Raw genomic sequence first — 57,671 nt, 5'->3', positions numbered from 1 at the left:
TCAATTAAACCTAAATGATATTTTAATTGATACTGATCATTTGTTTTAATTAATGATTTTAAAATTTCAGCGGTTTCATTTCTAAAAGGAAAACTAGTTCCTGGTTTGATTTTGCTTACGTCAACTGGTTTGTTTTCTAAAAAGGCTTTCCAATAGATAATTTCAGCACTTGGTTCAGCGATAGAAAAGACTTTTAAAGCTTCTTCTTTTCGGCTTATGTTGTTATACCAAATTCCTAATTCAAGAAAAGTCTGTTCTGGCATTTCGTTTTGAATGGCAGCAGTAAAAGCATTTTTTGAATCGTTTGAATTGTTCGAAAGGTATTTTTCAAAATCAGCAAAATGATTCAGCGGATCCAATTTTGTAATCGTTTTTAAAACTGAATTTGCTTTATCTGAATTATTTTGAAGACGATATAAAACCGCTAAAACCTGTAAACCTTCTATATTGTATTGATTGTATACTAAGCTTTTTTCAGCATATTCAATAGCTTTTGGCAGATCATTTTCGGCTAAATAAATTTTGCTTAAAGCAGTATAAGCTGGACTTCTAAATTCAACACTTGCCGCAGCAATATCAAAACCATCTTTTGCATCAATAGTATTTCCTAAATGAAAGTTTGCCAAAGCATAAAAATAATTTCCAGCAGGATCGTAAGTATCTATTGCTAAAGCTTTGCTTGCCGAATTTACAGCTGCTTTGTAATCTAATTTTCTGATTTGCAGAGAAGCCAATGCAGAAAGAGCAGGAGCAAAGTTTGGATCTAATTTTAAACAAGCATTCAATTTATCTTCAGCTAGAACATAATCTTTAAAACTGATATAGTTTTTTCCTTGCTGATACAATCCGTAAACCGAATTATGATCAAAATCTTTTGGTATTTCTAGAGGGCGATTGATGTTTCCATCTTCTGGAGCAGAATTCCAAACCAGTTTATTGCCGCCTAAAACAAATTTCAATTTATTAGAATCGACTTTTACCTGAATAGAATCTTTAAAAGTTTGCATCGTATTCAGAGCAATATCTTTAGAATATACTTTTTTATCGTCTTCAAAAACTTCAATTTTTTCGTTTAATTTTTGAAGTGGAGAAAAATAGATTTTCAGCCAGCCGTTTTCGTTTTTAATATTAACTGAACCATAATTGTTTGCTTTTACAAAACCTTTTGTTTGTTTAACAGGAAACCAATATTCAGTCCAAGTATCCGTTTGATATGGTGCGAATGAACGCTGTTTGAAAGGTGTAAGATTACTGCCTTCGCTCGCCTGATTAAACAATCTTCCGCTTTGTACTTCTACATATTGTCCGTCAGTATCGGATAATAGTTTTTCCCAAATCATTCCTTGCTGGGACAATCCCCAAATCCAGATTTTTTTACCCGGCTTATCGTCGTGATTGCCGTATCTTCCCATTCCGAAATCTTCGTCATGATAATATCCGCCAAAGAAATCATCATATTTCCCGAATACGTGATACGATTTGTAACCGCCAAAATTATTGTTTTTATAGAAAGATAAATCTTTACCGTTTTCCTTATCTAGTGGCCACGAATGGTAATCTCCGTTATGACCAATGTAAGTCTGTCCTGGATAAATAAACTGCAGATTTTCGGCAGCTTTTATTCCCGTATTCATCCAAGTATAATAAGGCTGTTCGAATTCGGTTGTGTTAGACCAAAACGAATTTGTGGTAAAATAGGCTTTGTCTTTCGGTAGATTGATATCTAATTTCCAAGAAGTTCTAGTTAATAAATCTAAAACTCCAATTACACAGCTAATGCTTCCGTCTTCTCGGTTTATGATTTTATAATCGACAGGAGTGGCGCAGTTTGGCGTGTGGCCGATAATTCCGTAATTGCCTTCAACACCGCCGCTTGTCCACGGTCCGCGCATGGCAATGTCTCTAAATTTTACAACGTGATTATTGTAAACAATGTCTTTTCCTGTAGATTTTTCTATAGCCGACCAGACTTTTCCGCCAATTTCTGGCAAAATCATCAGTTTAATATAATCGTTTTCAATTTCGATTACTTTCCATTCTTTCTGAACGGGTTTATCGGTAAAACCATCAAAACGGAAATAGGGATAAAACTTGGTATCTGGTTTCGGAATCGGATCAGGGTCTGAGAACGGATATGTGGTAAATACTTTTTTGTATTCTTTTATAGTGGGTTTGTTTTGTGCTGAGACAAAGAGGCTTCCAAGGAGTAAAAAGGATAATAATGGTCTAAATTTCATGATGGAGAGCTAGTTTTTTGTGGTTGTTTTTTTGCCACTCCCGATAGCTATCGGGATTCACAGATTTAAATGATTTTTTTAATCTGTGTGTAATACAAATTAATCTGTGTAATCTGTGGCATTAAATTTTAGTTGTATTTACTTCACAATCAATAACCATCCTTTTCCTTTAGGAACAGTTATTTCGTCTTTTGTTGTGAATGTTTTTGCAGGCTGGAAATTGGTAACTTCTGGAGCACTAATAGTTGCTTTTGCAGGATTGATTCCTAGTTTTTTCCAGTCAATATTTAGTTTCACATTTACATCAGCATCTGCCCAGCTTGCGATTGAAATTAAAGCCGTTCCGTTCTTTTTGTAAACTGTTGCTAGAACTTTGTCGTTGTTTGTTTTTACAGGACAGTTTTCGCTCCAATATCCAATCATTTCAGAACCTTTAATTCCGAAAGAATCCCAAACTTTCCAGATATTTCTCGGATCTGCACCATCGCTCCAAGGCAATCTGTTTGTCATTCCGTAAACCATTCCTCTCCACGGATTTCCACCATCCTGAAGCATTTCTCCCATTAATCCAAACGGAATTCCGCTTACCTCAGTCAAGAAAAAGTCAGGCTGATTTTTCTCGTAATCAAAATATTCTCCAAACCATAATTTATTGATGTACGGAAAGTGCTCCATGTATAAATTAGCGCTATTGTTGAAACCGTCGCTTTTATTGTATTGATTTGCACTATGTAAATCGATAATTCCAGGGTGGCCATCTTTGGTTAAAACTCTTTTGATACGTTTCATCGTGATTCTGTCGAAAGCAACGTCATCTAAATAAATTCCATCTATACCCACGTTTTGAGTCAGCCAATTCATTCCTTCCACATAATAATTATGCCAACGGTTCATACCGCTATTTACAATTGCGGCATCTTTAATTTCAGGAACAAACCAAGCAGCGATATAATCATCGCCAACGTGTTCTTGAAGCCAAGAGAAACCGCCACCTTTTCCTGGAGAATAGATTTCGTGACCTAAACTTCTAAGAGCGAAAGTCTCATAAGCTTTGTTAGAAACCTCTCTAATCGTATTATAGATTTTTACTTTTAAACCTTTTTCATGTGCTTCATCGATATACGTTTTCATCTTTTTAAATTCGATAAAAGGATAATTGATATACGGATTGATTGCATTTGCGTGGTGAATATTGATTACCGTTGCGCCAGTTTTAGCAATAGAATCGATCGGACTGTATTTGTGGTAAAACTTCGTATCCCATTGAAAATCGGTATTGATGGTGTGGAATGGCGTAATTAATAAGTTGAAGTTATAGTACAAAACATCACCTTTTTTCATTGTTCTAGCTCCGCTGTACGCATTTACTAGAACCGATTTTTGGTTTGGTGTAATCGTAATTCCACCTTTATTTTCGTTACCCCAAGAAGTTGGCAATAGCAAAGGTTTTTGCAAATAGAAATTCGTGTTTAACGGACGGCTGTATTTTTCGTCTCTTAAAGAAAACTGCAATCCAGAGTTTACTGCACCAATCCAAGCGCCGTCTTGGTTTTTATGTGCTACATCCCATTTCCAGTCAAAAGTTGCAGGGCGATCTCCACCTTTTTGACCTAATCCCATCATGTATTTTGCAGATGTTGGCTGCATTGGCATTTGGAAATTAATGTCGTTAAAGGTAACGTCTTCAAGAGCCGTAACTTTTACAATATAATGTACAAAACCGTCAAATTCAACAGAAGCGTTAACATCCATTTGAACCGATTTTGAAGTCGAAGTGCTTTCCCAAGAAACTGTTCCCGCTTCTTTTTTAGTGAATTTTACACCGCTGTTTTTCCATTGCGCTTCTTTTCCAGATGCATCAACAAAATGAAAATCAAGTGGAGAACTTAAAATATCATTTGCTTTTGTTGTTACAGAAGTCATTTCTGGAGTAAAGAACGTCTGAATTTGTGCTGGGAATCCGTTTGGAGCTACAATTAGTTTTCTTCCTAATAATGAAATTTCAGAGTTGTTTACGGTTAATGGAGTATAAGGAGCAATAACCTTATTTTCTTGCGCTAAAGTTGAGTTTAACCATTTTAGACGCGTCATTTTTTCAGGACTGTCGATGCCTCCGTTTTTTGTAACTTCATTAGAAACCGTAATTTGAAGGCTGATTTCTTTTGATTTTCCGTCAGAAGTTACAGTTGCTTTTCCGTTGTACGTTCCAGCAGCTGCAGTTTGCGGAACATCGATACCGCACCACATTGCCTGAATTTTTCCTTTTGAAACTGAAACAGTATTTGTAAAAGGATTTCCGTCATATTTTGTTCCGTCAGTATTGATACAACTAATGTCTTTCGCTTCTATAGTTGCTCCAGTTGTACTAACTAAGTTGGTAAAAGATACTTTTACATTTTTTAAATCTTCAAGAGCGTAAACGCCTAATTGAAAAGCTAAATATTCGCCTTTCATTGCCGTATCAGAAAAGCTGTTTTGAACGCCTTTCTGAATCCATCTTTGCGGTAAATCTGATTTTAATTTGATAGAATGTTCTCTGTCTTCTGGGAAAACCAAGAAAGAATTTCCGCTGTTTTTTGCCACAAGAGCAGAAGTTTCAGAAGCTGTAGCAATTACTTCCATTGGGTAAAAACTATTGAAAGCATTTACGCTCTGAATTTCTGTTACAGTAGCATTGTCTTTTAAGTTTGCTTTTACATTAGAAAGCCATTTTGCATCGGCTTTGTTTTCTGGTTTCTGATAAATTCCTTTTGGGTAATTTGCCGTTCCTTCATCAACATAAGGCATATAATAAACGTAGTATGTTCCCTTTCCAGAAATGGGTTCAAAGAAAATAGTTCCGTTTTCTCTATTGATATTTTCGGTTTTTATGTTCTGAATTTCTTTTCCAGACGCATCCTGAACGATAATTTTTTTAAGTTCCGGATTTGTATCTCTTCTACGCCATTCGATCGTTGTTTTAGCAACATTTCCTGAGCCAGAAAAAGCAATTACAGCGCGGTGATTTCCTAATTGATTCGGATTCCAGCTGTCATTTCCGTCTGAATATTTAATTTGTGCAGTTAGAGGAATGCTGATCGTGATAAAACACATTATCAATATTCTGCTTAAAAGCGTTGTGTTGTTTAGGTTTAGTTTCATTGTATTGTATAATCAGGTTAAATAGTATATTTTGAGTTTAGTAAACGGCTTTCCATCCTTGTTTTTTCCAATAAGCTATAATAGGTTTGTAAGGCCCATATTTATGCTGTTCTTCAGAGAAATTATCGTTAAACGGACTGTGTGCATAATCGATAGGTTTGCCCATTTTATCTGGATAATCAAATGTTTTAGGATTTGGTCTGGTATGAATTTTATCATCATTTACATAAGCTGCAATGTCAAGTGCTTGCTTGTCTGTAAGATATGGTTTTCCAAGCAGTACTTTATCATAAGGCATATTGCTTTTTAACCATTGCGCTTGTTTGATTACACGGTGCATGCTTGAACCTGGCTGATAACCGTATTGTCCCCAAAGTGGCGGGTATGTGTAACCTGATTTGTCGGCATTGTAAACTCCTTCACCATTGTTTCCGTGGCATCTCGCGCAGTTTTCAGCAAATAAAACTTTTCCTCTTTCTGGACTTGCGGCAACATCTGGAAATTCGATTTCTAAATTTTTAGCTCCTTTAAAATTACCATCTTTTGGTACAAATTTGCTAATCCATTTGAAATAAGATAAAAACGCCACCATTTCTTTACTGTCCAACGGAAGCGGTTTTCCAGAATGCGGGCGCATAATGCAGTTATTAACTCTTTCTGCTAGTGTAAGCACCTTGTTTTCGCGTCCGCGATATTGTGGATAGTTATCATGTGAAGACATCAAATTGAACGCATGAGGTTTTGTTCCTGCATCTTGATGACAGTTGGTACAGTTCATTTTATTGCCTAAATATTGTCCGTTCTTTCCGTTTGGACCAATATAATAAGCGGTTTTCATCATTAATTCTCTTCCGTAACGAACCGATTCTCCAAATTGATCGTCAGGAATTTTAGAGGTGTCGATTGTGATATAGCCTTCATCTTCTTCTTCAGTAACTTTTGAAGCCAAAGTTTGAGAATTTGATTTGGTACAGGAATTGAAAACAGCCATGGTCAATGCTGAAAAAAGTCCGATAAGAATTGTTTTTTTCATGGTTACTATTTTTTAATTTAGAAGAAAAGGTTTCAATTTTTCTTCAGGAATAAAGATGGTTCTGTATGGTGGAATTTCAGATTCTAAAGCCCATAACAGAACTCCTTTTTTATTGGTTAAAACGGTAATATGTCTTTTAGAACAACAAACCAAAAAGAGGTCTTTATTGATCATATAAGCGCTTCCCATTCTGTCGTTGTAAATATCTTTTGGTAGTTTGATATGAAAATCAAGTTTTACATCATTATTTTTTTCGTCCACTTTTAAGGCAAAAACCGAAGATTGTTTGATATCGACACCATTATCAAAAAACAATAAACTTCCTTCTTGATCAATATGTGCGGCATGCGCCTGAGAGAAATTGGTATCTGGAGCCATTTTCATTGTGCCGCCTTTTCCTAATTTCCAGATTACTTTTCCTGTTTTCGAATTGATTTTCCAAATCTGACCATTATTATAGAATGAGATTAAAAAATTTCCATCTTTATCATAGCTCAAACTATTGGCATGCGTCCAGTCCTTTTTGGTTTTCAGTAGATCTTTATCTTTAAACGGATCTAAGTCATCAAAAACACTCCATTTCCAAAGCTGTTTTCCTTTTTTATTTAAGATGATAATTCCGTCTCCGTTGATGGTATCTTGTTTTTTTCCTCCAATAGAAGTTAAATCAATTATTTTTTGCTCGACAGTTAAAGCGACAATTTCGTCAGCCGATTTTTTGATGATTTCGTGATGAAGAACCTGCTTTAAATCACCTTGTCGTTTTTTGATGTGGGTTAAAGTATCGCCTTGAAGATTAATTTCTAGAATTTCGCTTCCATAACTTGTAGGTTCGTCATTTGTTCCTAAAATAGATAGAATGGTTTGTTCTTTTGTAAAATGCGTAACTTTAAATCCAGTTCCTTCAAGCGTATGATACCATCTTAAATTTCCTTTGTAATCTACAATGTAAGCCGTTCCGGGAGTTTCTCTTTTCGCTAAAAGCAGAAAGCCTTTTTTGAAATTTTCTGGCAATAATTCTGGTTTCGGACAATTGGCTTTAAATTGTTTTTGTAGCCATTCTGGAAGTTTTCTAGATTTGAAAGTATAAACTTTACTGGTTTGTTTATTACCGTTTTGAACCGTTATTAATTGAAAACTATAATTGGTTTCAGGAGTTATGTTGCAAAGTACCAACGAGTGTTTAAGGCCAGATTTTGAAATAGGAGAGATTGTTTTACTTTGATTCCCTTTTTTGTCCGACCAATATTCTGCATATACCTGTGCTTGGTCATTCGTAATAACATCGATCTGAATTTTCAATTCGTTGTTGCCATGAGTGCCAATATTGATATTGGAGATAATTTGGTTGTTAGAACAACTTGCCAATGCAAGCAGGACTAAAATAAAACTTCCTTTTTGTATTAATTTTTTGATCATCTGAAAAGCTTCTTTTGTGAAACAGAAAAGTACTTTTATTGTTATAAAAAATCAAGAACAGACAGACATTTAACTGTCTGTTCTTGATTTAGATATTCTTTATTGTCTGTCGGCGTTGCTTAAGTTCGGATTAAGGTCTACCTGACTTTGCGGATAGGTGTAATATTTGTTTTGCGGCATTTTGATTAAAGCGGCCTCACCAACTCTAAGGTGGTATGCATTTACCAAAACATCATATTTGTTCATTCTGATTAGATCTGAACGGCGTTTTCCTTCGTAGAAAAGCTCCCAACCTCTTTCTTGTAAAATAGCATCTCTCAAACTAGTCTGCGTATGATCTGATAAAACTAGAAGTTTAGCATGTGATCTTCCTTTTACTTGGTTGATAAGATCTATCGCTTCTTGAGTTGGTCCGCTGATTTCGTTTAATGCTTCAGCTCTGCTCAATAAAACATCAGCATAACGAAGTATATTTACACTATGACCATCATAATAAGTAGTGGTTTCGTCGTCAGCATATTTTTTTGTAGAAACGTCTTGCATGTAGAATTCCCCAGCTGGTGGTTGAGCTCCCAATGAAGGTGCTTGTTTATGAAGAAGACCATCTGTACCCATAAATTCTGGGAAGAAGCATTGTTTTCTTTCATCTTCATCACCAAAAGTGTTGTAGAAATCCCAGTTTACAGTATAATACTGCCATCTGTTCTGAACAACAGGATGATCAACAGGACCAAAATGGTTTAATAATTCCGTTCCGTTTGTGTTGGCGTCACTCAAAGAAGAGAAGATATTTTCGCTGCACCATTTGTTACTTTCTTTAAACAAACCTAAGTAAGAAGGATAAAGCTGGTATTCGTTTAAATCCATTACTTGTTTAGTTAGCGTTGCTACTTTTTGCCAGTCGTGGCTTCTTAAGTATAATTTAGCCAATAGCGTAAGAGCAGCGCCTTTTGTAGCACGTCCTACATCATTTGTGCCATAAATTTCATTGTTTTTGTAATTAAGAGGAAGAACATCAGCAGCTTCAGTCAATTCTTTAATAATGAAAGCATCAATTTCTTCTACAGATGACGGCGGAGTTTGTTCTAAATACCCAGGATTTCCAAGGTTGGCTTCGGTAATCAAAATTACTGGCCCCCAAGAATCTGTCAAATCCATGTAAGCAGAACATCTTAAGAATTTAGCTTCTGCAATAAATTGTGCTTTTTCAGCAGCTGTAATACCGCCCATTGGTGTAATGTTGAAAATTGCATTGTTGGCATTGGCAATCAATTTATACATCGCGTTCCAGTCTTCTCTCAAAAGACCGTTTGCAGAATTCCAAGTTCCTAATGATAATTGTCCCGGATCTCCTCCAAATTGGCAATGTCCTAAATCTGTAGCAATATCTGTTAGAGCAAAGTGTCTTGTAGCCCAATACGAGAAGTTATCGCCTACAGATGGTCCTTTTAGCCTTCCATAAATGGAATTGATAGCCGCAATAGCATCCGATTTTGTCTGATACCCATTGGTATTAGTCAAACTGCTATATACCGTAGGATCCAAATCTTGGTTGCACGAAAACTGTGTCCCAGCGGTAAGTAAAAGTAATAAGATTGTATATTTTTTCATTTTAATCAATTTAATGTTACTATAAAGCATTTTAGACTAGTGAATTGCGACTTTAATTCCAAGTATAAAAGTTCTTGAAGCTGGGAATGAGTTAAAGTCGATTCCGCCACCAATATTTTGTGCAGTAGCACTAGTGGTATGGCCATTTACCTCAGGGTCATTTCCAGAATAGTTTGTGATCGTTAGTAAATTTTGTCCGATAGCATATAATCTGATGCTGTCAATAAATTTCACTGTTTTTAGAGCACTTTCAGGAATCGTATATCCGATAGAAACATTTTTCAGACGCAAGTAAGAAGCTTCTTCAACAAATTTAGAATTCACATAACTTCCGTAAGTACTTTTGTAATAGCCATCTCTAGGAATATCTGTATTTTCATTTTTTCCAGCAACCCAACGGTTTAGTGCATCTGTGCTTGTAGAAGACTCACCAACCATTTTAGTCATATTGTAAACTGAATAGTCAAAAGCGCCTTGGAAAAAGATATTCATGTCAAAGTTTCTATATCTAAAATCGTTATTAAAACCAGCTACATAGTGCGGAATAGAGTTTCCTAGATACGTTCTATCTTTTGCTGTAATTTGACCGTCACCATCAACGTCTACATATTTAGGATCTCCAGGAGCAGATAATGGCTGAGGAGCATAAGTTTCTCCAGTTTTGATAACCCCTGCATATATATAACCATACAAAACTCCCATTTCTTTTCCTGGCTCCAATCTTGTAAATTCCTGACCAGAAACTGTTCCACTTGGATTAGAAGTGTTCGAACTGATGATTTTTACATTATCTGCAAGAGATACTACTTCTTGTTTGTTATATGCTAGATTTAATGAAGTTGTCCAAGTAAATTTATCATTTCTAAAGTTTGTGGTGCTTATTCCAAGTTCAACACCTTGGTTATCAATAACCCCTGCATTAACTCTCTGAGTGCCAAATCCCCACCATCCTCCAACAGGAACATTTAAAAGAGCATCTGTCGTTCTTTTTTTGTAATAATCGAATGTAATAGAAAGTTTGTCATTAAATAACCCCAAATCTAAACCAATATCCGTTTGAGCAGTTTGTTCCCATTTTAGATTTGGGTTAGCTAAGTTTGCTGGTTCTGTTCCTGCAACAAATTCATCTGGTGCAATAGTTACACCCCAAGAAGATAAACGGCTCATATAAGAGTAGTCTCCAATACCATCACTACCTGTAATACCATAACTCGCTCTCAACTTAAGTTCAGAAATTGCTTTTACGTTTTGCATAAAAGATTCGTTAGAGATTTTCCAGGCAACAGCTCCAGAAGGAAAAATACCGAATCTGTTGTTTGGTCCAAAACGAGAAGAACCGTCTTTTCTAATTGTAAAAGTGGCTAAGTATTTATCGTTGAACGCATAATTTAACCTTCCAAAATAAGAAGTCAATTTCGTTTCTGTTTTTTCTGTTTCAGGTTTTAAATACACTGAAGCTCCTTGCAAATTGTAATAAGTCAATAAATCACTTGAGAAACCTGTACCAGCTGCTCTTACTCTCTCAAATGTGTCTTTTTGGTTCGAAGTACCAATCATTGCTGTTATAGCATGTTTTTCTTTGATATCAAATTTATAAGTCAAATACTGTTCTGTACTCCATCTGAAATACGTTATGTTTTCCTCAGAACCAGAACCTTTCAAGGCTGCTCCAGCTACTAAAGTACTAGGAGTATATTTTCCTTGAATGTTTTCCTGCCATTCTGCACCCGCACCAAAGTGATACGTTAAACCTTTAATGATCTGATAATCTAAAAACATGTTTCCGTTTACCAATCTATTGATTGTATGATCTGTAGGCTCAAGTAAAAGTGCTAAAGCATTATCCTTTCCTTGAAATTTATAATACGAACCATCTGCATTGTAAATCGGAATAGCTGGAGGAGCAGTCTGTATAGAGAACATCGGAGATAAGATATTATCACCAAAATCACTATTATTTCCTTCAGCAACAGCACCATAAGCATTCATTCCCATGTTTAGCTTATCATTGAATTTCTTTTCTGCACCCATTCTCACACTATATCTTTCAAAATCAGTGTTTACGATAGCTCCAGTTTGTTTTAAATAGTTTCCAGAAAGAAAGAATTTTGAAGTTTGGTCGCTTCCGCTAAAAGTAAGCGTTCTGTTAAGCACTTCACCAGTACGAGTTGCAGCGTCAAACCAGTTGGTATTGGCAACAGGAAAGCTAGAAGGGAAAAGTGGAGGTCTTCCGTTTTCAGCATTTAGAGCATTCTGATAATTGGCATATTGCTGTCCAGTCATTAAAGATGGCTCTTTTATGATGTTTTGAAAACCATCAGAAATCTCAGCTTCCATATTCATTTTTCCCGCTTTTCCTTTTTTAGTAGTAATCAAAATTACCCCATTTCCTCCACGAGCACCGTAGATTGCTGTAGAAGCCGCATCTTTAAGGATTTGAATGTTTTCAATGTCGTTTGGACTAATAGAACCTCCAGTACTGGTAATGAATCCGTCGACTACGTATAGCGGAGCATTAGAGGTATTAATTGAGTTCCCACCTCTAATTACAACCTGAGGATTTGTTCCTGGCGCATAACTGTTTTGCTGCACCTGTACTCCAGAAGCACGTCCTTGAAGAGCTTGTCCAACGTTTGCAACCGTTCCGCCTAAGTTTAAATTGTCTTTGCTAAGAGAACTCACAGAACCTGTAAGGTCTTTTTTCTTAGACTTTCCGTATCCAATTACTACTTCTTCTAGTTTTTGTCCTGCTTCTTTCATGACAATTTTTAGAGGCGCGCTTCCAATACTTACTTCTTGGTCTTCCATACCAATGAAAGTAATTACCAATTTTGTTGCATTATCTGGAACTGTAATAGCAAAAGTTCCGTCAACATCCGTCTGAACACCTTTTGTAGTGCCTTTAACCACAACATTTGCTCCTGGAAGAGGCAAACCGTTTTGATCTGTAACAGTACCTTTTACTGTTTTTTCAAAATACAGCGCGGTTTTATTTTTATCTGAAGTATTTATAGAAGAAGCTGCAGAAGCTTGAAATGTAAAAACTAATAACGAGAGAACCGTTATTCCGATTTCTTTGCGGGATAAATTGTTAATCCGAAAATCTCTTGGCTTTTTTTGGGTTAATAATTTCATACTTTAAATTGGTTTTGGTTAATGTTTAATTGTTTTTTTTTCTTGTTTGTAGGTTTTAGATTTCTTTTTTGATCGTGGAATTCATTTTGTTTTTTTTAGTTACGTGTTGATTAAATTGTTTTCTATGCAAATAAGAGGTTTTGCTTTTGCGCTAAACACGGCTTGTTTAGTTCTATTTTCTTCTTTTTTAAAGGTTAAAAATCGCCCCGATTTTTGCATAATTAACTTAGTTTTAAGATTAATCTCTGACGAAACTAGAGATTATATTTTTATAAAACAAGAAAAAACACAAAAAATGTGCTCGAACACACAAAATTTATGTTCTCGAGCACATAAAATTGTGCGAATCGTTTTTTTTGACTTAAATTGCTGTGATATTTTTAAAATAGTTTGGAAAAAACAGTAGGTGTGATATTGGCGTTTTTTTGAATTTTAAATAAGGATTTATTAAAAACTTATGAATTTCGCAACCACTAAGCGAAAAACGTAAAAATTAAGCAGTCTTTTCTTATGCTGAAAAAGAAGTGATTTTTAGTTTTAATTATGAATTCGCTTTGTTTTTTAATTCGATTTTTGAACTATATTGGTCAACAATAAAAAGGCCGAAATCGCGAAATGAATTAATGGTCATTTTGACCTTTTTTGAAAATGAAAAATTAACAGATTTTAAGAAGAAGAATTTTGAAAGAATACCACGTAGAAATAATCGATAAAAGTCAAAAAAACGCAAGCGAAATTATGGATCCTGTTTTTTGGAAAAAAGCAAATTGTTTAACCGATTTTACTTCGCCATGGAATAATCATCCTGTCTTAAAGATTGAATTTCGTGCGCTTTGGGATTTAGATTATTTATATTTTAATTTTCAAGTTTTTGATTCAGAGATTTATATTGATAGAAAAGACAATTCCACAGACAGTATTTGTAATTCGGATAGAGTAGAGCTGTTTTTTAGAAAAAATGAAAAACTAAGTCCGTATTATTGTTTGGAAATGGATGTAGATGCGCGTATTTTGGATTTTGAAGCTTATCCGAATTGGAATTTTGATTACAATTGGAAATGGCCAGAAAAACAGTTGGAAATACAGTCGGTAAAAGGACAAAAATCGTTTACGGTTGCGGGATCAATTAGTATTGCGTCTTTAAAAGAATTGGATTTAATTCATGATAATATTATCGAAGCTGGAGTTTACCGAGCTAAATTTTCTAAAGATGAAAGCGGAAATTACGAACCAACTTGGATTACGTGGGTAGATCCTAATACCGCAGAACCGAATTTTCATATTCCTTCTTCTTTTGGGAAGTTTATCTTGAAGTAAAGTTTGCTGCAAAGGCACAAAGTTTTTTTGCTTTTTTATTTGAATCTCGCAAAGTCGCAGAGGCGCAAAGTTTTTTTTAAGGGAAAATCTAATTTGAATTGTCTCCAGCTAAAGCTGGAGTTTGAATAGAGTAAAGAAATGGCTCTAGCCTAAATTATTATGTTTGGCTAAAGCTTTAAAAGGATTTTTTTGAATCTATTTTCAAACATAGCCCGTGGTCTCAACCACAGGAACACAATTAAGAAATCTGCGATCTTGGTTGAAGCCTCTACTATATCTCAATATGATTAAATTAAGAAAAAAAACAGCCCGCAGATTTAGCAGATTCAGCAGATTTTTTACTCATTTTTTCTGCGTAAATCTGCAAAATCTGCGAGAGACTAAAAAAAAGCAAGTCCTTGGCTTAATGGTATTAAGCCGAGTCAGGATACGACAAAAGTATTGAAAGTATAAAAAAGACTTTGCGCCTCTGCGACTTTGCGAGATTCAAAAAAAACTTCGTGCCTTAGCGTCTTAGTGGCAAACCACATTAGCTAACGTAAAAAGAAGCATTCTCTACATTGATAATATCAATAGGAAGCAAAATAGTTTCCGGAATGTCTTTTCTAAAGATAAAGTGATCTGCCAAAGTGCTTACACCTAAATAAGCTTGTCTTTTTTGATTTTGATGGATTAAGAAGTGAACCAATCCTTGATTTAAAAAACTAACATTTTTATCAATTAAATCATAGCCAATCAAAGCGATCTTTTTGTCTGTTACGTTTGAAAGTGTAGAGGCAATTTGGTAAGCTTTTGAAGTGGTAATGAAAATGCCACTTAAATCTGGATTTTCATTTATGAAAGCTGGTAGCTTAGTTTCAATGTTGGAATATTTCAGTTTTAAAGTGGTTAAAGAGAAATTAGAAAGGTTTTTTTCTTCAAAATAACTTCTAAAGCCGCGTTCTTTTTCCTGCATGTGAACAGCATTTTTAAGACTTTCATCAATATGTATAATCGCAATTTGCCCTTTTGGAAGAATCAGATTCATTAAACTAGCGGCAACACGGCCGCTTTTGTATAAATCTTGTCCCACAAAACTTTTAATAGAAGAGGATTCTACCTGGTTATTGAAAGTGTTAACCATAATCCCTAATTCGTCATATTGATTTATGATTTCGATGGTTTCCTTATGAAAAAGTGGAGTCAATAAAACAGCATCTGGCGATTGCGATATAATAGTTTCATTTGTCTTTAAAAAAGATTTGGTGCTTTCTGGATTAAAGTAATGTATTTCTATAACAACATTGTAAGCTTTAAATTCTGTAATGGCATCCTGAATTCCGTTAACACAAGGAAGCCAGTACGGGTCAAAAACAGGATCTGGAAGTAAAACGCAAATACGGTATACTTTGGTGCTTTTCAGATTTCGTGCAATTAAGTTGGGCTCGTAATCAATAACATTCAAAACTTCATTGATTTTTTCGAGTGCAGCAGGAGATACTTTTCCTCTATTGTGCAGCACACGGTCTACAGTTCCTTTAGAAACTCCAGCCATTTGTGCTATATCCTTAATTGTGTACTTTTTGTCCATATAGACAAATATAAAAACTTTGAGTTAATAAACGCATTTTTTGTGTAAGAATTAATAAATGTGCTCGAGAACATAAAAATAGTGTGTTCGAGCACATTTTTATATTTTTTCTTGTTTTATAAAAATATAATCTCTAGTTTCGTGAAATAAAAACCGAAAAACTAAAATAAATCTATAACCAAATAATGCTTTAATTTATTGAAATAAAGTATTTTAATACAAAGTGTTTAAGTGAAAAAAATTACCTCATTAGCTCCCGGCCGAACCTGTCTTTTTGGAGATCATCAAGATTATTTAGGGTTGCCTGTTATAGCCTGTGCGATAGATCGAAATATTAAATTAATTGCAAAAGAAAATCAGGCCAAAACTTTTGTTCTGAATATGGTTGATATTAATGAAATTAGAGTTGTCGATATATACGAGGCTTTCGAAAAATTAGAACCGAGAGATTATTTTGCATCTGCTTTGCGAGTATTGCGAAGATATGGCTGTGAACCTAAATCGGGTTACGATATTACAATTACTGGAGATATTCCGATTAATTCGGGAACATCGAGTTCGTCGGCTTTGCTGATGGCTTGGATTCGTTTCCTGATAGAAGCTTTCGGAATTGATCAAGAAGTTACGCCTGAATTTCTTTCTAAATTAGGTTACGAATCTGAAGTTGTAGAACACGGAGAACCTGGCGGAATGATGGATCATTTTAGTATTGGCGTTGGAAATATCGTTTATATTAATACCAGAAAACCGTTTTCTTTTAATGTAATAGGAACGGGGTTAAAAGGTTTAATTACTGGAGTTTCAGGTGTTCCAAAAGAAACTATTGGATTGCTTGGCGAATTAAAAGGAAATGCTTTAATGGCAATTGATATTGTGAAGCAAAACTATCCGCAGTTTGACTTGAATTCATCTGAAATAGAGGATTTGGATAAATATAGAAATTGTCTTCCAGATCGTCTAATTCCGTTTTTTGAAGCAGCCATTAGAAATTATTATTTTACCAAAGAAGCTTTAAAGGAATTTGAAAAACCAGTTTTAGATCTTAAAAAAATAGGTGCTTTAATGAATGGGCATCATGAAATTTTACGCGATTTGCTGAAAATAACCGTTCCAAGAATTGATGCAATGATTAATGCGGCCTTAAAAGCAGGTGCATACGGAGCAAAAATTGTGGGTTCTGGCGGTGGCGGAAGCATTGTGGTGATCGCTGATCCAAAAAATGAAGATGGGGTTATTAAGGCGATTTTACACGCAGGAGCACAAGAAGCTTATGCGGTAAATGTTGATCCGGGAGTACGAATTATTGATAATATTGAAAATTAAAATAAAATGCACGACAATTTAGTGATTCTAGCTGGTGGAGCTTCTTCTCGTATGAAAAAAGAAGCGGTTACCAATAATCTTTCTCCTGAAGAAATTGCGCAGGCCAACGAAAGAAGTAAAGGTTTAATAGGGGTTGGCGCAAGCGGAAGACCGCTGTTGGATTATCTTTTGTGGAATGCAAAAAAAGCAGGCTATAAAAACATTTATATTATAATAGGTGAGCAGGGAGAATTGTTTAAAGAGTTTTACGGAAGTAAAATGAAGGATAATGATTTTCATGGATTGAACATCTCATTTGCGATTCAATATATTCCTGAAGGAAGAGTGAAGCCTTTTGGAACTGCAGACGCTTTGTTTCAGGCAGTAGAGCAATATCCAGAATTGAATTCGCAGTTTTATTCGGTTTGTAATAGCGATAATTTGTATTCGGCTGAAGCATTGCGTGCTTTAAGAGAAACTGAAAGTCCGAATGCTTTTATTAGTTACGATCGCGATGCAATGGATTTTCCGCTGGAGCGTATTTCTCGTTTTGCAATTGCAAAATTAGATGCAAATAATCAGCTTTTGGATATTTTAGAAAAGCCTTCAGAAGAGGATTTGGAACAATATAAAGATGCAGAAGGAAAGATCCGTGTGAGTATGAATGCTTTTAAGTTTAATGGCAAGACTTTATATATACATCTTAAAAATTGCCCGGTGCATCCAGAGCGTGATGAGAAGGAGCTTCCAACTGTGCTTTTGAACTCCGTTAAAGAAAATCCGAATACAACGATCGGAATTCCGTTTTCGGAGCATGTTCCAGACCTAACAGCCAAAGAAGATATTGCCGATGTAAAAACATATTTGGCAAAATATTACCCTGATTTAAACTGGAATAGCAAAAATTAACAAAACTTTCATATCTAAATTAGAGAATAAGGAAATTTAATGTAGTACTTTTGTTTTGCAAAAAAAATGCAGATATTTGCATAAATTACGCAATCAATAATGTGAGAGTTGATTCTAATTTAGATTTTGAATTAAATAAATCTATAAACTAATCAACCAAAAATTATGACAAACATTCAAAGTACATTACAGATAGAGAAAAAAAGTGCCATTGTTCCGATGGTAATTTTAACCTTATTGTTTTTTATTCTAGGATTCGTAACGTGGCTTAACGGACCACTAATTCCGTTTTTTGAATTAGCCTGCGAACTAACTTCTTCGCAAGCTTATTTTGTGACTTTCGCATTTTATATTGCCTACTTCGTAATGGCAGTTCCTTCTTCTTATATTATTGAAAAAGTGGGATATAAAAACGGAATTTCTTTAGGGTTGCTAATTATTGCCGCAGGAGCTTTTATGTTTTATCCAGCGGCTTCTAGTCGTACCTTTCTTTTATTTTTATTAGCCTTATTTGTAATGGGAACTGGCTTGGCGGTTTTACAGACAGCATCAAATCCGTATGTTGTTGTAATTGGTCCAAGAGAAAGTGCAGCTGCAAGAATCAGTGTTTTAGGAATTGCAAATAAACTAGCTGGATTTGTAGCGCCAATCGTTCTTACGGTTTTGGTTTTGTCTAATATGCAGGACTTTACCGCAGACAAAATTGCTGCGATGGATGAAGTTGCAAAAACTACAGCGTTAAATTCTCTTGCTTTGCAATTACAAACGCCGTATCTTTATATGGGGTTGATTATTACTGTTTTAGCTTTGATGGTGAAATTTTCTCCTCTTCCAGAAATTGATTTGGATGAAGAGGGAAATGTTTCGAATCTAAGTGTTTTTCAACAGATTAAAAATGCATTTAAATATCCGCAGCTTGTTTTAGGAGTAATTACTTTAATGCTGTATTTGTCTGTCGAAGTTTTGGCAGGAGATTCTATTGGAGCTTTCGGAAAACAACTTGGAGTTTATGGTGAAGAAGGGAATTTCTATCTTAAACTAACCTCATTTACCATGTCGGCAATGGTTATCGGATACGTTCTTGGAATAGTATTGATTCCTAAATATCTTTCTCAGGTCACTGCTTTAAAAGTGTCAGGAATATTGGGCTTGATGCTGGTTTTGGCAATTGTTTTGATTTCGCCAAAAATAATGATTGCATTTCCTGGAACTCCAAATATACCATTGGTGATACTTTTAGTAGCGCTTTTAGGATTGGCAAATGCATTGTGCTGGCCAGCAATTTGGCCAATGGCTTTGCAGGATTTAGGAGGTTACACCAAGATTGGTAGTGCTATTTTGATTATGGGAATTATCGGTGGAGCAGTTTTTCCACTGTTTTACGGAATGATTACTGAAAGTATCAATTCTGCAAATATTGCAAAAAATATGCAAGGTGTTTCAAAAAGCGGTAATCAGTTGGCGTATTTAATGTTATTACCTTCTTATGCAATGATTTTGTTTTATGCTGTAAAAGGGCATAAGTACAGGAAATGGAATAGTTGAACAAAAATAAAAAATTAATATATCATGTTAAAAAGTAAAATCGACAAAGCAACAGGTTTCGAAAAACGATTCGAAAACATTAATACAGTTGTTTTTGAAAACTCAACAGATGCTTCAAAAGAAGTAGCGCAAGAAATTGCAGCATTAATCAAAGAAAAAGAAAAAGAAGGAAAGCCATGTATTCTTGGTTTGGCAACAGGTTCTTCTCCAAAAGGATTATATGCCGAATTAGTGCGTCTGCACAAAGAAGAAGGTTTGAGTTTTAAAAATGTAATCAGTTTTAACTTGGATGAATATTATCCAATGGAACCCAATTCAATCAATAGTTATGTTCGTTTCATGAAAGAGCTTTTGTTTGATCATGTCGATATTTTACCTGAAAACGCCCACGTTCCAGACGGACTTTTAACAAAAGAACAAATTGCAGATTATTGCCACGAATATGAAGCTAAAATTGAAGCTTTAGGCGGAATCGATCTTCAGATTCTTGGAATTGGAGGAAACGGACACATCGGATTTAATGAGTCTGGTTCGCTTCAAAACTCTAAAACTCGTTTAGTGGCTTTAGATCATATTACAAGAGTTGCGGCAAGTAAAGATTTCTTTGGTTTAAATAATACGCCAAGAACTGCAATTACACTTGGGGTTAAAAAAATCATGGAAGCAAAAAGAGTAATCTTATTGGCTTGGGGAGAAGGAAAAGCAAACATTGTAAAAAGATCTGTTGAGGACGAAGTTACAAACCGAGTTCCAGCTTCATTTTTGCAAGAGCATAATAATGCTGTTTTTATCTTAGACAAAGAAGCTTCTTCAAAACTAACTAGAATCAACAAGCCTTGGTTGGTGGAGAAAATCGTTTGGACAGATAAATTAACTCGTAAAGCAGTTTTAGGATTGGCATTAGATCTTAAAAAGCCAATTTTAATGCTTACTGATGCAGATTATATCGAAAACGGTATGAGTGATTTGTTGGCAGATTCTGGTCCAGCTTACGATACTAACATTAAGATATTTAATAAATTACAAAATACAATTACAGGTTGGCCAGGTGGAAAACCAAATGCAGACGACTCAAATCGTCCCGAAAGAGCGGAGCCAGCTAAAAAACGTGTGTTGATTTTCAGTCCGCACCCAGATGATGATATTATCAGTATGGGAGGAACTTTCATGCGTTTGCAAGAGCAAGGACATGAAGTGCACGTTGCTTATCAAACATCTGGAAACATTGCCGTAGCTGATGATGAAGCGCTTCGTTTTGCAAGATTTGTGATTGATTACAACGAGAAATTTGGAATCAAAAGCGCTGAGGCAGATAGTATTTACAAAAAGGCAGAAGCATTCTTGCAGAACAAAAAGAACAGCGAAATTGATATTCCAGAAGTTCGTTACATTAAAGGTTTAATCAGAAAAGGAGAGGCGAGAGCTACAAGTCATTTTGTTGGTCTTCCAGATGAGCAGATTCACTTTATGGAATTGCCATTCTATGAAACAGGTACAATCGAGAAAAAACCAATTGGACCAGAAGATGTTCAGTTGACAGTTGATTTAATTGAGAAAATTAAACCACACCAGATTTACGCAGCGGGAGATTTAGCAGATCCACACGGAACTCACAAAGTTTGTTTGGATGCGATTTTTGAGGCAGTAAAAGTTTTAAAACCAAAAGAGTTCATGAACGATTGTTGGTTATGGTTATACCGTGGAGCTTGGCAAGAATGGGGAATTGATGAGGTTGAGATGGCTGTTCCAATGAGTCCAGATCAGGTTCTAGAAAAACGTCACGGAATCTTCAAGCACCAATCTCAAAAAGATGGAGTTGTTTTCCAAGGAACAGATGCAAGAGAGTTCTGGCAGAGAGCAGAAGACAGAAACCGCGAAACAGCAGAATTGTATCACCAATTAGGTTTAGCAACGTATGCTGCAATGGAAGCTTTCGTGAGATGGCACTACTAAGATGCTAAGGTTCTGAGATTCTAAGATTCTAAGTTTTTTTTAGCGTTTTTAGAAATTAGTAATAAGTCTTAAATGATATTTTTGAAGCAGGAAGAGGGAACGCAAATAAGTTCTTTTTTCTTGCTTCTTTTTTTAAAGATGCTAAGGTTCTAAGTTTTTTTTAAGATGCTAAGGCTGTTAGTTTTCTAGTCTTTGATTTAGTAATCTGTGAGAATCCTTTTAATCTGTGGTTTTAGTTTTTATGTTCGGTTTTATTTAATTGTAAACTGCGACTGAAAACTATTTTTTAATCTGTGGTAAATAAATAATAGCTTTGCAACTAATTGAAGCAAGAAGAAAGCATTGGTCTTTCATCTTGCTTCTTTTTTCTACAACAAAAAACTTATGGATCAAGACAAAAAACAACTCATAAAATTAGCGCACACCAAAATGCCTTTCGGGAAATACGAGGGGAAATTTTTAATTGATTTACCTGAGTATTATGTGGTTTGGTATCATAATAAAGGATTTCCAAAAGGAGAGCTTGGTCAGCAATTGCAGCTTATTTATGAATTGAAATTGAATGGTTTAGAAGAATTAATTCGAAATATTAAGAAGCAATATCCCAAGCCAATATAATATGCTTTTTATGATTATGGGATTTTTATATAATTAGATGAAATTTTCATTATAATGACTGAAAATCTTTTAAATAATAGATAAAAATTAATATATAGGAAGGTTTTCTTTTGATTTGAAAAAGCTAAAAAATCAGCATTCTAAAATTCTAAAAATCTAAGAAGTCTATTGTATAAATTGTCTAATTAAATTTGTACTTTTGCCAAGTTTTTTACACAACTACTTACAAACAACAACAGAATGAATCAAACAAAATATATTTTTGTTACAGGAGGTGTGACCTCTTCATTAGGAAAAGGGATTATCGCGGCATCTTTGGCAAAATTGTTACAAGGAAGAGGATATCGCACGACTATTCAAAAATTTGATCCATATATTAACGTAGATCCGGGGACACTAAACCCGTATGAGCACGGAGAATGTTATGTGACAGATGATGGAGCTGAAACAGACTTAGACTTAGGGCACTACGAGCGTTTCTTGAACGTTCCTACTTCTCAGGCTAATAACGTTACTACAGGAAGAGTTTATCTTTCGGTTATTGAAAAAGAAAGAAGAGGAGAGTTTTTAGGAAAAACGGTTCAGGTTGTTCCTCATATTACAAACGAAATCAAAGACAGAATGCAATTGCTAGGTAAATCTGGCGACTATGATATTGTAATTACTGAAATTGGTGGTACTGTTGGTGATATCGAATCTTTACCTTATATAGAATCTGTTCGTCAATTAGTTTGGGAGTTAGGTGAAAATAACGGAATCGTGATTCATTTAACATTAGTTCCATATTTGGCAGCTGCAGGTGAATTGAAAACAAAACCAACTCAGCACTCTGTTAAAACTTTAATGGAGAGCGGTATTAAAGCAGATATTTTGGTTTGTAGAACGGAGCACGAATTGTCTCAGGAATTGCGCCAGAAATTAGCTTTATTCTGTAATGTTAAGAAAGAAGCAGTTATTCAGTCAATTGATGCTTCTACTATATATGAAGTTCCAAATTTAATGCTTGAAGAAGGATTAGATGTTGTGGCTTTAAAGAAATTAGATTTACCTAAAAAAGCATCTCCAGATCTTAAAAACTGGAATACTTTCTTAAAAAGATTAAAAAATCCAAAACAAACTGTAAACATTGGTTTAGTTGGAAAATATGTAGAAATGCAGGATTGTTACAAATCTATTTTGGAGGCATTCATTCATGCAGGAGCTGCAAACGAAACAAAAGTAAACGTAATTTCTATTCACTCAGAGCATATTAATGCTGATAATGTGGAAGAAAAATTAGGTTCTCTTGACGGAGTTTTAGTTGCTCCAGGTTTTGGTGAAAGAGGTATTGAAGGAAAAATCGAAGCAGTTCGTTTTGTGCGTGAAAACAACATTCCTTTCTTCGGAATTTGTTTAGGAATGCAAATGTCTGTTATCGAATATTCTAGAAATATTTTAGGTTACGCTGATGCGAATTCTACAGAGATGAACGATAAAACGCCTCATCCAGTTGTGAATTTAATGGAAGAACAGAAAAATGTAACCGATAAAGGAGGAACAATGCGTTTAGGTGCTTGGAAATGTGATATTAAACCAAACACTTTAGCACACAGAATTTACGGAGAAAAAACTATTTCGGAGCGTCACCGCCACCGTTATGAGTATAACAATAAATATGCTGATGAATTGCAAAAAGCAGGTTTAAAGGCTTCTGGAGTTAATCCTGATACAGGTTTAGTGGAAATCGTTGAGCTTGAAAATCACCCATTTTTTATCGGTGTTCAATACCATCCAGAATACAAAAGCACGGTTGCAAATCCGCACCCAATCTTTGTAAACTTTGTGGCTGCTGCAGTAAATGCGCATAAAAAACAGTAATTAATATTTTGAGAAGTTTGTAACTTTTGAGATAAACTCAGTACTAATAGACTTCAACGAATAACTTTTTTAAATTATAATGGAAGAAAAAAAATTAGACCTCAATTCAATCATTGGTTTTGTACTGATATTCGGAATTTTGATTTGGATAATGTATCAAAATCAGCCTTCTGAAAAAGAAATCGCTGCTGAAAAAGCCAAGAAAGAATTAGTTGCTAAACAAGAAGCACAATCAAAAGCAGATAAAGCTAAAACTGCGTCATTACCAGCTGCAGCTGTAACTCCTGGAGATACAGTTCAATTGGCTCAATTGCAAAAAACTTTAGGAGGATTTGCTTATTCTGCAACACTTCCTTCTGCAAAAGAAGCTTTTACTACAATCGAAAATGAAAAATTAAAATTAAAGATTGCTAATAAAGGTGGTTATATTGTTGAAGCTACTTTAAAAGAATTCGAAAGATTAAAAAAAGGTTCTGGACAGTTAGTTGAGTTAATCAAAAATAACAACTCAAATTTAAATTTACAGCTTCTTACTACAGATAATAGAACATTAAATTCTAAAGATTTGTATTTCGAGCCAACATTAGAGAAAATTGGTGCAGACCAAGTTTTATCTATGCGTTTGAAAGCTGGAGCTAATGAATTTTTAGAGTACAAATATGTTTTAAAACCAAACGATTATTTAGTTGGTTTTGATATCCGTTCTCAAGGATTAAACAGAGTTTTAAATTCTGCAAAACCAATTGATTTGCAATGGGATTTAAAAACATATAGAAATGAGAAAAGTGTAGCTTACGAAAACCGTTATGCACAAATTGATTTCAAATACAACGAATCAAAATACAATAACGTTAGTTCGCACGGACAAGGAAAAGAAGAAACTCCTGAAAAAGTAAGTTATATAGCTTTTAAACAGCATTTCTTTACGACTATTTTATCTACAGAAAAACCTTTTGAAACTTCAAAGTTACAATCTGATGATTTAGTTAAAGACGAAAAAATTGATACTGTTTTTACCAAACAGTTTAGAGCTAATTTGCCTTTAGCGTTTTCAAACGGAGAGATCGATTACAAAATGAATTTGTACATGGGTCCTGCAGATTATAAAACATTAAAGGCTTACGATAAAAACTTCGAAAAAATTATTCCATTAGGATGGGGGATTTTTGGATGGATCAACAAATGGATTTTCATTCCATTATTCGGGTTCTTAAGTTCGACAATGGGATTGTCGTTAGGTATCGCAATCATTATTTTTACAATTATCATCAAATTGGCCATGTCGCCAATTACGTATAAATCATTCTTGTCTCAGGCTAAAATGAAAGTTTTAAGACCTGATATTGCTGAGTTGGGAGAGAAATTCAAAAAAGACCCAATGAAGAAACAACAGGAAACAATGAAACTGTACAACAAAGCAGGTGTAAACCCAATGGCAGGATGTATTCCGGCATTGATTCAGTTGCCATTTATGTACGCATCGTTCCAGTTTTTCCCTGCGGCATTTGAATTAAGACAAAAAAGTTTCCTTTGGGCAGACGATTTATCATCTTTTGACTCTGTTGTAAAATTACCATTTACTATTCCGATGTACGGAGATCACATTAGTTTGTTTCCAATCTTGGCTGCAATTGCGATTTTCTTCTACATGAAAATGACTTCTGGAGATCAGCAAATGGCAGCTCCTCAGCAGGAAGGTATGCCAGATATGGCAAAAATGATGAAAATCATGATTTATGTTTCACCATTAATGATGTTAATTTTCTTCAATAACTACGGTTCAGGATTGAGTTTGTATAACTTTATTTCAAACTTAATTACAATCGGAATCATGTTTGTAATCAAGAATTATATTGTAGACAGTGATAAAATTCACGCTCAGATTCAAGAAAACAAACAAAGAGAGCCTAAAAAGCCAAGTAAGTTCCAACAGCGTCTTCAAGAAGTAATGGAACAACAGGAAGCAGCAAAATCTCAGAATAAGAAAAAGAAATAATTCTTTATAAATAAAAACAAAAAACCGTCTCGTTAAAAGCGAGACGGTTTTTTATTTGCAATTAGTTGTATTTAAAACTTAGGCAATAAAACCTTATCAATAGCATGGATTATACCGTTTGAACATTGAACATCTGTTACAATAATATTACTCACTCTATTATTGGTGTCCGTAATTTTTGCGCCCCCAGTAAGACCAATTGTGAAACTTTGACTCGCAAAAGTATTAACCACCTGTCCGTTTGTTAAAGAACTCGATTGTACATTCGCACCAGCAACTACGTGATATTTTAGGGTAGTTTCTAAAACATTAGCAGGAATCGCAGAAAGACCAGAAAATCCAGTTTCAGTTAAGAAGCTTGCAAATGCAGCATTTGTGGGTGCAAAAACAGTAAAAGGTGAATTTGCAGTTCCAGATAATATTCCAACAAAACCAGATGCAGAGTTGTAGCTCAATGCTGTTACAAGAGTGGTGAAATTTTTGTTAGCCACAGCATGGTTAACAATAGTAGGTAATCCTATTACACCATCAACCAAATGAATAACGCCATTTGAAGCTTCAATATCTGCAGTTGTTACTGTTGCACCACCGTTTGCTTTTCCGCCGTTAATATCAACTCCTGTGTTTTTTTCAAGATACATGCTTATAGTGTTTGAAGCCGAAGCATTTCCTTTGGCCAGAGTTTTTACATATCCGGTAGTAATCTCGCTAGATTTTACTTTTGTGCTTAAAACGTGGTTGAGTAGTATTTCTTTTAAAGCAGCAACAGGAACTGCGTTAAGATTAGCATAACCGTTTGCAGAGAGAAAAGCGCTAAAAGCTTTATTATTTGGCGCAAATACTGTATAAGAGCCAGAAGAGTTCAATGTAGCAGCTAGATCTGCTTTTTCTAAAGCAGCAACTAAACTGCTAAGATCAGGATTTGCTTTCGCAATAGATAGAATCGTTTGTGAGGTCTGTTGCGAGTCATCGTCATCATTATTACATGAAATGCTGACGAAAGCAATTAATGCTAAAAAAGCAATTAATTTAATTTTGAATGTTTTCATAATATAGTTTTTAGTTTGTTAGGCTAAATTATGAGTTTTTGTTTAACTTTATTTACATAATGTTAAACAAAAGTTATATTCATTACATGTTTTACTTGCGTTATTTGTTGTTTTTATAGTGTTGATTTTTAGTTTTTTATGTTGGTTTAGTTCTGGTTTTATTATTCGTAGGTCTAAATTTTGTTTAACAAAATTTTAAATAGTATTTAAGACTTTAAAAATCGGTAAAAAAGTAAAATTGGTTATACTTTTGCAATAATAAAACACGCTTTTTAATGTTATAAAGAAAAACAGTTTATGAAAAAAATTTGGATTTTATTTCTAATTACTACAGCAGCTTTTTCTCAAGAAACCAATAAAGTTGACGCGGCTGGAAAAAAAGACGGACTTTGGAAAGGGACTTATGCTGAATCTAAACGACCTCGCTACGAAGGAAATTTTGATCATGGAAAGGAAACTGGTGTTTTTAAATTTTTTGATGATACTAAAAAAGGTGATGTCTTAGCAACAAGAGATTTTAGTGCCAATGATGGAAGTTCGTATACTGTCTTTTTTGATCAAAATAAAAACAAAGTAAGCGAAGGAAAAGAGATAGGAAAAGCTCGCGAAGGGGAATGGAAATATTACCATAAAGCTTCTAAAGTTTTAATGGCGGTTGAGAATTATAAAAATGGAAAATTAGAAGGTTTAAAAACTGTTTATTATCCCAATGCGCAAATTGCGGAAGAGATGACTTATAAAAATGGTTTAAAGGAAGGGCCCTATAAAAAAATAGGGCAGGACGGAACGCTTCTTGAAGAATCGAACTTTGTAAATAATGAATACAATGGTGCAGCTGTTTTTTATGATTCAGATAAGTCTGTTGCTTCTAAAGGAAAGTTTATAAATGGTAAAAAAGCTGGAATCTGGCAGTTTTACCAAAAAGGAAAATTAGTGAAGGAAGTAAATATGAGCGATCCTAAAAACACGAATAAAGCTTCTGAAAAAGGACCAGCGCCAAAAAAATAATAGTTTGAAAAGCTCAGAATTCATTCCTTAAAAATAAAATAGGTAAAGAATAAATTGTTTACTTTTGAGTAACCAATTTATTCTAACCAATGGATTTACAAGAGCTTTTAGGACGATTTTTACTGTTGTTTTTTTCGATTTTGGTTTTGTATTTTTTCTCCAACAGAAAAGATAATGCTACTATAAATCCGTTGATGGTTATTGTGGGACTTTGTACTTTTTCCCTTTGTTATCTTTTTACCAAAATAGAAATTGGAGTCGGAATTGGTTTTGGTCTTTTTGCTATTTTTTCGATACTTCGATTTAGAACACAATCTTTCACGGTAAATGCTATCATCTTTCTTTTTGCCACAATTACATTGTCAATTCTGGACATCATGTATCCGTTTGAAAAGATTGAATTATTGCTGTTTTTTCAAATTATTATTATCGGATTTTATATTGCCGCTTCGGTTATTGTCAATAAAAAAGCTTCAAAATATCTGAATTCTGTAGATGTGAAAATTCCGCTTGACGATAATTTTTCTTTAAACTCAGAAGTAATACGAAAATCAATTCAGCAGAAAATTAAGATTGAAGATTTCGACTTTAGAATTGTATTAATCAACACAGCAAGCAATGAAATAGATTTATTAGTATTCTATTAATTGTTGAATGGACGGACTTGTTTGATGTACAAATCTCTTTTTTCGCCCACAATTTTAAATTCAATATCTACCGGATGAAATTGGTTTTTGCGCCAATAGCGATACATTTTGGTTTCAATTTTTTTGCTGACATCGTATAGCTTACTCATTTCTTTTCGAGTCAATAACGGTTCATTATCATTCAAATTGGAATTGGAAGTATAATCAATATCAAAATCGGTTTCATCTTTACCGTCATTGAAATGATAGGCTACAAACTGTTCGCAGATTTCTCCTTTTTCGGGTTTCACAACCGAATTTTCTCCCTTTTGAACATTGACCGTAATTCCAGGAAAGTTTTCTCTAAATATATTTTTGGTAATAATTACGCCATTTGCCAATTCATCTGGAAAAGAGCGATGTACCAAAACGCCCATTGCAATATTTTGCTGATCAATTCCAAAAAGTTCTCGTTCGTTATACGAGGCTTCATTCCAGACACTTGCCCAGACTTGTTTTATTGCTTTTTCGAAAGTTTTGATCGAATCGCCTAAAATTCCGGTTTTAGAATCGTACAATCCAGCGCCATTAAAATCATCTAAATCTTCTGCATTCGTAGACGAACGAAATCTGAAGTTTTTAAATTTGGCGTCTTTAAAAGCAATATTCAATTTCGATATTAATTCAGGATCAATAGGTTCTTTTTTGATAGCGTCTCTAATTTTTTTAAGCTGTTTATTAATCCAAACCGCAGAATCTTTTTGTGGGAAAGCTAAAAGCTCTGCAATTAATGCAGAAATAGTAGGGTTCTGAATATGCTTTGTATAGTAGTAAAACGGAATAGCATGTGCATTTTCGGGAACTTTAAAGGAAATCTCTTTAGAAATCGCAATTAAATAAGCCATGTTTTGTGCTTTTGAACCGATATAGTTTATTCCCTTTTTTGGAATTTCAGATAAATTGATCAATTCTGTAACGCTATTGTCTATAACTAGCTTTTTCTTTTTTCCAGGAGACTTTGTTGGAATTTTTTTAGTGGTTTCTTTAATGAAAAAAGTATCGACTTCAATTTTTATTTCTACTTTTTTAGAAAGCAGCCTTTTGATGTTGTTGTCTTTTTCAATATCCGTATAAGCCATTATCGGAATCTTTCTGTTTTTTCCTAAAAGAACCAAATGGCTTAATGGAGTTTGAAGTTCATTTACAATAATTCCTCGCACATTTGGGAGAATATCAGGCGTTCCGTCCAGAATGATAATTTCGTCAGAACTTGGTTTTACAGTTTCTAAATCTTTGATTTTGTATTGCTGCAAAATCCCAATACTACTTCCGCGAACAACTTCCTGATATTTTAATTCTCCAAAAATATAATCAGATTTCACGCATGGAATTTTGAATTCTTCACGTTGGAACCAATTCATCATTTCTGGATTGTTCAGATAAAATTTCAGTTTTTCTCCAATAAAAGTAGAATTTTTGACCATAGTAAAAAAACGTTCAATCAGTGGTAGAGGCATATGATCGGATGCAGCGAGTTCAAAAATCCATTTGTCTGTTCCTTTAATGTGATTTAAATTTCCGAGAAGAAAATCTCTATTCTTTTCAGTGTTGCTATAGTTCTCATTATTGAAGACTTCTAAATCATGGCTGTATCCCAAATAATTAACTACAAAATCGTAATGAAGCAAAATAATACTGCTGTTGAAATAATACATTTTTTGTTTTCTGAGATCGTAAATGACTTTTACTGATTCAATATTCGAAAATTTATCAGACAAAGGTTTTCCTCTAAATGCTTTGTATGCTTCATAATTTGGCAAAGATGCGCTGAATCGCTGCGCACTTAACGAAGTTAATACGAAAAGGAAAAACAAGCTATAAATGTATTTTTTCATAGAATAAAAATGGATGATTAAATGTACTTAAAAAAGTAATAAGTTTTATCTACTGCGGGATTGCTTAAAGTAATGAAAACCATGGTGAAATTTTCTATTATTTGGCGTACCTTTGCAACCTTAAAAAATTAAACTTTTCAAAATGAAACGAGTAGTTGTTGGACTTTCAGGTGGAGTAGATTCTAGTGTTGCAGCGTATTTATTGCAACAGCAGGGATACGAAGTTATTGGCCTTTTTATGAAAAACTGGCACGATGACTCTGTTACTATTTCTAACGAATGTCCTTGGCTGGAAGACAGTAATGATGCTTTGCTTGTGGCTGAAAAATTAGGCATACCGTTTCAAACTGTTGATTTAAGCGAGGAATACAAAGAAAAAATTGTTGATTATATGTTCAACGAATACGAAAAAGGAAGAACTCCAAATCCTGACGTGCTTTGTAACCGCGAAATCAAATTTGATGTGTTTATGAAAATCGCTTTAAGTCTTGGAGCGGATTATGTGGCAACGGGACATTATTGTCAAAAAAGCGAAATTGAGGTAGACGGAAAACCAGTTTACCAACTAGTTGCTGGAGTTGACAATAATAAAGATCAATCGTACTTCTTATGCCAATTGTCACAAGAACAATTATCTAAAGCTTTGTTTCCTATTGGAGCTTTAACAAAACCAGAAGTGCGCGAAATTGCTGCTGAAATGGAATTGGTTACAGCAGAAAAGAAAGATTCACAAGGTTTATGTTTTATTGGAAAAGTTCGTCTTCCAGAATTTTTACAGCAAAAATTACAGCCAAAAGATGGTAAAATTGTTCAAGTAGATAAAAATGATCCGATTTATACTTCTGAAAAATCAGCTGAACTTTCTTTGGAAGAAAGATTAAAGTTAGAATCTCAAAAACTAGACTATCTTCCAACAATGGGAAAAGTGGTTGGAAAACACCAAGGGGCTCATTATTTTACAGTTGGACAAAGAAAAGGTCTAAATGTAGGAGGAACAACAGATCCTTTATTTGTAATTGCAACCGATGTAGAAACTAATACTATCTATACAGGTTTATCAAGCCAACATCCTGGATTATTTAAAAAAGCACTTTTTGTTGGAAAATCTGAAGTTCATTGGATTAGAGAAGATATGACTTTGAAAGCTGGTGAGAAAATGGAAGTGATGGCTAGAATTCGTTACCGTCAGCCTCTTCAAAAAGCTGTTTTACATCAATTTGAAGACGGAATGTACGTAGAGTTTGAAGAACCACAGTCTGCTATTACAGAAGGACAGTTTGTTGCTTGGTATTTAGAAAATGAATTAGTTGGTTCGGGAGTAATTTCTTAGCTTTATACTTTATTTGGGAGAAGATCCCTAAAAAGTATAGATGAATGAGATGTAACTTTACTTTTCTTTTAATACTTCTTTCGTTTACAGTATTTGCACAAGAAGATGCATGGGTTTATTTTAATGGAAAACCTAATGTACAGGCTTTTTATGACAATCCTCAAGCTGTACTTTCGCAAAGAGCTCTGGATCGAAGAACGAACCAAAATATCGTTTTGGATATTACTGATGCTCCGTTAGAGACCTCGTATGTTAATCAAATTTCCGCAAGTACAGGAATTACGGTAAAAGCACAGTCGAAATGGCTGAATGCACTTCATATTCAGGGAACTCAGGCTAATATCAATGCTTTAAAAGCGTTAGCTTTTGTTCAGAAAGTAGAATTTGCAGATAGAACTTTAAATACTACGGGAAAAAAAGTTTCAGAAACTGCAATCAATCAGACGAAAAAACAAATACAAACCGCTATTGATTATGCTTATGGTAATTCTGCCAATCAAATTCAGACGTTGAATGGGCAGGTTTTGCATCAACAGAACTACACAGGAGAAGGTAAAATTATTGCTGTTTTAGATGCTGGATTTCCAGGTGTCAATACCGCTCAGCCATTTGAAAATCTTAGAAATAATAATAAAATTCTAGGAGGATACGATTTTACCACTCGAAATGCTAATTTCTATACAGGAGGAGATCATGGAACGAAAGTGCTTTCTACAATGGGCGGTTACAAAGAAAATGCTTTAATAGGGACGGCTCCAAACGCTTCCTACTATCTTTTTATAACTGAAATTGTTGCTGATGAGAATCCTCTTGAAGAATCAATTTGGGTTGAAGCGGCGGAGAAAGCGGACGCTTTGGGAGTAGATATTATTACGACTTCGCTTGGATATTTCCTTGATCGAGATGAAGTTAGGTACAATCATACATACAGCGATATGAACGGAATTACCACTTTTATTTCGCGTGGTGCCGAAATCGCTTTTAGTAAAGGAATATTAGTTTTGGCTTCTGCTGGAAATGAAGGAACTCAACCTGAAAAGCACATTGGTGCTCCAGCCGATGCAGCATCTGTTTTGGCAATTGGATCAGTTACAGCTAACAAAGTACGATCTAGTTTCAGTTCGATCGGACCAAGTTCTGATGGGCGTATAAAACCTGATGTAATGGCACAAGGATCATCGACTGTGGTTTCTGATGCAAATGGAACTATTGGTACAGCAAGCGGAACTTCATTTTCATGTCCGATTATGGCAGGAATGGCGGCTTCGTTGTGGCAAGCTTTTCCATCAAAAACAAACCAAGAAATTAGACAGATGATTTTGGCTTCTGCCGATAAATATGCGAATCCTGATAATAATTATGGATATGGAATTCCGAATTTTGGTACGGCATTAGGGGTAGATGATTTTATAGCTGAAACCTCATTTTTGGTCTATCCAAATCCTGCAAAGAGTGAAGTTTGGTTTTCTTTTTTAAATGAAAGCAATACCGCATCGGTAACTATTTATTCTATTTTAGGGCAAAAATTAATCGAAGAAAAAATTAATAATTCAAATCCAGTTCTTTCCTTGCAATCACTTCAAAGCGGACTTTACATTTATAGTTTTGATGGTGATAATCTGCATAAGACAGGAAAAATAATCAAGCAATAGTTTTAATGAATAAAATTACCCAACTCTTTAATATAAAATACCCAATCATTCAAGGTGGAATGATCTGGAATAGTGGTTACAAATTGGCTTCGGCGGTAAGTAATGCAGGAGGTTTAGGACTTATTGGTGCAGGTTCTATGTATCCAGAAGTTCTTAGAGAACACATTCAAAAATGTAAAAAAGCAACAGACAAACCTTTTGGTGTCAATATTCCGATGTTATATCCTAACATCGAAGAGATTATGAATATTGTGGTTGATGAAGGCGTTAAAATTGTTTTTACTTCTGCAGGAAACCCGAAAACTTGGACTTCTTTTTTGAAAGAAAGAGGTATTACAGTTGTTCACGTGGTAAGCAGCAGTGTTTTTGCTTTAAAAGCGCAAGATGCTGGTGTTGATGCTGTCGTGGCAGAAGGTTTTGAAGCAGGCGGACATAACGGACGCGAAGAAACCACAACGTTGACTTTGATTCCGATGGTGAAAGAAAAAATACAAATCCCTTTAATTGCAGCGGGCGGAATTGCGACAGGAAGAGGAATGCTTGCGGCAATGGTTTTAGGCGCAGATGGTGTTCAGGTCGGAAGCCGTTTTGCAGCATCTTTTGAATCTTCGGCACACAATAATTTTAAAGATACGATAGTTAATACTATAGAAGGAGGTACTCAGTTGACTTTGAAAGAATTGGCTCCTGTAAGATTAGTAAAAAATAAGTTCTATCAGGATGTTCAGGATTTGTATCAAAAATGTCCTTCTAAAGAAGAATTGGTTCATCTTTTAGGACGCGCAAGAGCCAAAAAAGGAATGTTTGAAGGGGATTTGGATGAGGGAGAATTGGAGATTGGACAGGTTGCAGGTCTGATTCATGAAATTTTGCCGGTTGAAGAAATTATTCGACAAATGATAGCCGAATTTGAAGTCGCATCCAAAGAAAAGACTACATTTGAGTTTTAATTGACTGCAAGAAATAATCTATGAATTCTATACGCACATATATACTATTACTTTTTTTAGTGTTAGGCCTTCAACAAGCTAAAAGTCAATCATATCATTTTAAAACTTCAGGATTTAGCGTTCTACAAAAAAATGAAAGAGGAAAATGGGGCGAGTGGTCCAATCTAGATTTAGTAAATCTTTCGGTTGTTTTAGATACCAATAAACATAGAATTGTAGTTTATTCTCAAGAAATCCAGCTTTACAGTATTTTAGATTATATTGAAAGAGAAGAAAACGACACAGATATTGTATATTCTTTTATGTGCAAAGATAATGATGGGAAAGAATGCAAGCTGTCAATTATCACACGAAAAAAACAAGATTATAGAAAACAGCTTTATATTAATTATGATGATCATATCATCGTTTATAATATTATTACTGTCTAAGTTTCTAAGTTTCTGAGATGCTAAGATTCTAAGTCTTTTGAATTTAATAAAATAATAAACCCGACAGTTTTTAAAAATCTGTCGGGTTTGCTATATAAAAAAGCTCAATGTCTTAGGATCTCAGAAACTACAAAGAATCCACATCCTTAATAAACTCATCATATTCTAAATAGAACATTTCTAGAGCATGCATGTTTTCGTTAAAGAAATCAAAAATAGTATCCCAAGTATTTTTATTGCTGAAACCAACGCCAAGTTTTTCTACCCAAATTCGGCTGATATTTTTACCACTTTCAAGAGTATAATTTTTTTCAAAAACCAAATCTTTGATAAATTCTTCCTCTAGGATATTTTTTAAAGCCTCAAGTTTTTCAAAGTAGGCAATACGTTTTTCATCGCTTCTGTGTTCGATATCAATTAAAACCTGCGCTTTCTTATTATCTACATAAAATTTAAAAGAAAAATCTTTGATTTTAGTGTCGTAAAGTACCCATTTGCGAGGGTATTTTTCGGCAAAAGCTACCCAAAATTCTCTTTTTATTCTTTGCGATTCTTCTCTGCTGTACATTTTTTTTGGCTTTAAGATTAGAAAACTTGCGGTACTGCGTTTTCTGGAGTATATTTATGTTTTATTTGAAAATACAAAAATAAGCTTTGATTATGAATTTTCAAGACTTTTTGAAATATGTTCCCAATATAATTCCGCTAGAATTACCAGCAGTGACGTCACACTTAAAAATGGCTCCAAAAGAGCGTATAGAGGGATTAAAAAATCTTGATATTGATGCATTAAACGCCAGAATGGCGGGAGTAATGATGCTGTTTTATCCAAAACAGGAAAAAACACATTTGGTTTTGATTGTTAGAAATGCTTATGATGGCGTTCATTCTGCTCAGATAGCATTTCCAGGAGGAAAATATGAAAAGGAAGATATTAATTTTGAAACCACTGCACTTAGAGAAACGCATGAAGAGGTTGGAGTAACGAGAGATAAAATAAATATAATTAAACATTTTTCTCCGATGTATATTCCGCCAAGTAATTTTTTGGTGCATCCTTTTTTAGGAATTGCCACAGAAGAACTTTCTTTTTATCCCGATATAAGAGAAGTGGCTGGAATTATCGAACTGCCTTTGTCTGTTTTTTTAAATGATGATATAATTATTGAAGCCAGATTATCAACTTCTTACGGAGCAAATATTTTAGTTCCTGCCTTTAATATTCAAAATCACGTTGTTTGGGGTGCCACAGCAATGATTTTGAGTGAATTGCGCGATGTTTTGAATGTCGCTATTGCAAAAGAAATTTGATAAAGTTTATTTAATGATTTGATATTCATTTGTATAACTGTTATTTGGAGAAATTGTTTTAAAGTGTTGCTAAAAGAATAATTTTTGTATGTTTGCGACCTAACAAAAAAATAAGATAAATTAGTTATGGGATTGTTTAAACGAAATCCTTTTGGGCATATATTATTCATCAAGAAATGGTTAATCCGAGTTCTCGGTGCCATGACTCATAGGAGGTATAGAGGTTTTAATGAATTACAGATTGAAGGATCTGAAATTATTAAAACGCTCCCAGATACTAATGTTTTATTTATATCCAATCACCAGACTTATTTTGCAGATGTTGTGGCGATGTTTCATGTTTTTAACGCCAGTTTATCGGGGCGTCAAGACACTATTAAGAATATTGGCTATTTGTGGCAGCCCAAAATGAATATTTATTACGTAGCAGCCAAAGAAACCATGCAGGCTGGATTACTGCCAAGAATCTTAGCTTATGTTGGCGCAATTACCGTTGAGAGAACTTGGCGTGCTAAAGGTGTTGATGTTACAGAAAAGCGTGATGTAAATCCAAACGATACAGAAAACATCAGAATTGCGTTAGAAGACGGCTGGGTTATTACTTTCCCGCAAGGAACAACAAAATCGTTTAAACCAGTTCGTAAAGGAACGGCTCATATTATCAAACAACACAAACCAATCGTTATTCCTATTGTAATTGACGGTTTCCGTCGTTCGTTTGACAAAAAAGGACTTCGAATGAAGAAAAAAGGAATTCTACAATCCTTCATTATAAAAGAGCCTCTTGATATTGATTATGAAAACGATACCATCGAACAAATTGTAGAAAAAGTAGAATACGCAATCGAACAGCATCCTTCATTTTTAAAAGTTATTCCTGCTGAAGAAATCAAAGCGCAAGAAGAACTGAATAAATTAAGACGTTGGGATTATTAGAATAGTTTTTTTGTTTAAAGTTTTTGTCTGGCTGAGGGAAGTCGAAGCCTAACTTTGTGCCCTTCGACTTCGCTCAGGGTGACAAATCTATTTGTTCCGTAGCGTAAGAGTTTTTAATTCAAAAAACTTAGAACCTTAGCATCATCTCAGAACCTTAAAAACTTTTTCAAAAATCTATCTTCTTCAACTCTTTGTAATTAGCGTATAATCTGCGTAAAAGTGTTCCGTAAATAATTCGGTAAAAACACCAGAATAATCCAAAGAAACCTAAAATTACAAGGAATAATATTCCTATAGTAACAAACATGGCTTTTCCGTTCATCGCTAATTTTTCTCTAAGAAACTCCATATCTGGATTGTAGACAAAAGCAATAAAGAAGCTTAAAATTGCTGTAATTACAATCATTCCGAGATTATACCAAACATAATACTGTACTGTTTTTCGGGTCTTTAAAATAGCGCTCATCAATGATTTTGTTGCTATTGTGGTCGAAATTGTTCTGTAGTTTTTGTAGAAAATGTAAACAAAAATCAATACAACAACATAATTAAAGTAGGTTAGAAACTCTAAAGCTGTTACTATTTCAGGATGATTCATTTTTCGCAATACATCATCTGTATTGATAAACAAGTTGGAAAAAGTCCAAAACGAAATCTCCAAAATACTGATGATTAAAATCCATTTTACAATTGAAGATGATTTTCTATGAATCATCTTATAGATTTCATTTTCAGAAATTTGTTGAAAAGAATCAGAGTTCTTTTGCCAGTCTTTTTTTAGTAAATCCAGTTCTTTCATAATAATTTTTAAGGATTTAGTATTTTTTTAAGTTTCCCTTTAATTCTGTTCATTTTCACGCGCGCATTCACTTCGCTGATTCCTAAAGTTTCAGCTATTTCTTGATAATCTTTGTCTTCTAAATACATAAAAACTAATGCCTTTTCGATGTCATTTAATTGATAAACTGCCTTATACATCAGTTTTATCTGCTCCTCTTCTTCATAATTGTAGTCAACATCTTTTACAAAATGCTGATGATTTTCATAATCTACCGTCGATATAGTTCTTTTGGTTTTTCGGTATAAGGTAATGGCTGTGTTTAAGGCAACACGATAGGTCCAAGTCGAAAATTTACTGTCGCCTCTAAATTTTGGATAAGCTTTCCAAAGCTGAATGGTGATTTCTTGAAACAAATCTTTATGAGCATCTTCGCCAGCAGTATATAATCTACAAATCTTGTGGATTATATTCTGATTTGCCTGAAGCTGCGCAACAAATGACTGTTCTAGATTTTCACTCATAATGTATTAGTAGTTATGAAATCATTTTTGTTACAGTTGGATTATAATTTTCTTGTTTTATAGTAATTAATCGTCAAATCGATAAACTTACTATAGCTTTTCATTCCATCTTTTTGGTTATTTGTTTTTAAAAAACTATCCCATAGAAAATGAAAACCTTTATCTATAAAGGTGTCATATTTTTTCCAGAAATCTTGGTCTTCTTGATAGTTTTTTAAAATTCCAGTATTTACTTGTTTCTTTAGTATTTCAAAAATTTTCTCGTTTTTAAATTGCCAGATTCCTAGACAATAGCGTAATGCAAAACTATATCCTGCATATTGATAATATAAATTGTCATTTTTAACAGAAGCTAAAAGGCCAATAAAATTACATTCACTTTCACTTGCAAAACCAATCTGATGTGCCATTTCATGAGATGTAGTTAGTGGAAAAGTGTACATTGGCAATAAGTCGTTAATTTGCGCTTCGTTTGTAAATGGATTTAAATAACCGCCAAATCCCATATAAGTTAAAGGAAGGCTAAACAGTGATTTTTTTACGCTTAATGTTTTGTATTTAAAATAAGGATGTTCTTTTGCTAAATTATCATAACCGTTTAATATCATGTTAAATGACTCTTTCTGTGAATATGGAAAAACAATTTTAGAGCTTTCATTTTTTGTAATTTGAAACTGAACTTCATTCGTCTTTGCAATTAATCTTTTAGTGAAAGCCAAAAGATCAGCATCAGTATATTCTCTCTTGATTTCCATTTTTTCAAAAAGAGGTTTACGATAGTAATTGAAAGCCCAAAGCAGGTGAAAGAAAAAGTAAAAGACAGAGATCTTGCCTAAGATTTTAAGAAGATGATCCTTCCAATCTATTTTCCAAGTTTTTCTAATTTCCCAAAACCAACTAATTATAGAAATCATTAAAAGAGCATAAATAATATCGCCGACAGAAAAAGGAATTTTACCTAAGATTGTTCTTGAAAAATGAGAAATTCTAACGAATAAATTTTTGCTATAAAACCCCTCCACAAAGTCAGGAAAGAATGGCAGGATTTTATAAAAAATAATTTGAACTAAGAGAAATAAAGGAAGGATATATTTTCGTGTCACGGTTTTACTTTTTGGTTAAAAATAATAATTAAAATAGTAGTTCGTTTTCTTTTTTGTAAATTTGTTATTCAATAACAATAAAAATGACACAAATCACTTTAAATATTCCCGATAATGAATTGTCATTCTTTATGCAGTTGATAGAGAAATTTAATTATGAAACCGTAATTAATGAATTTTCTGTAAGCGAAGAAATGAAAAATTTGTTAGATGAAAGAAGATCAACTTCAAAAGCAGATGATTTTCTTCCTTGGAATGAAGCAAAAAAGCAGTTGCGTTTTAAATCTGAAAAATGATTTTTGAAGTTGTAATAGAGCCAAGAGCGCTTGCTGATATACAAGATGCGATTGATTATTATGAGTCTAAACAAATTGGTTTAGGTGAATATTTTTATCAAGTTATTGATGAACATTTAGATACAATATCTAGAAATCCATTTTTTGAGATTAGATATAAAGATTATCGTGGTCTTCCTACTAAGAAATTTCCTTTTATCATCTTTTATTTTCTTGATGAAGAAATAAAAAAGGTATTTATTTTGTCCGTTTTTAATACATCATTAAACCCTTCAAAATATCCTTTCTAAAAATTTTCAATCTGTTTTGATGTTTTTCTTTAAGTTAGATGTTTTTTAATCTAATTTTTAGAGTTGTTTTAATTCGTGCTAATTCCTCAAATTTGTGCTCAAAAAAGAGTTGAAACTTTGTAACTTTGGGACTCTTAATTGTTAAACATCAAACAAAATATAATGAGTCAAGAAATTAGAAATCTGGAGCCAAAAGCACTTTGGAATAAATTCGCAGATTTAAATGCTGTTCCGCGTCCTTCTAAAAAGGAAGAACGTGTAATTGAGTTTATGAAGAACTTTGGAAACAGCTTAGGTTTGGAAACTTTCGAAGATGAAATCAGAAATGTAATCATCAGAAAACCGGCAACTCCAGGAATGGAAAATCGTAAACCAATCGTAATGCAAGGGCACTTAGATATGGTGCATCAAAAAAATGCTGATACAGTTTTTGATTTTGATACACAAGGAATCGACATGTATGTGGATGGTGACTGGGTTCGCGCGCGAGGCACAACACTTGGAGCTGATAATGGGCTAGGGGTGGCGACTATTATGGCAATTCTTGAAAGCAAAGACATTCCGCATCCTGCAATTGAAGCTTTATTTACAATTGATGAAGAAACAGGAATGACTGGTGCTTTAAACCTAAAAGGCGGAATTTTGCAAGGTCAGATTTTACTGAATTTGGATACTGAAGAAGATGATGAAATTGATATTGGATGTGCTGGTGGAATTGATGTAACGGCAACTAGAACCTATCATGAAGAAGAAGTTCCAGAAGGTTCTGTTGGTTATACAATTACAGTAAAAGGTTTAAATGGCGGGCATTCAGGAATGGATATTCATAAAGGTTTAGGAAACGCTAATAAAATCATGAACCGTTTGTTGTTTGACGCATTTGAAAACTTTGGTTTGCAGGTTGTAGAAATCAACGGAGGGAGCCTTAGAAATGCAATTCCGAGAGAAAGTGTTGCTAAAGTAGTTATTTCTCAAATGTTTGATGAAGCTTATGTTTACGATATGCAGGAAATTATTTCTGATATCAAAGCCGAATATAAAACAACCGAGCCTAATTTGACTATTGAAATCGTAAAAGGTGATTTGCCTGAAAAAGTGATGGATTTAGGTGTACAGGAAGGAATTATCAGAGCGATTTATGCAGCTCAGAATGGAGTTTACAAAATGAGCGCTGATATGGCCGATTTGGTTGAAACTTCAAATAATATTGCTCGTGTAGTTATTAAAGATGGAGAAATCTTGGTAGGATGTTTAACACGTTCTTCTGTTGAATCTTCGAAATTTGATTTGGCAAATTCTTTACGTTCTGCTTTTGAATTGGTAGGGTGTGAAGTGGAGCTTTCTGGTTCTTATCCAGGATGGACACCAAATGTAAATTCGGAAATTTTAGAAGTCTTAAAAGAGATCTACGAAAAACAAAATGGAGAACAGCCTAAAGTTGTGGCTTGCCATGCAGGTTTAGAATGCGGAATTTTAGGAACAAATTACCCTGATATGGACATGATTTCTTTCGGTCCAACAATTCACGGAGCGCACTCTCCAGACGAAAGAGCAAGTATTTCTTCTGCACAGAAATATTGGAAATTTGTGTTAGAAATCCTTTCTAATATTCCAGTTAAATAAAAGTATTCAGTGTTCAGTTTTTAGTAATCAGTAAATATGATGCTAAAGACTGAACACTAAAAAAAACTGATCATTGATCACTTTTTTTAATCTCTCTTAGGAGTATTTTTCTTTTCTCTCTTTTCTTCTTTCTTTTCTTTAGCCGTTTTTAACGGTTCTTTTTTTGCTGTTTTTTTAGCATCTTGACCTTTTGCCATAATATTGATTTTACTGTTTTGTAAGTAAATGTAAGGTTTTTAAAATCTGAAAGGCCAAAAAAAATCCCCAATTTTTAAAATTGAGGATTTAGATGTTCTTTTTTTTGTATTAAGAATTAATTACGTTTTAATACTTTATATTGTTCATAACAAGCGCTTATCGCATCCATAATCTGAAGATCATTTGCGGTCTGGATGAAAGAATCGGAATAGTTACAGCGATGCATAATTTCAGGGATTTCATCTTTGCTGACTCCTAATAATACGGCAACTGTTTCACGATCGTATTTTGATTCTAAGAGCGTTCTTACCGTATCATCTTTTTTCATTTCCTTTAGTTTCTTGAGTTCTTTACCGTTCTTGCCAAAGAAATTATAGAGCATATCGGCAGGGTTAAAGATCGAACCGAGGACTTTTCCAAAAGCATTTGGAGCATATTCTCCAGCTTCATAACCTTGTGTAAGTCCCGAAATACTGTAACGATAGTTTTCTTTTGTTGGAATTAATTTAGAATCAATTTCAAGATATCCTGTCAAAGAGAAAGGAGCAATAACAACTTCTTCCAAAGCAATTGCTTTTTCTGTAAGCTGAATTCTAGTCACTTTATTCTTAATCCAGTCATTTGTAACTCTAATTCTTAGCGATTGAAATCCTAGAATAGAAAAATGAAGTGTATCGTTTACTTGCACGTCAATTTCAAAATACCCTTTTTCGTCAGATTTTGCACCACGCACTTTGTTGGTGTTAATGATATTTACGCCAGCCAGCGGTTGTTTGCTGTCGTCATTAATAACATAACCTGAAACTCTTTGTGGAACTGTTGGCTGTGCATCTTGCGTATCTTGTGCAAAACCAATGTTGGCGAGAAGTGTAAAAAAGAAAACTGCGAAATATTTCATATCCTGATTTAAAGCACTAAAAGTAGTAAATCGGGATTAAATATCTCGCAGTCTTGGAATTTAATTATAAGAAAATTAACAAAGGCTACAGTATTGCTTTTTTTGTGTTAAATAAAATGGGAAAGGGAAGATTGTATCCTATTGTTTTGGATTGTAAAACTATTTATAAAGTATAAAATTATGGATATAAAAAAAATCCCAACTTCCAAGTATGTCTGGAATTTGGGATTTTGTATTTTAAGAAATTAAATTATTAATCTCTTCTAGATCTTCTTGGTCTTGAGCTGTCGCCGAAGTTTTCAGAACGTCTTGGTGCTCTGTCAGAACCACCTTCACTTCTTGGAGCAGAGCTTCTAAAGCCACCTTCTCTTCTTGGAGCAGAATTTCTGTCGCCTCTAAAACCTCCGTCACGTGATCCACCTTCGCGTGAACCTCCATCTCTAGAAGAATTTCTATCACTTCTAAATCCGCCTTCACGTCTTGGAGCGAAGTTTCCGTCTCTTCTGTTAGAATCACGTCTTCCGCCACCACGGTTGTTGTGATCACGTCTTCCACCACCATCGTTTTTAGAAATCTCAACATTAATACGACGACCTTCTAATTGAACGTTGTTTAAAACATCCATTACTTTATCAGTAAATTGAGGATCAGTATTAAAGAATGAGAATCCTTCTTTTACGTCAACTTTAAAGATATCATCACGACCTAAGTCTAATGTTTCTTTCAAGTAATCTTTTAATGACATCCAGTCGAAGTTGTCTCTAGAACCAATGTTTACGAAATAACGAACTGCTCCATTATTGCTGAATTCTCTTGGTTCAGAATCGCCTCTTTCACGTCTGTCTGAAGATTGAGTAGAAATATCTCTGTTCTTTTTGTAGTATGCGATGAAACGGTTAAATTCTACTGATACCATTTTTTTGATCAATTCTTCTTTAGATAAATCTTCAAGAACATTGTTAATTGCTGGTAAATAGTTGTCAATTTCGTGATCAACTTCAGTATCTTTAATTTTGTTTGCTAAGTGTAACAACTGAATTTCGCAGATTTCAATTCCAGATGGAATCGTTTTTTCTTCGAATTTCTGTTTGATGATTCTCTCGATAGAAGAAATTTTACGTAACTCGCTTTTTGTAACAATTACAATAGAAGTACCTAATTTTCCAGCTCTACCAGTACGGCCCGAACGGTGGTTGTATGTTTCAATTTCGTCAGGCAATTGATAGTTAACAACGTGAGTTACGTTATCAACGTCAATACCACGTGCAGCAACGTCAGTAGCAACAAGCATCTGAATTTGTCTTCCACGGAACGATTTCATTACACCATCACGTTGCGCTTGAGATAAATCTCCGTGTAACGCAGCGGCGCTATATCCATCTTCAATTAACTTCTCAGCGATAGCTTGCGTGTCTCTTTTTGTACGACAGAAAACTACAGAGAAAATGTCTGGATTAGCATCAGCTAAACGTTTTAAAGCTTCGTAACGGTCACGAGCATTTACTAAATAAAATTCGTGAGAAACTGTAGATGAACCTGAATTTTTAGCTCCAACTGTAATCTCAACCGGTTCGCTCATAAATTGTTTTGCAATTCTAGCAACCTCTTGCGGCATAGTTGCAGAGAACAACCATGTGCTTTTTTCATCTGGAGTATCTGATAAAATAGATACGATATCCTCATAGAATCCCATGTTTAACATTTCGTCAGCCTCATCCAAAATACAGTAATCTATATTTTTAATGTTTACTAAACCTCTGTTAATCATGTCTTGCATTCTTCCTGGAGTTGCCACAATAATTTGCGCACCTCTCTTTATTTCTCTTGCTTGCTCTGTTATACTAGCTCCTCCGTAAACTGCTACCACATTAATACCTTTTTCGTATTTTGAGTAGTTTTTAAGTTCGTTAGTAATCTGTAAACATAACTCGCGTGTTGGCGATAAAACTAATGCTTGTGTATTTCTGTTGTCGGCATCAATTTTTTGAATTAGCGGAAAACCGAAAGCTGCCGTTTTCCCTGTCCCTGTTTGAGCCAACGCAACCATATCCGTGTCTTTTTCCAATAATAGGGGAATCGCCTTTTCCTGTACCTCTGACGGATTTTCAAATCCTAGATCTAAAATCGCCTTCAGTAACGATTCATTCAATCCTAATTGTTCAAATTTATTCATATGTGTTTTAAAATAGGGTGCAAAATTACTGCTAATTATTCAGATAAACTAATGCAATTTTAAGAATTATGTATTTGTTAAGATTTGATTATCAAAAAGTTACATTTTTGTTGAAATAAATTTTTGCGTCAAATGAAGAAAAATGCCAAAAAACACGTCGTAAAATGTAAAATTTAGCTACTAAAATGTTGTATTTTAAACAATTATTTTGTGGTGTTCAGAAAATCAATGAGTTGCTTAACCGCTTTTCCGCGGTGACCAATCGTATTTTTGGTTTCCAAAGGCAGTTCTGCAAAGGTCTCGTTAAAATTTTCGGGTTTAAAAATGGGGTCGTATCCAAAACCATTTGTACCTGTTTTGGTTAAAGTAATTTCTCCTTTTGCAATCCCAGTAAACAAATATTGTTTTCCATTTAGGTTTAAAGTTATAACAGTTTTGAACTGAGCGTTGCGATTTTCTTCATTTTTTAAAGCATCTAAAAGCTTGTTCATGTTGTCGTCTGCATTTTTTTGCTCGCCTGCATATCGCGCAGAATATACTCCAGGTTCACCATTTAAAGCATTTACTTCTAGACCTGTATCATCTGCAAAACAATCATAACCATATTTCTGGGTTACATAATCTGCTTTTAAAATCGCATTTCCTTCAATGGTATCTGCAGTTTCTGGAATGTCTTCAAAACAATTAACATCTTCTAAACTTAATATTTTGATGCTTTCTGGAAGCATACTTTGAATTTCTGCGATTTTATTTTTGTTGTTTGAAGCGAAAACGAGTTTCATAGCATTATGTGTTTAAATGATTTTCAACACAAATTTAGAATTCTTATATTTGATATGTTAGCTAAAATTCAAATAAATGCAATTATCAGTACTTTATAAAAAAATCCTGCCTTTTGTAAAGCCGTACAGAAAAATGGTGATTGCAACTTTACTATTAACTTTCTTGGGGTCTTTTGCGGCACAGGTAAATGCTGTAATTTTAAAATATACTGTCGATACCATAAACAATTTAATGGTGGCTCACGAACCATTATCTAAAGGATTTCATTTACTCGGTATAATTAGTGTTGTTTTGTTAACTAAAGAATTGGTGAATTCTGTAGTTCAATTTGGACAGAAATTCTACGGAGAGAAACTCCGTATTTTTATTACGCGCGATATTTCTCAAACCATAGTAGAAAAAATTCTAAGTTACAGAATGGAATTTTATACTTCGGATGAAAACGAAAGCGGGAAACTTCAGACTAGAATTGATGCCGGAATTAGCAGTTTAACGCGTTTGGTGCAAAATTTCTTTATTGATATTTTGCCTTTGTTTGCCAACGCTTTTGTGGCTTTGGTAATTATGTTCTATGCCAATGTTTATGTGGGTTTGGTAAGTTTGTGTATTATCCCGATTTATTTTTACATCAGTCAATTGCAAGCAACAAGATTGAGCGGATTTCGACGTAGAATGCGTAATTACCGTGAAACTAAAAACAACGGAATCATTAGTTTAATTGAATCGATAACAGTAATTAAGTCTTTTGTGCGCGAATCTACAGAAGCCGATCGTCATGAAAAGATTCAGTTTGAAATGACCGAAAATCAGCTGCAAACCCGAAAAACCAGTTTTATTTTTGAAAGTATTAAAAGCTTTGTTGAACAGATAGGAGTAGTAATTATAATTATTCTAACGGCTTATTTTGTTTTGAATAATCAAATGACAATTGGTGCGATTATGTTTCATATTATGCTCTTTAATAATGTTTCATCGCCAATTAGACAATTACACCGAATTTATGACGAGGTAAATGATGCATTAATTTATTCTGAAGGGTTCTTTGATATTTTAGAAGCAGAGCATGAGACAGAAACTAGCGGTAATTACATCCCAGAAAAAATTGTTGGATTAATAGAAGTGAAAAATGTAGATTTTGTATATCCAAACGGAACTCAGGCACTTTATGATATAAATTTTACTGTAAAACCAAATGAAACCACTGCTTTGGTCGGATTAAGCGGTGCTGGAAAAAGTACCATTATTAATTTGCTGGATAAATTCTACTTGCCTTCTTCTGGTCAGATATTTTTGGATGGAGTTGATTTGCTTGAATACAATACCGATTTTCTGCGTAAAAATATTGGTTTGGTGCTTCAGAAAAATCATATTTTTAAAGGAACAATTGCTGAGAATATTTTATACGGAAAACCTGAAGCTTCAAAAGATGAAGTTATCGAAGCAGCAAAGCAAGCCTATATTCACGAGCAGGTTATTCAATTGCCAAAAGGTTACGATTCTGATGCGCATTTGCTTTCAGGCGGCCAACAGCAGCGTATTGCGATTGCTAGATTATTTCTCAAAAATCCGCCAATTATTTTCCTTGATGAACCAACAGCAAGTTTGGATGCCATTGCAACAGAACAAATTAAAAAGTCTCTGGATGCTATCAAAAAAGATAGAACCGTAATTATAATATCGCATAGTATTTCCCAGATTATCGACGCTTCTAATATTATCGTTTTAGAAAAAGGTAGATGTGTCGAAAAAGGAACTCATGACGAATTGTATGATAATAAAGGAACGTATCATCAAATATTCATGGCAATGGCGAACAGTTTAAACATCGAAAAAATTACACAGACTTTTGACTGAAATAATTCAAGGTTATTTTTTCAAAAGCAAAAACTACAAGAATTCCAAAAGTATAAGCCAGAATATCTTCCCAAAGAAATCCCTGGCCTAAAACATATCTTCCAAAAAGTGTTTTTCTAAGTGCTACAATCCAATCCGCTTGATATAATTGTAGAAATTCAATTCCATAACAAATCAATAGAGAAAGGCACGCAATTGCGAAAGCATTTTTGAAAGGAAGAAATATTCGAACCAGAAAATAAATCATGACAGCATATAGAAAATCGCCAATCCATAAGGGGATAAAAGAGATTTTTCTAGAAAGGATTCCGAAGAAAATTATGCTTAGAAAAGCAGCGAAATAGGTAATTCTGGTTTTGTTCAAAATAGAAATTACGGTATTAATTGTACATATTAGGTCGAACAAAAATACAAAACTCAATTAGATTGACTTTATTTCATAAATTTATCGATTAAACAAACTATCAACCACATGAATGCAAAATTTTTTACTCTGATTGCGGCTTTGTTTCTTCTAGGAAATCAAGGTTATTCTCAGAAAGACAAAACGTTTAATATTAAAAAACAGTTAGATTATTGCGCAGAGCAAGCTTCAAAAACTTTAAAAGTGATTCCGGATGATGGGACTTCTCCGCGAACAGTTCCAAACGGAAGCAAAGAATGGAAATTTGTTGGATATAAAGATTGGACAAGCGGATTCTGGCCTGGAGAATTATGGTTTTTGTATGAAGCAACTAAAGATAAAAAATGGGAAAAAGAAGCCGATAAATTCAGTCGTTTTTTAACGCCATTATCTGTGAGCAAAGCAGGTGATCATGATTTAGGTTTTCAGGTTTTTAATAGTTTTGGAAACGGATATAGATTGGCTAAAAATCCAGAATACAAACAAATTATTTTAAGAACTGCCGATACATTGGCAACGCTTTTTAATCCGAAAGTGGGAACCATTCAATCTTGGCCTCAAAACAAAATGGGAGGGCATAATACTATTATTGATAATATGATGAATTTGGAGCTTTTGTTTTGGGCTTCAAAAAATGGAGGAAGTAAAAAATTATACGATATAGCAGTTAAACATGCCGAAACCACAATGGCCAATCATTTTAGACCAGATAACACTTCGTATCATGTTATAATTTACGATTTCGAAACTGGAAAAAAGATAAAAGGAAGAACAGCACAAGGATATAGCGATGACAGTATGTGGGCACGTGGTCAGGCTTGGGCTATTTATGGTTTTACGATGACGTATAGAGAAACAAAAGACGCTAAGTTTTTAGATTTTGCCCATAAATTGGCGCGTGTTTATTTAGATAAATTAACTACCGAAGATTTAGTTCCATATTGGGATTTTAATGCGCCAAATATTCCTAACGAACCTCGTGATGCTTCGGCAGCCGCCATTGTTTCGTCTGCACTTTTAGAATTAAGTTCGTACACCAAAGACAAGAATTTAAAAGCTGAATATTTGACAAAAGCTAAAAAGATGATTGTTTCGCTTTCAAACGATTATCAGAGTCACGATGTCAATTCGGCATTTTTACTGCATTCAACCGGACATAAACCTGCAGGAAGCGAAATAGATTGTTCTATAAATTACGCAGATTATTACTATCTTGAGGCATTATTAAGACTTCAAAAATTAAAATAGAATATTATGCTAAAGAAAATAAGCCAGATTGCCTTTGCAATAATGATGGTATTAACACTTGTAAGCTGTAAAAATACCAAACAGAAACTTCAAGAATATGTTGTTACGTACAACAAAAGTATTGCTCCAAGTTTTAGAGCCGAAAATGTAACGCTTACTACGGCAAGAGGTTACATTAATGACGATAAAATTGAATTGCGATTTGAAACCAATTTAGAACAAAATGAAAAAAATAAAATTGCTACTTCTATAGCATTTACAAGAATGCTAAAATCGATGATTGAAAAAGATGAGATTCCAAGGCAATTAATAGAAGAAGGTGTTCAGTTTGATGTTTATTTTCTGGCAAATGATAATACCGTTTTGGGTAAGGAAGTGCTGACAGGAGAATCTCTAAAATATTTATTGAAATAATAAATTACGTTTGTAGAAAATACAACTCATTCTAATTCTTACATATTGAAAGTCTCTTTGAAATTTATTTAAAGAGACTTTTTTATGTTTAATACTAGAAGTTAAGTATAAAAGGAAAGTTTCTATTCTTACAAATATTTTTCTTTTGAGGAGATAATGGGTTTGTATTCAAAGAATTATGTGTGTTCTTTTTGTAGTTGAATGTTGTTTTTATGTTATGAATTAATTATGTTTGAGTTAAAAAAACAACTATTAAACCAAAAAATTATGAAAAAAATTACCCAAATCGCATTTGCAATTGCTTTTGCATTATTTTTAGTAAGCTGTAAAAATACCAAGCAGAAAATCCAGGAGCATGTAAGTAATTACAATAATTCTTCTTCTATAAAAGGAAGTGGAATTACGAGCACATCTGCAAAAGCTTTTCTAAATGACAATAAAATCGAAATTAGAATTGAAACCAATTTGGAAGAAAATGATGCAAACAAATTAGCCTACAAAGAATCTTTTCCAGATTTGTTAAAAGAGATGATCAAGAATGACCAAATTTCATCTTCTCTTATTGCTGAAGGTGTAAAGTTCGACGTCTACTTCTTAGCTTATAATAATGCTATTTTGGCCCAAGAAGTAGTAGATCAAGAAGAATTAGCGGCTTTATAAGGAAATACCAGCGCAGGTAAAGAAACAGCGAAATTATAACCAAAATAGGATATAAAAAAAATCCTCTTCAATTGAAGAGGATTTTTTTTATGAGAATTGAGTAACGTTTTTCAAATTATCAGGGAAATAGAGTTCAGATAAATTGGTAAACTCATCTCCACGCATAAAAATGTTGATATCAACATCGGCAAATGATGTTTTTCCAGCGGCAGCTAAGAGCTCATTTGCAGAATGAAGTGTATTTTTATGAAAGTGAAATACCCTTTCTGATTTATCTGTAACAACCAAACCTTTCATGAGCATTTTGTTTTGAGTTGCTACTCCGGTTGGACATTCATTATTATGACAGCGTAGAGCCTGAATACAGCCTAAAGAAAACATAAATCCTCTCGCACTGTTACACATATCTGCACCCAAAGCAATCGCGTGTAAAATAGAATATCCAGAAATAATTTTCCCGCTTCCAATAATGCGCATTTTATCGCGAATACCTAAACGCACCAAGGTTTTATTTACAAAAATTAATGCAGGTTCAAAAGGCATTCCGACACCATCTGCAAACTCAAGTGGAGCAGCGCCCGTTCCGCCTTCTGCACCGTCAACAGTTATAAAATCAGGATAAGTGTCTTCATTGATCATTTCCTGACATATAGCTTCAAATTCGGCTGTGTTTCCGATACATAATTTAAATCCGATTGGTTTGCCATTAGATAGTTCACGTAACTGTTTGATAAACTGAATTAATCCGCTAGCATCAGAAAAAGCATGATGTCCAGGAGGAGAAAGAATCATGGTGTGCGGCACAACACCTCTAATTTTAGCAATCTGTTCTGTGTTTTTCTTTGCTGGAAGAACACCTCCGTGACCTGGTTTTGCACCTTGAGAAAGCTTAATCTCGATCATTTTTACGTTTGGAAGATTGGCTTTTTCTGAGAAGTTTTCTGGACTGAAATTCCCTTCTGCATCTCGACAGCCAAAATAACCTGTTCCAATCTGCCAAGTAATGTCTCCGCCGCCTGCAAGATGAAATTCGGTTAATCCGCCTTCTCCGGTATTTTGGTAGAAATTTCCTTTTTTTGCTCCAATATTGATGGCACGAACTGCATGTTCGCTCAATGAACCAAAACTCATTGCGGAAACATTAAATAAAGAAGCCGAATAAGGCTGTTTACAATCTTTTCCTCCAACCAAAACACGAGGCAATTCTTCGTTTACTTTAGCAGGGAAAATAGAGTGTTTTATTCCTTCATAACTTTCTGTATTTAAGTTTAATTGCGTTCCGAACGGAGTACTCGAATCAATATTTTTTGCTCTTTGGTAAACTAATGAGCGCTGGTTTCTAGAAAAAGGTTTTCCGTCTGTAGATCTTTCAATAAAATATTGCTGAATCTCAGGTGCGATCATTTCAAATAAATATCTGAAATAACCCAGAACAGGAAAGTTCCTTAAAATGGCGTGTTTTTCCTGAGAGGCATTGTAAGCTCCGACAATTAGCAAAAGCGGAATAATAAATACGAGTAAGTAACCTCGTCCAGTGTAATAATAAATTGCAAGAACAATTAGAAACAATAAGAATCCGTAAATAAAGAATTTTTTTCTCATGTTTTTAAAAAATTAAATAGGTAATAAATGCGATAATTAGTTGAATCTTAAACGTACATAAACGTGTTTGATTCCTTTTTTATCTGATTCTCTTTCGTCGATTTCCAAAATATCAGTTAATGATTTAAGCATTGGTGTCAATTTAGAGAAACCATAATTTCGAGGATCAAATTCTGGTTTTTTCTTCACAATCAGATTTCCGACATCTCCTAAAAATGCCCAACCATCATCATCTTCAATATCTTCGATGGTAGCTTCAATCAGTTCAATAGTCTGTTTGTCAATTTTATGAAGTGCTTTTTCAGCCGGTTTTTCAATTGGTTTTTTGGTATCTGCAGCAGCAGTTTTAGGTTTTTTCTTTTGAGTTGCACCATCCAAAACTTCAATATAAATAAATCGGTCGCAAGCTACAATAAAGGAGTTTGGCGTTTTCTTTTCTCCTATACCAATTACTTTCATTCCCGATTCGCGAAGGCGAATGGCAAGACGTGTAAAATCGCTGTCGCTAGAAACGATACAGAAACCATCTAGTTTTCCAGAATAAAGCAAATCCATTGCATCAATAATCAAAGCTGAATCTGAAGAATTTTTTCCAACGGTATAACTATATTGTTGAATAGGAGTAATAGCATGTTCTAATAAAACACCTTTCCAGCCATTTGCATTAGGTTTTGTCCAATCGGCATAAATCCTTTTCGTAGTGGGCGTTCCCAATTTTGCAATTTCTTCCATCATGCCTTTTACATTGCTGTAGGGCACATTGTCTGCATCAATAAGGACTGCCAGTTTTAAATCTTTTGAATTGCTTAAAGGCATTTGTTAAATATTTAAAATTTAATACTCTCAAAGTTAAAATTAAAATTGGGTTTTATAAGAATTCAATGATGAATATGTGTAATTATTAGTACTAATTAGTTTCATTATAAATAATATTCAAAGCATTAAAAATTAATTAAAGATAAACTTGTCTTTTATATAAAACCTTTCTATCTTTGTCAGGAATTAATTAAGGATGTATGTTTTCAAAAGCGTGTGAATATGGAATAAGGGCTTCAATATTTATTGCAACCAAATCTTCAAAAGGGATTAGAGTGGGGATAAAAGATGTCGCGAAAGAGATTGATTCGCCAGAACCCTTTACAGCCAAGATTATGCAGATTTTAACCAAAAGCGGCATAATTAATTCGACAAAAGGAGTAGGAGGCGGATTTGAAGTTTCGCCAGAGGCATCAAAATCGATTAAATTAATTCAGATTGTGGATGCTATTGATGGAAACAAAATTTACAGCGGCTGCGGAATTGGATTAAAAGAATGCTCAGAAGAACATCCTTGCCCAGTTCATCACGAGTTTAAGAAAATACGAGGACTGCTTTTAGAAATGCTTAAAAATACAACTTTAGAACAGCTAGCTTCTGATGTAAAATCGGGAGATTTCTTTCTCAAAGCGACAAATGCGAACAATTAATATTATTAAATATCTTAAAAATGAATACAAAAACCAAAATTTCAGTATTAATCCTAATGGGATTTTTAGCAGTTACTTCTTGTGGTAAAAAAGAAACAGCTCCAGCTGAATCAACAGAAACAACCGAAACATCTACCGAAGGTGAACCAGCTCCAACAGCTGCTCCGACAGAGGAAAATGTTTTAGTTATTGAAGGAAATGACCAAATGCAGTTTAATACAAGTGAATTGAAAGCTGTTGCTGGAAAACCAATCAAATTGACTTTGAAGCATGTTGGTAAAATTCCGAAAGAAGCAATGGGACACAATTTAGTGATTTTACAAGAAGGAACAGATCAAGCTGCTTTTGCTTTAAAAGCTAATGATGCTAAAGCAACTGATTATATTCCAGAATCTGAAAAAGCTTCAATCGTTGCACACACTAAATTAATTGGTGGTGGAGAAGAAGATACAATCGAGTTTACAATTGATAAAAAAGGATCATACCCATTTATTTGCTCTTTCCCTGGTCACGTAGCCATGATGAAAGGTGTATTAATTGTTGAGTAAATAACATAAACTCCAAATGCTGTAAATAGGTTTGGAGTTTTTTTAAAAACAAATAAAAGACATTTTTATCTTTTATTAATCAATTTCCCCCAAAAGAAATGAAAAGAGAAAAAAAATTATGGATAGTTTTTGCATTGGTAATGAGTATGTCATTTGCCGTGCTTGGTTATTACGGTTACGAGATTTATCAGCAGGCACCGCCAGTTCCAAAAGAAATTGTAACCGATTCTGGTAAAGCTGTCTTTAGCGAAAGCGAAATTAAAGACGGACAAAATATCTGGCAAAGTATAGGAGGCCAGGAAGTGGGATCTATCTGGGGGCACGGCGCCTATGTGGCCCCAGACTGGACCGCAGATTGGCTACACAGAGAAGCCGTTTTTATATTGGATATCTATGCAAAGAAAGATTTTAATCAAAAATATGATGAATTGGATGCCGAAAAACAATCGGCTCTAAAAGTTCGTCTTCAGAAAGATTTAAGGACCAATAGATATGATGCTGAAACCGGAGTGCTGACCATTTCTGAAAACCGTTTAGCGGCAATTGAGTATTTAAGCGAGTATTATAAAGGTCTTTTTACCAATGATCCTCAATTTGATAAGTTGAGAGAAGAATATGCGATTCCGAAAAACTCTATTAAAGATGTTGAAAGAATGCATAAAATGAATGCTTTTTTCTTCTGGGCAACTTGGGCAACAGTTACCAATCGTCCTGATGGAGATATTTCGTATACACACAACTGGCCGTCAGATGAATTGGTTGGAAATACTGCCACTACAGAGCTTTTAGCTTGGTCTGGAGTAAGTATTATTTTATTGATTTTAAGTGTTGGAATCTTAGTTTTCTATCATGCAAAATCTGGTGAAGAGGAAGAATTTCCGCTGCCAAAAGAAGATCCGCTTATCAAGCAGGGCAAAACCAAATCTATGGGATTGGTAACCAAATATTTCTGGATTGTGAGTCTGCTGATGGTTTTACAAATGGTTTTCGGAATTATTACCGCGCATTACGGAGTGGAAGGAAATGGTTTATACGGAATTCCGATTGACAAAATTCTGCCTTATGCTGTAACACGTACATGGCACACGCAATTGGCCATTTTCTGGATTGCAACGGCTTGGTTGGCAACAGGATTATATATTGCGCCAGCAGTTTCGGGTAAAGATCCTAAATTTCAGTATTTTGGTATCAACTTTCTGTTTATTGCTTTATTGATTATTGTTTTGGGATCAATGGCTGGACAATGGTTTGGAGTAATGCAAAAACTAAATTTAGTGCAAAACTTCTGGTTCGGACATCAAGGTTACGAATATGTCGATTTAGGTCGTTTCTGGCAGATTTTCCTTTTAGTGGGATTGTTCTTGTGGCTGGCTTTAATGGTTCGTCCTTTGATTCCGGTTTTAAAGAAAAAGACAGAAGAAAAAAACTTAATTATTTTGTTCTTAGTTTCTTGTTCGGCAATTGCCATGTTCTACGGAGCAGGATTAATGTGGGGAAGACAAACCAATCTAGCAATTGCAGAATATTGGAGATGGTGGGTAGTGCACCTTTGGGTTGAAGGATTCTTTGAAGTATTTGCAACAGTTGTAATCGCCTTCTTGTTTGTTCGTTTAGGATTATTAAAAACGAAAACGGCGACTTTAAATGTGCTTTTTGCAACCATTATTTTCATGTCTGGAGGTATTTTAGGAACATTCCATCACTTATATTTCTCTGGAACACCAACAGCAATTATGGCTTTGGGGGCAACATTCAGTGCTTTAGAAGTGGTTCCGTTGACTTTAATCGGATTTGAAGCATATCAAAACTATAAAATATCAAAATCAACGCAATGGATTGCCGATTATAAATGGCCAATTTATTTCATGATTTCTGTGGCCTTTTGGAATTTCCTTGGAGCCGGAATCTTCGGATTCATTATTAATCCGCCAATTGCATTGTATTATGTTCAAGGCTTAAATACAACGCCTTTACACGGACATACCGCATTGTTTGGAGTGTACGGAATGCTGGGAATAGGTCTAGTACTATTTGTACTAAGAAGTTTGTATCGAAATGTAAGCTGGAATAATAAGCTGTTAAAAATTACTTTCTGGTCTCTAAATATTGGTTTATTCCTAATGGCAATTCTAAGTTTATTACCAATTGGAGTTTGGCAGGCAATTGAGAGCATCAATCACGGAATGTGGTACGCTCGTTCATCAGAATTAATGCAACAGCCAACAATGATTACTTTAAAATGGCTTCGCGCTATTGGAGATTCTATTTTCGGAATCGGATTTATTACAATGGCTTGGTTTGTATTTGAACTGACATTAAAAAACAAAAAATAAAACACACAAAATATAATATTGATTATCATGGAAAATTTAAAAAACAAAACAATAGGATCGTTTGTAGCTGAAGATTTTAGAACGGCTGCAGTATTTTCAAAATATAGAATAGATTTTTGTTGCAAAGGAAACCGAACAGTTACTGAAGTATGCGAAAAACAAAATATTGATGCCGATACTTTATTGGAAAATGTGTTGCAAGTTGCACAATCAGAAAACAGCGGAACAATTGATTTTAATTCATGGCCCTTAGATTTATTGGCAGATTATATTGAGAAAACGCATCACCGTTATGTAGAAGAAAAAACAAATGTTTTGCTTCCGTTTTTAGATAAATTATGCAAAGTGCACGGCGCAAATCATCCAGAATTATTTAAAATAAACGAACTGTTTATTGGCTGTGCAGGAGAATTATCTCAACACATGAAAAAAGAAGAATTGGTTTTATTTCCATTTGTAAAAAGAATGGTGAAAACAAAAGAATCTGACGGAATTTTATCTCAACCCTCTTTCGGGACAGTTTCAAATCCGATTGCGATGATGATGCACGAACACGATAATGAAGGCGAGCGTTTTAGAGAAATAGCTGCGTTGACAGATAATTACACTCCGCCAGCAGATGCTTGCACAACTTACAGAGTAACTTTTGCAATGCTGAAAGAATTTGAAGCAGATTTGCATAAACACATTCATTTGGAAAATAATATTTTGTTTCCAAAAGCTGTGGCTTTAGAAAAAGACTTTGTTGAAGTAGAATAAAAGGTTAATTTTAATAGTGGAAAAAGCACCGATAGAATATCTAAAGATGATAGTTATCGGTGTTTTTTATTTTGAGAAATGTTATTTTTAATTCAAATTAAACACATAGAAGCATAGATTTATAAAACTCAAAAAAGATGATTTTAGAAAATCTAGATTTTCACACATAGCTATGTGTATTTATGCAAGTGAAACGCCTTTTAAGCATTTGCAAAATCTAAGTTTCTATGTGTTTAAAAATAAAAAACTATGAATTCACAAAAGAGCTGGATACTTTGCTGTTTTTTTAATTTTCTGATTGCCTGCGTTTTCGGATTATTAATGCGCTTTATGTATCTCTTTCCCTTAGATTTTTTAAACTATAGTTTTTTGCTTCACGCACATTCACATGTTGCTATGTTAGGCTGGGTTTATTTGATCGTTTATGTTTTGATTGTTCATTTTTTTATTCCGAAAGAAAAAAGGCAGAAACCTATTTACAATCGGTTATTTTGGCTGACTGAATTTTCTGTTATCGGAATGATGATCGCTTTTCCTATTCAGGGCTACGCGTTGTTTTCGATTGTATTTTCGACAATGCATATTGTACTCAGTTATATTTTCTGCCGTTTGGTTTGGAAAGACAGTTTAAGAGATAAATCTCCATCGCAAAGACTTTTGTTGGTTTCGATTCTATTTATGATTTTATCCACTTGCGGAGTTTGGTGTCTTGGTCCTGCGGTAAGCACTTTAGGAAAACAGAGTGCATTTTATCAGATTGCCATTCAGTTTTTCCTGCATTTTCAGTTCAATGGCTGGTTTATTTTAGCGATTTTAGCTTTGTTTTTAAAACAATTTCAAGAAAAGATTGATGAGGTAAAATTTAAGAAGTTTTACTTTCTAATGAT

The 57,671-nt window shown here is 34.2% G+C and carries 47 protein-coding genes (2 of these 47 running past the window's edge); 28 read left to right on the top strand and 19 right to left on the bottom strand.

All coding sequences use genetic code 11. From position 1 onward, the window contains the following. From SOM12_RS21005 to SOM12_RS20980, 6 genes are all read right to left on the bottom strand, one after another. Positions 1–2,237, bottom strand: partial view of a DUF5107 domain-containing protein gene (locus SOM12_RS21005; RefSeq protein WP_320495285.1) — the 5' portion only. The gene continues 859 nt to the left of window position 1, outside the view; only the first 2,237 of its 3,096 coding nucleotides appear in the window; it begins with the start codon at positions 2,235–2,237; the stop codon falls past the left edge of the window. 138 nt (positions 2,238–2,375) lie between these two features. Continuing rightward, a complete protein-coding gene (locus SOM12_RS21000) occupies positions 2,376–5,378 on the bottom strand; it encodes a glycoside hydrolase domain-containing protein (protein ID WP_320495283.1) in 3,003 nt (1,000 codons plus the stop codon). A 37-nt stretch (positions 5,379–5,415) separates the two neighbouring features. Continuing rightward, entirely contained in the window at positions 5,416–6,411 is a 996-nt protein-coding gene (locus tag SOM12_RS20995; RefSeq protein ID WP_320495282.1) for a c-type cytochrome, read from the bottom strand. 12 nt (positions 6,412–6,423) lie between these two features. Next, on the bottom strand, positions 6,424–7,830 hold the full coding sequence (locus SOM12_RS20990) for an aryl-sulfate sulfotransferase (protein ID WP_320495280.1): 1,407 nt from the start codon (positions 7,828–7,830) through the stop codon (positions 6,424–6,426). Between the two features lie 99 nt (positions 7,831–7,929). Further along, positions 7,930–9,441 carry a RagB/SusD family nutrient uptake outer membrane protein gene (locus tag SOM12_RS20985; protein WP_320495278.1) on the bottom strand — a complete coding sequence of 504 codons (1,512 nt, stop codon included), beginning with the start codon at positions 9,439–9,441 and terminating at the stop codon, positions 7,930–7,932. Between the two features lie 36 nt (positions 9,442–9,477). Next, a complete protein-coding gene (locus SOM12_RS20980; RefSeq protein ID WP_320495276.1) occupies positions 9,478–12,576 on the bottom strand; it encodes a TonB-dependent receptor in 3,099 nt (1,032 codons plus the stop codon). Positions 12,577–13,257: 681 nt separating this feature from the next. Between SOM12_RS20980 and SOM12_RS20975 the strand changes: the two genes are divergently transcribed. Further along, positions 13,258–13,893, top strand: coding sequence for a sugar-binding protein (locus tag SOM12_RS20975; RefSeq protein ID WP_095929920.1), 636 nt, complete (start codon positions 13,258–13,260; stop codon positions 13,891–13,893). Positions 13,894–14,422: 529 nt separating this feature from the next. Here SOM12_RS20975 and SOM12_RS20970 read toward each other — a convergent pair. Beyond that, positions 14,423–15,463: a LacI family DNA-binding transcriptional regulator gene (locus tag SOM12_RS20970; protein ID WP_095929921.1), complete on the bottom strand. Its 1,041-nt coding sequence runs from the start codon at positions 15,461–15,463 to the stop codon at positions 14,423–14,425. A gap of 231 nt (positions 15,464–15,694) precedes the next feature. Between SOM12_RS20970 and SOM12_RS20965 the strand changes: the two genes are divergently transcribed. From SOM12_RS20965 to yidC, 7 genes are all read left to right on the top strand, one after another. Continuing rightward, positions 15,695–16,786 (top strand): galactokinase family protein, encoded by a 1,092-nt coding sequence (locus SOM12_RS20965; protein ID WP_095929922.1) that lies wholly within the window; start codon positions 15,695–15,697, stop codon positions 16,784–16,786. Positions 16,787–16,792: 6 nt separating this feature from the next. Then, the gene (locus SOM12_RS20960) at positions 16,793–17,674 is read left to right on the top strand and encodes a sugar phosphate nucleotidyltransferase (RefSeq protein ID WP_320495271.1); all 882 of its coding nucleotides are present in this window, start codon (positions 16,793–16,795) and stop codon (positions 17,672–17,674) included. Positions 17,675–17,839: 165 nt separating this feature from the next. Then, positions 17,840–19,219 (top strand): sugar MFS transporter, encoded by a 1,380-nt coding sequence (locus tag SOM12_RS20955; RefSeq protein ID WP_320495270.1) that lies wholly within the window; start codon positions 17,840–17,842, stop codon positions 19,217–19,219. Between the two features lie 24 nt (positions 19,220–19,243). Next, a complete protein-coding gene (nagB, locus tag SOM12_RS20950; RefSeq protein ID WP_320495269.1) occupies positions 19,244–21,172 on the top strand; it encodes a glucosamine-6-phosphate deaminase in 1,929 nt (642 codons plus the stop codon). Between the two features lie 384 nt (positions 21,173–21,556). Beyond that, the gene (locus tag SOM12_RS20945; protein ID WP_320495268.1) at positions 21,557–21,790 is read left to right on the top strand and encodes a DUF3820 family protein; all 234 of its coding nucleotides are present in this window, start codon (positions 21,557–21,559) and stop codon (positions 21,788–21,790) included. A 240-nt stretch (positions 21,791–22,030) separates the two neighbouring features. Continuing rightward, entirely contained in the window at positions 22,031–23,647 is a 1,617-nt protein-coding gene (locus SOM12_RS20940) for a CTP synthase (protein ID WP_095929926.1), read from the top strand. Between the two features lie 79 nt (positions 23,648–23,726). Further along, positions 23,727–25,643 carry a membrane protein insertase YidC gene (yidC, locus tag SOM12_RS20935; RefSeq protein ID WP_320495267.1) on the top strand — a complete coding sequence of 639 codons (1,917 nt, stop codon included), beginning with the start codon at positions 23,727–23,729 and terminating at the stop codon, positions 25,641–25,643. A 71-nt stretch (positions 25,644–25,714) separates the two neighbouring features. Here yidC and SOM12_RS20930 read toward each other — a convergent pair whose 3' ends face one another. Continuing rightward, a complete protein-coding gene (locus tag SOM12_RS20930; protein ID WP_320495266.1) occupies positions 25,715–26,692 on the bottom strand; it encodes a fasciclin domain-containing protein in 978 nt (325 codons plus the stop codon). Positions 26,693–26,989: 297 nt separating this feature from the next. Between SOM12_RS20930 and SOM12_RS20925 the strand changes: the two genes are divergently transcribed. Continuing rightward, positions 26,990–27,700 carry a hypothetical protein gene (locus SOM12_RS20925; protein ID WP_320495265.1) on the top strand — a complete coding sequence of 237 codons (711 nt, stop codon included), beginning with the start codon at positions 26,990–26,992 and terminating at the stop codon, positions 27,698–27,700. A gap of 89 nt (positions 27,701–27,789) precedes the next feature. Further along, a complete protein-coding gene (locus SOM12_RS20920; RefSeq protein WP_250835384.1) occupies positions 27,790–28,347 on the top strand; it encodes a DUF4956 domain-containing protein in 558 nt (185 codons plus the stop codon). Here SOM12_RS20920 and SOM12_RS20915 read toward each other — a convergent pair. Then, entirely contained in the window at positions 28,344–30,221 is a 1,878-nt protein-coding gene (locus SOM12_RS20915; RefSeq protein ID WP_320495264.1) for a PEP/pyruvate-binding domain-containing protein, read from the bottom strand. The two genes, SOM12_RS20920 and SOM12_RS20915, sit on opposite strands and share 4 nt — an antisense overlap. Positions 30,222–30,363: 142 nt before the next feature. On the opposite strand from SOM12_RS20915, the gene mnmA reads away from it, so the two are divergent. From mnmA to SOM12_RS20895, 4 genes are read left to right on the top strand one after another with little or no spacing between them, the layout of a single operon-like run. After that, the gene (mnmA, locus tag SOM12_RS20910) at positions 30,364–31,551 is read left to right on the top strand and encodes a tRNA 2-thiouridine(34) synthase MnmA (RefSeq protein ID WP_320495263.1); all 1,188 of its coding nucleotides are present in this window, start codon (positions 30,364–30,366) and stop codon (positions 31,549–31,551) included. 44 nt (positions 31,552–31,595) lie between these two features. Further along, a complete protein-coding gene (locus tag SOM12_RS20905) occupies positions 31,596–33,203 on the top strand; it encodes a S8 family serine peptidase (protein WP_320495261.1) in 1,608 nt (535 codons plus the stop codon). 5 nt (positions 33,204–33,208) lie between these two features. Next, entirely contained in the window at positions 33,209–34,153 is a 945-nt protein-coding gene (locus SOM12_RS20900; protein WP_320495260.1) for an NAD(P)H-dependent flavin oxidoreductase, read from the top strand. Between the two features lie 20 nt (positions 34,154–34,173). Continuing rightward, positions 34,174–34,584 (top strand): hypothetical protein, encoded by a 411-nt coding sequence (locus tag SOM12_RS20895; RefSeq protein ID WP_095929935.1) that lies wholly within the window; start codon positions 34,174–34,176, stop codon positions 34,582–34,584. Between the two features lie 127 nt (positions 34,585–34,711). On the opposite strand, the gene SOM12_RS20890 is transcribed toward SOM12_RS20895, so the two are convergent. Further along, a complete protein-coding gene (locus SOM12_RS20890; RefSeq protein WP_095929936.1) occupies positions 34,712–35,152 on the bottom strand; it encodes a DUF4268 domain-containing protein in 441 nt (146 codons plus the stop codon). A gap of 92 nt (positions 35,153–35,244) precedes the next feature. On the opposite strand from SOM12_RS20890, the gene SOM12_RS20885 reads away from it, so the two are divergent. Beyond that, positions 35,245–35,895: a CoA pyrophosphatase gene (locus SOM12_RS20885; RefSeq protein ID WP_320495257.1), complete on the top strand. Its 651-nt coding sequence runs from the start codon at positions 35,245–35,247 to the stop codon at positions 35,893–35,895. A 126-nt stretch (positions 35,896–36,021) separates the two neighbouring features. Continuing rightward, positions 36,022–36,831, top strand: a complete 810-nt coding sequence (locus tag SOM12_RS20880) for a lysophospholipid acyltransferase family protein (RefSeq protein WP_095929938.1) — start codon at positions 36,022–36,024, stop codon at positions 36,829–36,831. A gap of 166 nt (positions 36,832–36,997) precedes the next feature. On the opposite strand, the gene SOM12_RS20875 is transcribed toward SOM12_RS20880, so the two are convergent. Genes SOM12_RS20875 through SOM12_RS20865 form a run of 3 tightly spaced genes read right to left on the bottom strand, consistent with a single transcriptional unit; the run spans position 36,998 to position 39,236 of the window. Continuing rightward, positions 36,998–37,630, bottom strand: a complete 633-nt coding sequence (locus SOM12_RS20875; RefSeq protein WP_095929939.1) for a hypothetical protein — start codon at positions 37,628–37,630, stop codon at positions 36,998–37,000. Positions 37,631–37,638: 8 nt separating this feature from the next. After that, positions 37,639–38,133: an RNA polymerase sigma factor gene (locus tag SOM12_RS20870; RefSeq protein WP_008462500.1), complete on the bottom strand. Its 495-nt coding sequence runs from the start codon at positions 38,131–38,133 to the stop codon at positions 37,639–37,641. 41 nt (positions 38,134–38,174) lie between these two features. Beyond that, a complete protein-coding gene (locus SOM12_RS20865) occupies positions 38,175–39,236 on the bottom strand; it encodes a DUF3810 domain-containing protein (protein WP_320495253.1) in 1,062 nt (353 codons plus the stop codon). 83 nt (positions 39,237–39,319) lie between these two features. On the opposite strand from SOM12_RS20865, the gene SOM12_RS20860 reads away from it, so the two are divergent. From SOM12_RS20860 to SOM12_RS20850, 3 genes are all read left to right on the top strand, one after another. Further along, positions 39,320–39,532, top strand: coding sequence for a hypothetical protein (locus SOM12_RS20860; RefSeq protein ID WP_320495251.1), 213 nt, complete (start codon positions 39,320–39,322; stop codon positions 39,530–39,532). Continuing rightward, positions 39,529–39,822 (top strand): type II toxin-antitoxin system RelE/ParE family toxin, encoded by a 294-nt coding sequence (locus SOM12_RS20855; RefSeq protein WP_320495250.1) that lies wholly within the window; start codon positions 39,529–39,531, stop codon positions 39,820–39,822. The genes SOM12_RS20860 and SOM12_RS20855 overlap by 4 nt, the downstream gene beginning before the upstream one ends. Before the next feature lie 162 nt (positions 39,823–39,984). Continuing rightward, the gene (locus SOM12_RS20850) at positions 39,985–41,445 is read left to right on the top strand and encodes an aminoacyl-histidine dipeptidase (RefSeq protein WP_095929941.1); all 1,461 of its coding nucleotides are present in this window, start codon (positions 39,985–39,987) and stop codon (positions 41,443–41,445) included. Between the two features lie 313 nt (positions 41,446–41,758). Here SOM12_RS20850 and SOM12_RS20845 read toward each other — a convergent pair whose 3' ends face one another. From SOM12_RS20845 to SOM12_RS20835, 3 genes are all read right to left on the bottom strand, one after another. Beyond that, positions 41,759–42,541 (bottom strand): carboxypeptidase-like regulatory domain-containing protein, encoded by a 783-nt coding sequence (locus SOM12_RS20845; RefSeq protein WP_095929943.1) that lies wholly within the window; start codon positions 42,539–42,541, stop codon positions 41,759–41,761. Between the two features lie 253 nt (positions 42,542–42,794). Next, positions 42,795–44,714, bottom strand: coding sequence for a DEAD/DEAH box helicase (locus SOM12_RS20840; protein ID WP_095929944.1), 1,920 nt, complete (start codon positions 44,712–44,714; stop codon positions 42,795–42,797). Positions 44,715–44,917: 203 nt separating this feature from the next. Then, positions 44,918–45,496: a non-canonical purine NTP diphosphatase gene (locus SOM12_RS20835; protein WP_320495247.1), complete on the bottom strand. Its 579-nt coding sequence runs from the start codon at positions 45,494–45,496 to the stop codon at positions 44,918–44,920. A 76-nt stretch (positions 45,497–45,572) separates the two neighbouring features. Here SOM12_RS20835 and SOM12_RS20830 point away from each other — a divergent pair, with 76 nt between their 5' ends. Further along, complete coding sequence (locus SOM12_RS20830) at positions 45,573–47,351, top strand: ABC transporter ATP-binding protein (protein WP_320495246.1); 1,779 nt, start codon at positions 45,573–45,575, stop codon at positions 47,349–47,351. On the opposite strand, the gene SOM12_RS20825 is transcribed toward SOM12_RS20830, so the two are convergent. After that, positions 47,332–47,757 (bottom strand): DUF2809 domain-containing protein, encoded by a 426-nt coding sequence (locus SOM12_RS20825; RefSeq protein ID WP_320495245.1) that lies wholly within the window; start codon positions 47,755–47,757, stop codon positions 47,332–47,334. The two genes, SOM12_RS20830 and SOM12_RS20825, sit on opposite strands and share 20 nt — an antisense overlap. Before the next feature lie 66 nt (positions 47,758–47,823). Between SOM12_RS20825 and SOM12_RS20820 the strand changes: the two genes are divergently transcribed. From SOM12_RS20820 to SOM12_RS20810, 3 genes are all read left to right on the top strand, one after another. Next, positions 47,824–49,002 carry a glycoside hydrolase family 88 protein gene (locus SOM12_RS20820; RefSeq protein ID WP_320495243.1) on the top strand — a complete coding sequence of 393 codons (1,179 nt, stop codon included), beginning with the start codon at positions 47,824–47,826 and terminating at the stop codon, positions 49,000–49,002. A gap of 6 nt (positions 49,003–49,008) precedes the next feature. Continuing rightward, positions 49,009–49,416 carry a hypothetical protein gene (locus SOM12_RS20815; protein WP_320495242.1) on the top strand — a complete coding sequence of 136 codons (408 nt, stop codon included), beginning with the start codon at positions 49,009–49,011 and terminating at the stop codon, positions 49,414–49,416. Between the two features lie 267 nt (positions 49,417–49,683). After that, on the top strand, positions 49,684–50,076 hold the full coding sequence (locus SOM12_RS20810; protein ID WP_320495241.1) for a hypothetical protein: 393 nt from the start codon (positions 49,684–49,686) through the stop codon (positions 50,074–50,076). Positions 50,077–50,163: 87 nt separating this feature from the next. Here the strand turns inward: SOM12_RS20810 and SOM12_RS20805 are convergent, their stop codons facing one another. After that, a complete protein-coding gene (locus SOM12_RS20805; RefSeq protein ID WP_320495239.1) occupies positions 50,164–51,678 on the bottom strand; it encodes an FMN-binding glutamate synthase family protein in 1,515 nt (504 codons plus the stop codon). A gap of 36 nt (positions 51,679–51,714) precedes the next feature. Beyond that, positions 51,715–52,494, bottom strand: a complete 780-nt coding sequence (locus SOM12_RS20800; protein WP_320495238.1) for an NYN domain-containing protein — start codon at positions 52,492–52,494, stop codon at positions 51,715–51,717. A gap of 200 nt (positions 52,495–52,694) precedes the next feature. Between SOM12_RS20800 and SOM12_RS20795 the strand changes: the two genes are divergently transcribed. The 5 genes from SOM12_RS20795 to SOM12_RS20775 all read left to right on the top strand — a co-directional run. Further along, positions 52,695–53,144, top strand: a complete 450-nt coding sequence (locus SOM12_RS20795) for an RrF2 family transcriptional regulator (protein WP_111424061.1) — start codon at positions 52,695–52,697, stop codon at positions 53,142–53,144. 20 nt (positions 53,145–53,164) lie between these two features. Beyond that, positions 53,165–53,692 (top strand): azurin, encoded by a 528-nt coding sequence (gene azu / locus SOM12_RS20790; RefSeq protein WP_320495237.1) that lies wholly within the window; start codon positions 53,165–53,167, stop codon positions 53,690–53,692. Between the two features lie 98 nt (positions 53,693–53,790). Further along, positions 53,791–56,025, top strand: a complete 2,235-nt coding sequence (locus SOM12_RS20785; protein ID WP_320495235.1) for a nitric-oxide reductase large subunit — start codon at positions 53,791–53,793, stop codon at positions 56,023–56,025. Between the two features lie 27 nt (positions 56,026–56,052). Then, positions 56,053–56,784, top strand: a complete 732-nt coding sequence (gene ric, locus SOM12_RS20780) for an iron-sulfur cluster repair di-iron protein (RefSeq protein ID WP_320495234.1) — start codon at positions 56,053–56,055, stop codon at positions 56,782–56,784. Positions 56,785–57,033: 249 nt separating this feature from the next. Then, positions 57,034–57,671: the 5' portion of a hypothetical protein gene (locus SOM12_RS20775; protein ID WP_320495233.1), read on the top strand. Its footprint extends 586 nt past the window's final position; the window shows 638 of its 1,224 coding nt (coding positions 1–638); the start codon lies at positions 57,034–57,036; its stop codon lies beyond the right edge, outside the window.

The sequence above is a fragment of the Flavobacterium sp. CFBP9031 genome, assembly GCF_034044945.1.
GTDB lineage: Bacteria > Bacteroidota > Bacteroidia > Flavobacteriales > Flavobacteriaceae > Flavobacterium.
Note: the sequence above shows the minus strand (reverse complement) of the source record. Positions and strands in the feature narration are given on the sequence as shown.

Coding starts and splice junctions, on each gene's coding strand:
- SOM12_RS20800 (WP_320495238.1), bottom strand. CDS start 52,494: ATGCCTTTAAGCAATTCAAAAGATTTAAAACTGGCAGTCCTTATTGAT.
- SOM12_RS20880 (WP_095929938.1), top strand. CDS start 36,022: ATGGGATTGTTTAAACGAAATCCTTTTGGGCATATATTATTCATCAAG.
- SOM12_RS20915 (WP_320495264.1), bottom strand. CDS start 30,221: ATGAAAAAATACATTTATAGCTTGTTTTTCCTTTTCGTATTAACTTCG.
- SOM12_RS20835 (WP_320495247.1), bottom strand. CDS start 45,496: ATGAAACTCGTTTTCGCTTCAAACAACAAAAATAAAATCGCAGAAATT.
- SOM12_RS20905 (WP_320495261.1), top strand. CDS start 31,596: ATGAGATGTAACTTTACTTTTCTTTTAATACTTCTTTCGTTTACAGTA.
- SOM12_RS20930 (WP_320495266.1), bottom strand. CDS start 26,692: ATGAAAACATTCAAAATTAAATTAATTGCTTTTTTAGCATTAATTGCT.
- mnmA (WP_320495263.1), top strand. CDS start 30,364: ATGAAACGAGTAGTTGTTGGACTTTCAGGTGGAGTAGATTCTAGTGTT.
- SOM12_RS20980 (WP_320495276.1), bottom strand. CDS start 12,576: ATGAAATTATTAACCCAAAAAAAGCCAAGAGATTTTCGGATTAACAAT.
- SOM12_RS20960 (WP_320495271.1), top strand. CDS start 16,793: ATGCACGACAATTTAGTGATTCTAGCTGGTGGAGCTTCTTCTCGTATG.
- SOM12_RS20945 (WP_320495268.1), top strand. CDS start 21,557: ATGGATCAAGACAAAAAACAACTCATAAAATTAGCGCACACCAAAATG.
- SOM12_RS20955 (WP_320495270.1), top strand. CDS start 17,840: ATGACAAACATTCAAAGTACATTACAGATAGAGAAAAAAAGTGCCATT.
- SOM12_RS20900 (WP_320495260.1), top strand. CDS start 33,209: ATGAATAAAATTACCCAACTCTTTAATATAAAATACCCAATCATTCAA.
- nagB (WP_320495269.1), top strand. CDS start 19,244: ATGTTAAAAAGTAAAATCGACAAAGCAACAGGTTTCGAAAAACGATTC.
- SOM12_RS20855 (WP_320495250.1), top strand. CDS start 39,529: ATGATTTTTGAAGTTGTAATAGAGCCAAGAGCGCTTGCTGATATACAA.
- SOM12_RS20870 (WP_008462500.1), bottom strand. CDS start 38,133: ATGAGTGAAAATCTAGAACAGTCATTTGTTGCGCAGCTTCAGGCAAAT.
- SOM12_RS20940 (WP_095929926.1), top strand. CDS start 22,031: ATGAATCAAACAAAATATATTTTTGTTACAGGAGGTGTGACCTCTTCA.
- SOM12_RS20995 (WP_320495282.1), bottom strand. CDS start 6,411: ATGAAAAAAACAATTCTTATCGGACTTTTTTCAGCATTGACCATGGCT.
- ric (WP_320495234.1), top strand. CDS start 56,053: ATGGAAAATTTAAAAAACAAAACAATAGGATCGTTTGTAGCTGAAGAT.
- SOM12_RS20875 (WP_095929939.1), bottom strand. CDS start 37,630: ATGAAAGAACTGGATTTACTAAAAAAAGACTGGCAAAAGAACTCTGAT.
- SOM12_RS20810 (WP_320495241.1), top strand. CDS start 49,684: ATGAAAAAAATTACCCAAATCGCATTTGCAATTGCTTTTGCATTATTT.
- SOM12_RS20830 (WP_320495246.1), top strand. CDS start 45,573: ATGCAATTATCAGTACTTTATAAAAAAATCCTGCCTTTTGTAAAGCCG.
- yidC (WP_320495267.1), top strand. CDS start 23,727: ATGGAAGAAAAAAAATTAGACCTCAATTCAATCATTGGTTTTGTACTG.
- SOM12_RS20850 (WP_095929941.1), top strand. CDS start 39,985: ATGAGTCAAGAAATTAGAAATCTGGAGCCAAAAGCACTTTGGAATAAA.
- SOM12_RS21000 (WP_320495283.1), bottom strand. CDS start 5,378: ATGAAACTAAACCTAAACAACACAACGCTTTTAAGCAGAATATTGATA.
- SOM12_RS20925 (WP_320495265.1), top strand. CDS start 26,990: ATGAAAAAAATTTGGATTTTATTTCTAATTACTACAGCAGCTTTTTCT.
- SOM12_RS20885 (WP_320495257.1), top strand. CDS start 35,245: ATGAATTTTCAAGACTTTTTGAAATATGTTCCCAATATAATTCCGCTA.
- SOM12_RS20920 (WP_250835384.1), top strand. CDS start 27,790: ATGGATTTACAAGAGCTTTTAGGACGATTTTTACTGTTGTTTTTTTCG.
- SOM12_RS20815 (WP_320495242.1), top strand. CDS start 49,009: ATGCTAAAGAAAATAAGCCAGATTGCCTTTGCAATAATGATGGTATTA.
- SOM12_RS20795 (WP_111424061.1), top strand. CDS start 52,695: ATGTTTTCAAAAGCGTGTGAATATGGAATAAGGGCTTCAATATTTATT.
- SOM12_RS20970 (WP_095929921.1), bottom strand. CDS start 15,463: ATGGACAAAAAGTACACAATTAAGGATATAGCACAAATGGCTGGAGTT.
- SOM12_RS20895 (WP_095929935.1), top strand. CDS start 34,174: ATGAATTCTATACGCACATATATACTATTACTTTTTTTAGTGTTAGGC.
- SOM12_RS20820 (WP_320495243.1), top strand. CDS start 47,824: ATGAATGCAAAATTTTTTACTCTGATTGCGGCTTTGTTTCTTCTAGGA.
- SOM12_RS20990 (WP_320495280.1), bottom strand. CDS start 7,830: ATGATCAAAAAATTAATACAAAAAGGAAGTTTTATTTTAGTCCTGCTT.
- SOM12_RS20840 (WP_095929944.1), bottom strand. CDS start 44,714: ATGAATAAATTTGAACAATTAGGATTGAATGAATCGTTACTGAAGGCG.
- SOM12_RS20805 (WP_320495239.1), bottom strand. CDS start 51,678: ATGAGAAAAAAATTCTTTATTTACGGATTCTTATTGTTTCTAATTGTT.
- SOM12_RS20860 (WP_320495251.1), top strand. CDS start 39,320: ATGACACAAATCACTTTAAATATTCCCGATAATGAATTGTCATTCTTT.
- SOM12_RS20890 (WP_095929936.1), bottom strand. CDS start 35,152: ATGTACAGCAGAGAAGAATCGCAAAGAATAAAAAGAGAATTTTGGGTA.
- azu (WP_320495237.1), top strand. CDS start 53,165: ATGAATACAAAAACCAAAATTTCAGTATTAATCCTAATGGGATTTTTA.
- SOM12_RS20785 (WP_320495235.1), top strand. CDS start 53,791: ATGAAAAGAGAAAAAAAATTATGGATAGTTTTTGCATTGGTAATGAGT.
- SOM12_RS20845 (WP_095929943.1), bottom strand. CDS start 42,541: ATGAAATATTTCGCAGTTTTCTTTTTTACACTTCTCGCCAACATTGGT.
- SOM12_RS20985 (WP_320495278.1), bottom strand. CDS start 9,441: ATGAAAAAATATACAATCTTATTACTTTTACTTACCGCTGGGACACAG.